Source organism: Nonomuraea marmarensis (assembly GCF_043197025.1).
Classification (GTDB): Bacteria; Actinomycetota; Actinomycetes; order Streptosporangiales; family Streptosporangiaceae; genus Nonomuraea; species Nonomuraea marmarensis.
This window is the reverse complement of the sequence record NZ_JBICRM010000010.1, coordinates 224,475-281,842: the sequence shown is the minus strand read 5'-3', so window position 1 is coordinate 281,842 and position 57,368 is coordinate 224,475. Positions and strand designations below refer to the sequence as shown.

49 protein-coding genes (2 of these 49 cut by a window edge) are annotated in these 57,368 nt (G+C 69.3%); 22 read left to right on the top strand and 27 right to left on the bottom strand.

Annotated features, from left to right (window positions below; all coding sequences use genetic code 11):
* A protein-coding gene (locus ACFLIM_RS19460; protein WP_393167326.1) for a prolyl oligopeptidase family serine peptidase crosses the window boundary here: on the bottom strand, positions 1–523 show its 5' end (the start). It extends 1,724 nt beyond the left edge of the window; only the first 523 of its 2,247 coding nucleotides appear in the window; its start codon is at positions 521–523; its stop codon lies beyond the left edge, outside the window.
* 628 nt (positions 524–1,151) lie between these two features.
* Between ACFLIM_RS19460 and ACFLIM_RS19455 the strand changes: the two genes are divergently transcribed.
* A complete protein-coding gene (locus ACFLIM_RS19455; protein WP_393167325.1) occupies positions 1,152–2,237 on the top strand; it encodes an aldo/keto reductase in 1,086 nt (361 codons plus the stop codon).
* On the opposite strand, the gene ACFLIM_RS19450 is transcribed toward ACFLIM_RS19455, so the two are convergent.
* Positions 2,228–2,383 carry a hypothetical protein gene (locus tag ACFLIM_RS19450; RefSeq protein WP_393167324.1) on the bottom strand — a complete coding sequence of 52 codons (156 nt, stop codon included), beginning with the start codon at positions 2,381–2,383 and terminating at the stop codon, positions 2,228–2,230. The genes ACFLIM_RS19455 and ACFLIM_RS19450 overlap by 10 nt on opposite strands.
* A 189-nt stretch (positions 2,384–2,572) precedes the next feature.
* On the opposite strand from ACFLIM_RS19450, the gene ACFLIM_RS19445 reads away from it, so the two are divergent.
* Positions 2,573–2,941 carry a peptidase inhibitor family I36 protein gene (locus ACFLIM_RS19445; RefSeq protein ID WP_393167322.1) on the top strand — a complete coding sequence of 123 codons (369 nt, stop codon included), beginning with the start codon at positions 2,573–2,575 and terminating at the stop codon, positions 2,939–2,941.
* A gap of 79 nt (positions 2,942–3,020) precedes the next feature.
* Here ACFLIM_RS19445 and ACFLIM_RS19440 read toward each other — a convergent pair whose 3' ends face one another.
* Together ACFLIM_RS19440 and ACFLIM_RS19435 are read right to left on the bottom strand one after the other, a co-directional pair.
* Positions 3,021–3,152 (bottom strand): MFS transporter small subunit, encoded by a 132-nt coding sequence (locus ACFLIM_RS19440; RefSeq protein ID WP_393167320.1) that lies wholly within the window; start codon positions 3,150–3,152, stop codon positions 3,021–3,023.
* On the bottom strand, positions 3,149–4,444 hold the full coding sequence (locus tag ACFLIM_RS19435) for an OFA family MFS transporter (protein WP_449291476.1): 1,296 nt from the start codon (positions 4,442–4,444) through the stop codon (positions 3,149–3,151). The genes ACFLIM_RS19440 and ACFLIM_RS19435 overlap by 4 nt, the downstream gene beginning before the upstream one ends.
* Before the next feature lie 346 nt (positions 4,445–4,790).
* Between ACFLIM_RS19435 and ACFLIM_RS19430 the strand changes: the two genes are divergently transcribed.
* The 4 genes from ACFLIM_RS19430 (at position 4,791) to ACFLIM_RS19415 (ending at position 10,617) form a co-directional block, all read left to right on the top strand.
* A complete protein-coding gene (locus ACFLIM_RS19430; RefSeq protein ID WP_393167316.1) occupies positions 4,791–7,106 on the top strand; it encodes an FdhF/YdeP family oxidoreductase in 2,316 nt (771 codons plus the stop codon).
* A gap of 330 nt (positions 7,107–7,436) precedes the next feature.
* Positions 7,437–8,093 carry a TetR/AcrR family transcriptional regulator gene (locus ACFLIM_RS19425; RefSeq protein ID WP_393167314.1) on the top strand — a complete coding sequence of 219 codons (657 nt, stop codon included), beginning with the start codon at positions 7,437–7,439 and terminating at the stop codon, positions 8,091–8,093.
* The gene (locus ACFLIM_RS19420) at positions 8,090–8,995 is read left to right on the top strand and encodes an ABC transporter ATP-binding protein (RefSeq protein WP_393167312.1); all 906 of its coding nucleotides are present in this window, start codon (positions 8,090–8,092) and stop codon (positions 8,993–8,995) included. Before ACFLIM_RS19425 ends, ACFLIM_RS19420 begins: the two co-directional genes overlap by 4 nt.
* A complete protein-coding gene (locus tag ACFLIM_RS19415) occupies positions 8,992–10,617 on the top strand; it encodes an ABC transporter permease (RefSeq protein WP_393167310.1) in 1,626 nt (541 codons plus the stop codon). The genes ACFLIM_RS19420 and ACFLIM_RS19415 overlap by 4 nt, the downstream gene beginning before the upstream one ends.
* A 335-nt stretch (positions 10,618–10,952) precedes the next feature.
* On the opposite strand, the gene ACFLIM_RS19410 is transcribed toward ACFLIM_RS19415, so the two are convergent.
* The 4 genes from ACFLIM_RS19410 to ACFLIM_RS19395 all read right to left on the bottom strand — a co-directional run bounded on the left by ACFLIM_RS19410 (position 10,953) and on the right by ACFLIM_RS19395 (position 13,819).
* Positions 10,953–11,429 (bottom strand): hypothetical protein, encoded by a 477-nt coding sequence (locus ACFLIM_RS19410; RefSeq protein ID WP_393167308.1) that lies wholly within the window; start codon positions 11,427–11,429, stop codon positions 10,953–10,955.
* Between the two features lie 476 nt (positions 11,430–11,905).
* Complete coding sequence (locus ACFLIM_RS19405) at positions 11,906–12,883, bottom strand: zinc-binding alcohol dehydrogenase family protein (protein WP_393167307.1); 978 nt, start codon at positions 12,881–12,883, stop codon at positions 11,906–11,908.
* Positions 12,868–13,104 carry a hypothetical protein gene (locus tag ACFLIM_RS19400; protein ID WP_393167305.1) on the bottom strand — a complete coding sequence of 79 codons (237 nt, stop codon included), beginning with the start codon at positions 13,102–13,104 and terminating at the stop codon, positions 12,868–12,870. The genes ACFLIM_RS19405 and ACFLIM_RS19400 overlap by 16 nt, the downstream gene beginning before the upstream one ends.
* Before the next feature lie 40 nt (positions 13,105–13,144).
* Positions 13,145–13,819: a haloacid dehalogenase type II gene (locus ACFLIM_RS19395; RefSeq protein WP_393167303.1), complete on the bottom strand. Its 675-nt coding sequence runs from the start codon at positions 13,817–13,819 to the stop codon at positions 13,145–13,147.
* Positions 13,820–14,183: 364 nt separating this feature from the next.
* On the opposite strand from ACFLIM_RS19395, the gene ACFLIM_RS19390 reads away from it, so the two are divergent.
* The gene (locus ACFLIM_RS19390) at positions 14,184–14,813 is read left to right on the top strand and encodes a TetR/AcrR family transcriptional regulator (protein ID WP_393167301.1); all 630 of its coding nucleotides are present in this window, start codon (positions 14,184–14,186) and stop codon (positions 14,811–14,813) included.
* A 190-nt stretch (positions 14,814–15,003) separates the two neighbouring features.
* On the opposite strand, the gene ACFLIM_RS19385 is transcribed toward ACFLIM_RS19390, so the two are convergent.
* A complete protein-coding gene (locus ACFLIM_RS19385) occupies positions 15,004–20,481 on the bottom strand; it encodes an ATP-binding protein (protein ID WP_393167299.1) in 5,478 nt (1,825 codons plus the stop codon).
* Between the two features lie 519 nt (positions 20,482–21,000).
* On the opposite strand from ACFLIM_RS19385, the gene ACFLIM_RS19380 reads away from it, so the two are divergent.
* From ACFLIM_RS19380 to ACFLIM_RS19355, 6 genes are all read left to right on the top strand, one after another.
* Positions 21,001–21,153: a hypothetical protein gene (locus ACFLIM_RS19380; RefSeq protein ID WP_393167297.1), complete on the top strand. Its 153-nt coding sequence runs from the start codon at positions 21,001–21,003 to the stop codon at positions 21,151–21,153.
* Positions 21,154–21,410: 257 nt separating this feature from the next.
* Positions 21,411–21,857, top strand: coding sequence for an SRPBCC domain-containing protein (locus ACFLIM_RS19375; RefSeq protein ID WP_393167295.1), 447 nt, complete (start codon positions 21,411–21,413; stop codon positions 21,855–21,857).
* Positions 21,854–22,207: an ArsR/SmtB family transcription factor gene (locus ACFLIM_RS19370; protein ID WP_393167293.1), complete on the top strand. Its 354-nt coding sequence runs from the start codon at positions 21,854–21,856 to the stop codon at positions 22,205–22,207. The genes ACFLIM_RS19375 and ACFLIM_RS19370 overlap by 4 nt, the downstream gene beginning before the upstream one ends.
* 56 nt (positions 22,208–22,263) lie before the next feature.
* A complete protein-coding gene (locus tag ACFLIM_RS19365; protein ID WP_393167291.1) occupies positions 22,264–22,806 on the top strand; it encodes a YceI family protein in 543 nt (180 codons plus the stop codon).
* Between the two features lie 110 nt (positions 22,807–22,916).
* Positions 22,917–25,157 (top strand): glycoside hydrolase domain-containing protein, encoded by a 2,241-nt coding sequence (locus ACFLIM_RS19360; protein ID WP_393167359.1) that lies wholly within the window; start codon positions 22,917–22,919, stop codon positions 25,155–25,157.
* A complete protein-coding gene (locus ACFLIM_RS19355; RefSeq protein ID WP_393167289.1) occupies positions 25,154–26,428 on the top strand; it encodes a glycosyltransferase in 1,275 nt (424 codons plus the stop codon). The genes ACFLIM_RS19360 and ACFLIM_RS19355 overlap by 4 nt, the downstream gene beginning before the upstream one ends.
* A 722-nt stretch (positions 26,429–27,150) precedes the next feature.
* Here the strand turns inward: ACFLIM_RS19355 and ACFLIM_RS19350 are convergent.
* On the bottom strand, positions 27,151–27,990 hold the full coding sequence (locus ACFLIM_RS19350) for a hypothetical protein (protein WP_393167287.1): 840 nt from the start codon (positions 27,988–27,990) through the stop codon (positions 27,151–27,153).
* Here ACFLIM_RS19350 and ACFLIM_RS19345 point away from each other — a divergent pair.
* Positions 27,983–28,639, top strand: coding sequence for a hypothetical protein (locus ACFLIM_RS19345; RefSeq protein ID WP_393167285.1), 657 nt, complete (start codon positions 27,983–27,985; stop codon positions 28,637–28,639). The genes ACFLIM_RS19350 and ACFLIM_RS19345 overlap by 8 nt on opposite strands.
* Positions 28,640–28,787: 148 nt before the next feature.
* Here the strand turns inward: ACFLIM_RS19345 and ACFLIM_RS19340 are convergent, their stop codons facing one another.
* Together ACFLIM_RS19340 and ACFLIM_RS19335 are read right to left on the bottom strand one after the other, a co-directional pair.
* Positions 28,788–30,962, bottom strand: a complete 2,175-nt coding sequence (locus ACFLIM_RS19340) for a fibronectin type III domain-containing protein (RefSeq protein WP_393167283.1) — start codon at positions 30,960–30,962, stop codon at positions 28,788–28,790.
* Between the two features lie 283 nt (positions 30,963–31,245).
* Positions 31,246–32,550, bottom strand: coding sequence for a vanadium-dependent haloperoxidase (locus ACFLIM_RS19335; RefSeq protein WP_393167281.1), 1,305 nt, complete (start codon positions 32,548–32,550; stop codon positions 31,246–31,248).
* Positions 32,551–32,904: 354 nt separating this feature from the next.
* Here ACFLIM_RS19335 and ACFLIM_RS19330 point away from each other — a divergent pair, with 354 nt between their 5' ends.
* On the top strand, positions 32,905–35,280 hold the full coding sequence (locus ACFLIM_RS19330; protein WP_393167279.1) for an FHA domain-containing protein: 2,376 nt from the start codon (positions 32,905–32,907) through the stop codon (positions 35,278–35,280).
* Positions 35,281–35,439: 159 nt separating this feature from the next.
* On the opposite strand, the gene ACFLIM_RS19325 is transcribed toward ACFLIM_RS19330, so the two are convergent.
* Positions 35,440–36,228, bottom strand: coding sequence for an SAM-dependent methyltransferase (locus ACFLIM_RS19325; protein ID WP_393167277.1), 789 nt, complete (start codon positions 36,226–36,228; stop codon positions 35,440–35,442).
* A 55-nt stretch (positions 36,229–36,283) separates the two neighbouring features.
* Between ACFLIM_RS19325 and ACFLIM_RS19320 the strand changes: the two genes are divergently transcribed.
* Positions 36,284–37,084 (top strand): SAM-dependent methyltransferase, encoded by an 801-nt coding sequence (locus tag ACFLIM_RS19320; RefSeq protein ID WP_393167275.1) that lies wholly within the window; start codon positions 36,284–36,286, stop codon positions 37,082–37,084.
* Positions 37,085–37,102: 18 nt separating this feature from the next.
* Here ACFLIM_RS19320 and ACFLIM_RS19315 read toward each other — a convergent pair whose 3' ends face one another.
* The gene (locus ACFLIM_RS19315) at positions 37,103–37,324 is read right to left on the bottom strand and encodes a hypothetical protein (RefSeq protein WP_393167273.1); all 222 of its coding nucleotides are present in this window, start codon (positions 37,322–37,324) and stop codon (positions 37,103–37,105) included.
* A gap of 168 nt (positions 37,325–37,492) precedes the next feature.
* Here ACFLIM_RS19315 and ACFLIM_RS19310 point away from each other — a divergent pair, with 168 nt between their 5' ends.
* Positions 37,493–39,208: an amidohydrolase family protein gene (locus ACFLIM_RS19310; protein ID WP_393167271.1), complete on the top strand. Its 1,716-nt coding sequence runs from the start codon at positions 37,493–37,495 to the stop codon at positions 39,206–39,208.
* Between the two features lie 85 nt (positions 39,209–39,293).
* Here the strand turns inward: ACFLIM_RS19310 and ACFLIM_RS19305 are convergent, their stop codons facing one another.
* From ACFLIM_RS19305 to ACFLIM_RS19275, 7 genes are all read right to left on the bottom strand, one after another.
* Positions 39,294–40,340, bottom strand: coding sequence for a nucleoside hydrolase (locus ACFLIM_RS19305; protein WP_393167269.1), 1,047 nt, complete (start codon positions 40,338–40,340; stop codon positions 39,294–39,296).
* 72 nt (positions 40,341–40,412) lie between these two features.
* Positions 40,413–42,038 (bottom strand): amidase, encoded by a 1,626-nt coding sequence (locus ACFLIM_RS19300; protein ID WP_393167267.1) that lies wholly within the window; start codon positions 42,036–42,038, stop codon positions 40,413–40,415.
* The gene (locus tag ACFLIM_RS19295) at positions 42,035–42,334 is read right to left on the bottom strand and encodes a hypothetical protein (protein ID WP_393167265.1); all 300 of its coding nucleotides are present in this window, start codon (positions 42,332–42,334) and stop codon (positions 42,035–42,037) included. Before ACFLIM_RS19295 ends, ACFLIM_RS19300 begins: the two co-directional genes overlap by 4 nt.
* 388 nt (positions 42,335–42,722) lie before the next feature.
* The gene (locus tag ACFLIM_RS19290; RefSeq protein ID WP_393167263.1) at positions 42,723–43,238 is read right to left on the bottom strand and encodes a DUF4396 domain-containing protein; all 516 of its coding nucleotides are present in this window, start codon (positions 43,236–43,238) and stop codon (positions 42,723–42,725) included.
* Positions 43,239–43,453: 215 nt separating this feature from the next.
* Positions 43,454–43,600: a hypothetical protein gene (locus tag ACFLIM_RS19285; RefSeq protein ID WP_393167261.1), complete on the bottom strand. Its 147-nt coding sequence runs from the start codon at positions 43,598–43,600 to the stop codon at positions 43,454–43,456.
* The gene (locus ACFLIM_RS19280; RefSeq protein WP_393167259.1) at positions 43,597–43,971 is read right to left on the bottom strand and encodes a BlaI/MecI/CopY family transcriptional regulator; all 375 of its coding nucleotides are present in this window, start codon (positions 43,969–43,971) and stop codon (positions 43,597–43,599) included. The genes ACFLIM_RS19285 and ACFLIM_RS19280 overlap by 4 nt, the downstream gene beginning before the upstream one ends.
* A gap of 116 nt (positions 43,972–44,087) precedes the next feature.
* Positions 44,088–45,092, bottom strand: coding sequence for an amidohydrolase family protein (locus ACFLIM_RS19275; protein ID WP_393167257.1), 1,005 nt, complete (start codon positions 45,090–45,092; stop codon positions 44,088–44,090).
* Between the two features lie 116 nt (positions 45,093–45,208).
* On the opposite strand from ACFLIM_RS19275, the gene ACFLIM_RS19270 reads away from it, so the two are divergent.
* Entirely contained in the window at positions 45,209–46,594 is a 1,386-nt protein-coding gene (locus tag ACFLIM_RS19270) for a S28 family serine protease (RefSeq protein WP_393167255.1), read from the top strand.
* A 16-nt stretch (positions 46,595–46,610) separates the two neighbouring features.
* Here ACFLIM_RS19270 and ACFLIM_RS19265 read toward each other — a convergent pair whose 3' ends face one another.
* Genes ACFLIM_RS19265 through ACFLIM_RS19250 form a run of 4 tightly spaced genes read right to left on the bottom strand, consistent with a single transcriptional unit; the run spans position 46,611 to position 49,894 of the window.
* Complete coding sequence (locus tag ACFLIM_RS19265) at positions 46,611–46,805, bottom strand: ferredoxin (protein ID WP_393167253.1); 195 nt, start codon at positions 46,803–46,805, stop codon at positions 46,611–46,613.
* 31 nt (positions 46,806–46,836) lie between these two features.
* Positions 46,837–48,045 carry a cytochrome P450 gene (locus ACFLIM_RS19260; protein ID WP_393167251.1) on the bottom strand — a complete coding sequence of 403 codons (1,209 nt, stop codon included), beginning with the start codon at positions 48,043–48,045 and terminating at the stop codon, positions 46,837–46,839.
* Positions 48,042–49,226, bottom strand: coding sequence for an NAD(P)/FAD-dependent oxidoreductase (locus ACFLIM_RS19255; protein ID WP_393167249.1), 1,185 nt, complete (start codon positions 49,224–49,226; stop codon positions 48,042–48,044). The genes ACFLIM_RS19260 and ACFLIM_RS19255 overlap by 4 nt, the downstream gene beginning before the upstream one ends.
* On the bottom strand, positions 49,223–49,894 hold the full coding sequence (locus ACFLIM_RS19250; RefSeq protein ID WP_393167247.1) for a TetR/AcrR family transcriptional regulator: 672 nt from the start codon (positions 49,892–49,894) through the stop codon (positions 49,223–49,225). The genes ACFLIM_RS19255 and ACFLIM_RS19250 overlap by 4 nt, the downstream gene beginning before the upstream one ends.
* A 171-nt stretch (positions 49,895–50,065) precedes the next feature.
* Between ACFLIM_RS19250 and ACFLIM_RS19245 the strand changes: the two genes are divergently transcribed.
* Positions 50,066–51,523, top strand: a complete 1,458-nt coding sequence (locus ACFLIM_RS19245; RefSeq protein ID WP_393167245.1) for an MFS transporter — start codon at positions 50,066–50,068, stop codon at positions 51,521–51,523.
* A gap of 93 nt (positions 51,524–51,616) precedes the next feature.
* Here the strand turns inward: ACFLIM_RS19245 and ACFLIM_RS19240 are convergent, their stop codons facing one another.
* Both ACFLIM_RS19240 and ACFLIM_RS19235 read right to left on the bottom strand, forming a co-directional pair.
* Positions 51,617–52,561, bottom strand: a complete 945-nt coding sequence (locus ACFLIM_RS19240) for an aldo/keto reductase (RefSeq protein ID WP_393167243.1) — start codon at positions 52,559–52,561, stop codon at positions 51,617–51,619.
* Positions 52,528–52,728 carry a hypothetical protein gene (locus ACFLIM_RS19235; protein WP_393167242.1) on the bottom strand — a complete coding sequence of 67 codons (201 nt, stop codon included), beginning with the start codon at positions 52,726–52,728 and terminating at the stop codon, positions 52,528–52,530. The genes ACFLIM_RS19240 and ACFLIM_RS19235 overlap by 34 nt, the downstream gene beginning before the upstream one ends.
* Positions 52,729–52,803: 75 nt before the next feature.
* Between ACFLIM_RS19235 and ACFLIM_RS19230 the strand changes: the two genes are divergently transcribed.
* The 3 genes in view from ACFLIM_RS19230 to ACFLIM_RS19220 are tightly spaced (at most 56 nt apart) and all read left to right on the top strand, a layout consistent with a single transcriptional unit that may run on beyond the window.
* Positions 52,804–53,625 (top strand): GntR family transcriptional regulator, encoded by an 822-nt coding sequence (locus tag ACFLIM_RS19230; protein ID WP_393167240.1) that lies wholly within the window; start codon positions 52,804–52,806, stop codon positions 53,623–53,625.
* Between the two features lie 56 nt (positions 53,626–53,681).
* A complete protein-coding gene (locus tag ACFLIM_RS19225; protein ID WP_393167238.1) occupies positions 53,682–55,361 on the top strand; it encodes an APC family permease in 1,680 nt (559 codons plus the stop codon).
* Between the two features lie 26 nt (positions 55,362–55,387).
* Positions 55,388–57,368: the 5' portion of a PfkB family carbohydrate kinase gene (locus ACFLIM_RS19220; RefSeq protein ID WP_393167237.1), read on the top strand. It continues 44 nt past the right edge of the window; 1,981 of the gene's 2,025 nt are visible here — the first part of the coding sequence; the start codon lies at positions 55,388–55,390; its stop codon lies beyond the right edge, outside the window.

Genomic DNA, 57,368 nt, shown 5'->3' with positions numbered 1-57,368 from the left:
TCACCTCGCCCGTACGGACATCCAGCACCACGATGTCACTGGCAGGCTGCTCAGCGACCTCCATTTGAACCGCTACCCGCTCGCCCTCGCTTGACGGCCACCAGGTGTGCAGCCGCGTTTGGCGGGATGGATCCGTCTCAACCGGATCCACCAGCACGAGCCTGTCTCCCGTGTCGTCCACCACAACCAGGCGGCGTTGTTCATCGTCACGCAGTTGCTCGGTGATGAACATGAGCGATCCACGCACCATCGGCGGATCGCACACCCCGAAGGTGGACAACTCCTCGATCATGGACCTCCAATTCTCGGTTTCGGGCCATTCAGCACGATGCGCAGTGAACAACTCATCCTGCCGTGCTGCCCACGCCCGCACACGTGCGTCATCACCGACTTCCAACCATTGATAAGGGTCAAGAATCGAAAAGCCGCATAGATTTTCTACCGTGCCGTCGCGCTGAGTCTTGGGATAAACTGGTCGCGCCATGGAGAAAGCCTTCCTCAGGACAATCGTCCGGCTTGCCATTCATGAGTGCTGCGGCCGAATTTCGGCCGCAGCACCCGTATCACTCAGCCCCGCTCACCGAGCAGGATGGCCTCATACCAGCGACGCACACCCGTACGCGGAGCCGGCCGGTACATTTCCGATGGCAGGTATCCGTACATGACTACCCCCTACATCTGCTCGGGTGGATTCGTCCTGACCATGCCCATTATGCCCCCTCCCCGCCCTACTCACCTATTGGCGACACAAATTCCCTCCCCTTGATATCTTGCTGACCTCGCTCTTGGCTTACGCGTTTTCCTTTGCGCTATATTGATAGCGTTGACAGGCATTGGGCTGGTGGGGCTGCTGTTAATGAGGGTTAGCTCTCGTCGGTCTGGGCGGACGAGGAGCCGCAGCCTGTGTAGGACTCCGCGGGGCAGCGCGGATGACATCATGGCAGGCGCACAGGTCGCCGACCGCGTCAGGCAGCTCGTCGGCGGGGTCGGCAGCTCCGAGGCGGCAGGTGCACGCGACGGTTCGGTGGCACCTTGGAAAGGCGAAACTCCTTGGCCCGCTCAGAAAGCGCTAATTGTCCGGCGCCCGCATTTTACCCAGTGCTGGTGAGTGACAAAGTGTCCGTTGCCCGCCTTGACATCGGTCACGATAGATGCTGGCGACGCCGTCACAGATTAGCAATAATAGTGGGATGGAATATCGCGAGCTAGGTCGATCGGGTCTGCGGATATCGGTGCTCACCATGGGGACCATGAGTTTCGGTGGCACGGGGAAGTTCGCCTATGTCGGCACCACGGGCGTCGAGGAGGCGCGCAGGCAGATCGACATGTGTCTTGATGCCGGAGTCAACCTCATCGACACCGCCGACGTCTACTCCTCCGGCCTGTCGGAGGAGATCGTCGGCAAGGCGATCGAGGGCCGCCGCGACGAGGTGCTGCTGGCCACGAAGGTACGCATGCCGATGGGCGGCGGGCCGAACGACGCGGGGCTGTCGCGGCACCACGTCATCTCCGGGGCCGAGGCGAGCCTGCGCAGGCTGGGCACCGACCACATCGACCTGTACCAGGTGCACGAGTGGGACGGCCGCACCCCGCTGGAGGAGACGCTTACCGCGCTCGACCACCTGGTGAGCTCTGGCAAGGTCCGCTACGTGGGCGTCTCCAACTACGCCGGCTGGCAGCTGATGAAGGCACTGGGCATCGCCGACCGGCTGGGCCTGCCGCGCTTCGTCAGCCAGCAGATCTACTACTCCCTTCAAGCGCGCGACGCCGAGTACGAGCTCATCCCCGCCGCCGTCGACCAGGGCCTCGGCGTGCTGGTGTGGAGCCCGCTGGCCGGCGGCCTGCTGTCCGGCCGTTACCGCCGGGGCGTGCAGCCGTCCGAGGGCCGTCAGCTCACCGAGTGGAACGAGCCTCCGGTACGCGACCAGGAACAGCTCTACGACACCGTGGACGTGCTGATCGACATCGCGGGCCAACGCGGCGTCTCGGCGGCGCAGGTGGCCCTGGCGTACCTGCTGGGCAGGCCGGCGGTCACGTCACTGGTGGTCGGTGCCCGCACCAGCGAGCAACTCGCCGACAACCTCGCCGCCGCCGGCCTGGAGCTGTCCGAGGAGGAGCGTGCCCGGCTGGACGTGGTCAGCCGCCAGCCGCTGCTCTACCCGTACTGGCACCAGGCGGCGACGGCCTCCGACCGCCTCTCACCCGCCGACCTCACCCTGCTCGGCCCTCACCTGTAGTGCTCCGACGCGTTCTGCGCAGTCAGGACCGAGAAGGGCGGTGTCGGAATGGGCGGCTGGTCGTAGCCTGTGAGCCGGCTCCGCAGGATGACGATCTTGTTGATCGTCTCCGGCACGCCGAGCTGGTCGGGCACGCCCGTACCCACCCGTCGCGTGTGCGGACGGCCATGCCGTACTCCGCGCACGCGCCGAGACCGATCAGCCCGGGCGGGCCGAACGTACGCGCCGGTGCGACACCCCAGGACCTCGTAGGTACTTTCTGTTATTAGCCGTCACTCTTTGCTATGAGTGTTTGGTGTGAGCACCACACCTGACTAGCAGCAAGGGAGACCTCCATGACCAGCCTCATCCGCCGCGCGGCCCTGGTCGCCGCCATCGCCACCGCCGGCCTGACCCCGCCTGACATCGCCCACGCCGCCGCGCACACTCCAGCGGAAATGCCCTGCCCGGACGGCAAGGTGTGCGCCTGGACAATGCCCTACGGCAAGGGCGAGCAAGTCGTCTACGACCAGTGGGAAGCCGCAGGTTTCATCGACCCGCCCGTATCCAGCGTGCAGAACCGGACCGAAGAATCCTGGTGCTTCTACTCACGACCGCTGTTCTCCGTTCTCGGGGAGAATCGGCGGATCAACCCCGGCGAGACCGTCGAATCCCTTGGTTTCCGGGCCCAGTCCGCCCATAGGGCCGGCTGCCGGCGGTCTTGACCTCCGGCCTTGCTGAACGCAGCAAGCGAATCCGCAGGTGAACGGCGTCGGCGGAGATCGGCACCCTGCAGGGGCACGGTCAGCCGGCGAAGAGCTGGGTGAGCTTCATGAACAGCTCGTAAACGCCGTAGGCGAAGGGCAGGACCACCCAAGCCCAGGCCAGAATCATCAAGGGGGTGGCCCCGGCCGTCTCTCCGTGGTCTGCCATCATGAGCCTCCCTGTCCAGCGGCCAAAGTATTCTGCCGGCCCATCTCCACGACCGGAGGTTCGTGGAAGCGGGGATTCACCGGGCGGATGAGCTCGTTGGCCAGGAAACCGATCGCCAGTAGCCCGATCATGATGTACAGGGACGTCGTGTAGAGCGCGGGTCCCGTCCTGCCTGCGGCCGCCTGCGAGTCGGCGATGGCGTTGATGATCAGCGGGCCGAGGACGCCCGCGGTGGACCAGGCGGTCAGCAGCCGGCCATGGATGGCTCCCACCTGGTAGGTGCCGAACAGGTCCTTGAGATACGCCGGGGCGGTGGCGAATCCTCCCCCATAGAAGGACAGGATGCCGATCGCGCAGAGGATGAACAGGAAGTTGTGCGAGTTTCCGGCGAGCGCGATCGTCAGGTACAACAGGGCGCCCACGCCGAGGTAGACGCGGTACATGTTCTTCCGGCCGATCAGGTCCGAGGTCGAGGACCACACGATCCGGCCCGTCATGTTGGCCAGGGACAGCAGGGCGACGAAGCCGGCCGCCGCACCGGCCGAGACTGGTGTGGTCGTGTTCGCGAAGAAGTCGCGGATCATGGGCGCGGCCTTCTCCAGGATGCCGATGCCGGCGGTGACGTTGAAGCACAGGACGATCCACAGACACCAGAACTGCGGCGTGCGGATCGCGTTGCGGGCCGAGACGTTCGCGGTGGTGATCAGCGCTCGCGCGGCGGCTTTCGCGGGAACCCAGCCCCGCGGGAGCCAGCCGTCTGGCGGGACCCGGACCAGGAACACGCCCAACGACATGAAGACCGCGTAGACCAGCCCGTGCACCAGGAAGGTCGTAGCTATCCCGCTCGTACCGGTGCCGAAGGTGCCGAGCATCTGCGTGGACCACGGCGAGGCGATGAGGGCTCCTCCTCCGAAGCCCATGATGGCTATGCCCGTGGCCATGCCGGGCCGGTCGGGGAACCACTTCATCAGCGTGGACACCGGCGAGATGTAACCGATGCCGAGCCCGATCCCGCCCACGAAGCCGTAGCCGAGGACGACCAGCCAGTACTGGCCCGTGGCCACGCCGAGGGCGGACAGCAGGAAGCCCGAGGAGAAGCAGATCATCGAGACGAACATCGCCCAGCGCGGGCCGTTGCGTTCGACCATTCGTCCGCCGAAGGCGGCGGACAGGCCGAGCATGACGATCCCCAGTTGGAACGGCAGAGCGCTGGCCGTACCAGACAGGTGCAGCGCCGACTCCAGGGGCAGCTTGAACACGCTCCACGCGTAGGCCTGGCCGATGGCGAGGTGCACCGAGAGGGCTGCCGGGGGGACGAGCCAGCGGCTCCATGCGGGCGGTGCCACCGTACGTGAACGGCTGAGGAAACCACCTGGAGAGGCGACTGTCAGCCTTTGTCCATCTTCATGCATGAAAGCGTAGTATGTGGTAGTAAATACCTCATTGTCCACTGTTGGGGTGTGGCTTGCTCCAGCGCCCGTACATTCTGGCCTGCGCCCAGCGGACCGCATCATCCGGGTGGTGGGCGACGACGTCGCCGGCTGATCCGCAAGAAGGACCTGGGCCCATGCCCCGGGGCTCCCGTGGTGTGCACGAGAGCGTATTTTGAGCGTGGCGGACAGCCGGAAGTGAGGTTTCGGGGTGGCTAAAAAGGCTCCACGGCAGGATGTCGGCGACGAGGGTCTGCAGGTCGGATCGCCGAAAGAGTGGGCTGCGGGAGTCCCTGCGGTGGCCCACTCGCTGCTGATGTCGTACGAGCAGATGGGGGTCAAGCGCACGTTCCTGACCCTGGCCCGGGTGAATCAGAAGGACGGCTTCGACTGCCCGGGCTGCGCGTGGCCGGAGGGGCAGCACCGCAGCCCGGCGGAGTTCTGCGAGAACGGCGCGAAGGCGGTGGCCGAGGAGGCCACACTCCGCCGGGTCACCCCCGGCTTCTTCGCCGAGCACACCGTGGACGAGTTGGCTCGGCGTACGGACTACTGGCTAGGGCAGCAGGGCCGGCTCACCGAGCCGATGCACAAGCCGGCCGGCTCGGACCGATATCTGCCGGTGACGTGGGACGAGGCCTTCGCCATCATCGCCAGGGAGCTGCGCGCGCTCGACGGCCCGGATGAGGCGTTGTTCTACACTTCCGGGCGCACCTCGAACGAGGCGGCGTTCCTCTACCAGCTCCTGGTACGCCGTTTCGGCACGAACAACCTGCCCGACTGCTCCAACATGTGCCACGAGTCCAGCGGCTCGGCGCTCACCCAGGCACTGGGCATCGGCAAGGGCACGGTGTCGCTGGAAGATCTGTACAAGGCCGACCTCATCTTCGTGGTCGGCCAGAACCCCGGCACCAACCATCCGCGCATGTTGTCGGCGCTGGAGAAGGCCAAGGGGAACGGCGCGCGCATCGTCGCGGTCAACCCCCTGCCGGAGGCCGGGCTGCTGCGCTTCAAGAACCCGCAGCGGCCGGGCGGGGTGCTCGGGCGAGGCACGCGGCTGGCCGACCGGTTCCTGCAGATCCGGCTCAACGGTGACCTCGCGCTGTTCAAGGCCATGTCACGGCTGCTGCTCGAGACTGAGGACGCGGCTCCGGGTTCGGCGATCGACCGCGAGTTCATCGAGGCCCACAGCCACGGGTTCGACGACTGGGACAAGGACATCCGTGACCTCGACTGGGCGGACGTCGAGGAGGCCACCGGGCTGCCCCGGACGGCCATCGAGGACACGGTCCAGGACGTGCTCGGAGCCAAGTCGGTGATCGTGTGCTGGGCGATGGGCCTCACCCAGCACAAGAACTCCGTCGCCACCATCCGCGAGGTCGTCAACTTCCTGCTGCTGCGCGGCAACGTGGGGCGGCCGGGGGCTGGGGTCTGCCCCGTACGGGGACACTCCAACGTCCAGGGCGACCGTACGATGGGTATTTACGAAAAGCCCTCGGCGGCGTTCCTCGACGCGCTCCGCGACGAATTCGGGTTCGAGCCGCCCCGGCATCACGGCGCGGACGCCGTGGAGTCGATCAGGGCCCTGCGCGATGGGCACGCGAAGGTGTTCTTGGCGATGGGCGGCAACTTCATCGCCGCGACGCCGGACACGGCGGTGACCGAGGCGGCGATGCGCCGGGCCCGGCTCACCGTGCAGGTGTCGACCAAGCTCAACCGGTCCCACGCTGTGTGCGGCAGGGAGGCGCTCATCCTCCCGACGCTGGGCCGGACCGAACGGGACGGAGACCGGTTCGTCACAGTCGAGGACTCCATGGGCATGGTCCACGCCTCCCGGGGCCGGATGCGGCCGGCCTCGCCGGACTTGCTGGCCGAGGTGGCGATCATCTGCCGGATGGCACGGAAGATCTTCAACCCGAGCGACCATCCCGGCCCTGACATCCCCTGGGAAAGCTTCGAGGCCGACTACGACGCCATCCGCGACCGCATCGCCCGGGTGGTGCCAGGGTTCGGCGATTTCAACGCCCGGGTCCGCGTTCCGGGAGGTTTCGCCCTGCCCAACGCGCCACGCGACGAACGGCGCTTCCCCACCGAGACGGGCAAGGCCAACTTCACCGTCAACGCCCTGGAGGTGTTGCGCGTCCTCGCGGGGCGGCTCCTGCTCCAGACGGTACGCAGCCACGACCAGTACAACACCACCATTTACGGCCTGGATGACCGTTACCGGGGCGTGCACAGTGGCCGCCGGGTCGTCTTCGTCAATCCCGACGACCTCACCGAGCGTGGCCTGGCCGACGGCGAGATCGTCGACCTGATCAGCGAGTGGCCCGACGGGGAGCGCAGGGCGGAGGGTTTCCGCATCGTCGCGTACTCGACGGCGCGCGGGTGCTGTGCGGCCTACTTCCCCGAGACCAACGTGCTCGTGCCGCTGGACTCGGTCGCGGAGACCTCCAACACCCCAACCTCCAAGAGCGTCGTGGTGCGGCTCAGCCCACGCACCTCGGGCGGCTCCGTCGCGCCCGCGATGTAGCCTCGGGTGGCCCGCGGAGTATGGAGCTGACCGACCGGCGGACGACAGCTCGTTCGTGACGGGGAGCACGGTGGCGGTGGACGGTGAACGGCAGCCTGCTCCGCGTCGCTCAGATGATGCAGGGGCGCGGGCCTGAACGACGGCGGCACGGGCAACCGCGGGCCGACCGGGTGCTGTGCATCCGTCGCGACGGCAGTGGCGGACTCAGTCAGACCCCAGCTCAGAACCGTCGCAAGGCGTTTTGGCGCGCTGCAAGCCAATGACTACCCAAGCAGATAGTTTTTTATAAGATCGAGTAGTAAGCTCTACGTGCGAATAGGAGTGGGCGACGTGACAACATCAGCGGCTGCCGAGGACCTGACAGCGCGGGCGCGCATCAGAGGCGCGGCCATGCAGCACTTCGGCGAGCTCGGCTACGAACGGGCCAGCCTTCGCGTGATCGCCGAGACGGCCGGGGTCTCACCCGGCCTGGTGCGGCACCACTTCGGGTCCAAACAGGGCCTGCGCGAGGCCTGCGACGAGCACCTGATCAAGATGATCCGCCAGGTCAACGACCAGACCAGGGAGGGCCTCGCCGCCGGTGCGCTGAACTCCGTGCTCAGCGCGCGCGCGGCGATCGGGCCCTACCACCTGTACCTGACCCGGGCCCTGGCCGAGGGCGCTGCGAGCGCTCCGTTCGACGAGCTCGTACGGCTGACCGTGCCGTGGCTGCTCGAAGCCGACAAGAGCCGGCCGGATCCCCCCGCCGTCGACGCCAAGATCCGCGCGGCCCTCGTCACCGCGATGGCCCTGTCCATCGGGGTGCTGCACGAGCACATATCGCGGGCGATGGGCGTCGACGTGTTCAGCCCGGAAGGTGACCGCCTGCTGGCCAGGGGGCTCATCGACATCTATTCGCACCCCATGCTCAGCCTCGAGGACGCGGGCCGGATCCTGGCCGCGATCGACGAGGCCGAGGCCACATCCCCTCAAGGAGAGTCACAATGACTGACGCCATCTCGGTGTCCGGTCTGGTCAAGACGTACGGCACCACCCGGGCACTGAACGGCCTGGACCTCACGGTCGGCACCGGCGAGGTGCACGGCTTTCTGGGGCCCAACGGCGCGGGCAAGACGACCACCATCCGCGTGCTGCTCGGCCTGCTGCGGGCCGACGCGGGACAGGTGCGCTTACTGGGCGGCGATCCCTGGCGTGACGCGGTGCACCTGCACAGAAGACTGGCCTACGTGCCCGGCGATGTGAGCCTGTGGCCGAACCTGACCGGGGGCGAGGCCATCGACCTGTTCGGCGACCTGCGCGGAGGGCTGGACAAAGCCCGCCGCGCCGAGCTGGTGGACCGCTTCCAGCTGGATCCGGCCAAGCGCTGCCGTACCTACTCCAAGGGCAACAGGCAGAAGGTGGCGCTGGTCGCGGCTTTCGCCTCCGACGTTGAGCTGTTCGTCCTGGACGAGCCCACCTCCGGCCTGGACCCGCTGATGGAGGCGGCCTTCCAGCAGACCGTCCGCGAGGTGAGCGCCCGCGGGGCGACCGTGCTGCTGTCCAGCCACATCTTCTCCGAGGTGGAAGCCCTCTGCTCAGGGGTCAGCATCATCCGTGACGGCGTCACCGTCGAACACGGCACTCTGGCCCAGCTCCGCCACCTGACCAGGACCTCGCTCACCGTGGAGGCCACCGAGCCGATCACCGGGCTGGCCGGGCTGCCCGGCGTCCACGATCTGGTGGCCGACGGCACGCGGGCCCAGTTCGACGTGGAGTCAGCGCAGTTGCCCAGCGTGCTGCGTCACCTGGCCGACTTCGATGTCCAGGCATTGACCAGCCACCCGCCGACGCTGGAGGAGCTGTTCATGCGCCACTACGGCGACGCGACCATGATCGGCGCAGCCCGATGAGCGCCTACGCGGGCACCGGCCGGCTGATCCGGCTGGCCCTACGGCGTGACCGTGTCCAGCTGCCGATCTGGATCGTCGGTTCTGTGCTGCTGATGGCGGCCGGAGCCGCGGCAGTGGCCGACGAGTTCCCCGACGAGGCCGGACGGATCACCGCGCTCAAGGGCGCCGGCACCAGCCCGGCCGTCCTGCTCATGCGCGGCACACCGGTCGGCACCGACCTGGGCGCGCTGGTGAACTTCCGCAACTTCGCGTCCATGCTGGTGCTGGCCGGGCTCATGAGCACCTTCGCGATCGTTCGGCACACCAGGCAGAACGAGGAGAACGGCAGAGCCGAGATGCTCGGCTCGGGAAGCGTGGGCAGGTTCGCCGGTCTCACCGCGGCCGTGGTCGTGGTCGCGGGAGCCAACCTGCTGCTCGGGGCCGCGTTGACCGGCACTCTGCTGGGGGCCGGCCTGCCTGCCGACGGCGCGCTGGCGTTCGGCGCGGCGACGGCGGCCACCGGTCTGGCCTTCGCCGGGCTGGCCGCGCTCGCCGCCCAACTGTTCCAGAGCGCACGCGGGGCCAACGCGTTCGCCGCGACGGCCGTCGGCGTGGGCTACCTGGTCCGCGGCATCGGCGACGCGCTTGGTGAACGAGCGCCGGACGGCATCCAGGTGACCAGCGCCTGGCCGTCGTGGCTGTCGCCCGTCGGCTGGGGCACGCTGGTGCACCCGTTCGGCGAGGAGGCCTGGTGGGTGCTCGCCCTGCCGCTCGTGCTGCTGGCGGCATGCGTGGCCGCGGCGTTCGCGCTGGTCGACCGCCGTGACTTCGGCGCCGGCCTGATTCCCGACAGGGCGGGGCCGGCGGTGGCCACCCGTTCGCTGCTGAGCCCGCTCGGGCTGGCGTGGCGGCTGAACCGTGGCGCGACGTTCGGCTGGGTGATCGGCAGTGCGCTGTTCGGCCTGGGGATCGGCACGCTCGGCAAGACCGTCAACGAGGCGATGACCGGAAACACGGGTGCCACCAAGATCCTTGACCAGCTCTCCAGCGCCGGCGTCGCCAACCTGGTGGACACCTTCTACGCCGCGATGATGAACGTATACGGCGTGCTGGCAGCAGGTTTCGTCGTCCAGGCGCTGCTGCGGCTGCGTACGGAAGAGGCCGGCGGACCGGCCGAAGCGGTGCTGGCCACCGCCGTGGGCCGGGTCCGCTGGGTGATCGCACACCTGGCATGTGCGGCGATCGGCGCGACCGCGCTGCTGGTGCTGGCAGGCGCGGGCATGGGGGTGGCCGATGCCGCCGTCGGCGGCGTCACTGGCGTGGGCCCGCTGATCGGCGCCGGGCTGGCGCAACTGCCCGCCGTGCTGACTCTGGCCGGCTTCGTCGTGCTTGTCTTCGGCCTGCTGCCCCGCCTGACCGTCACGCTCGCCTGGGCAGGACTCGTGGTGAGCATCGTCTGCGGGCTGCTCGGAGAGGTGTTCGGACTGCCCGAGGCGATACGCGACCTGTCGCCGTTCAGCCACGTGCCGCCGATCCCCGCGGCTGAGGTCACAGCCGGGCCGCTCGCGGCGCTGGTCGTCGTGGCCGCCGCGCTGGCAGCGGCCGGGCTGGCGCTGTTCCGGCGCAGAAACCTGGCGCTGTAGTCAGACGAGGGATGCGCATCCCGTCACGCACATGGCGGGATGCGCGTTCCGGAGGTCCTTGTCCCGATCGTCCATCGGCAGCCGCGACGGTGACAGCCTGGGATCCGTGCGGTACGACGCAGTGGCATCCGCCTTCAGGCCCTGCTGCTCACCACCATCGCCGCGATCGCAACCTGGAGCGCCTGGGACGGCAAGCGCGGCGAACACGCGTCACAACCATCAACGGGCACCACAACTACCGCTCGACAAGGCCGACTGTGTAACGGTCCGAAACCAGGGGAGGCACCGGCCGCGCCGGCGGATGCCTCCTCGTGGTCAGAGGGAGAAGTCAGAGGTCACCAGGAGCGGTTGTAGTAGGTGCCCCAGTCGAAGTGACCCGACTTGCCCTCGCCGATGTGGAACTTGAAGCCGTCGAAGCCGCCGCGGGCGCTGTAGTTGAATCGGTACTCGTTGTGCCCGCCGGTGGTGAATCGGCGGCCCTGGTGCCAGCCGCGGTCGTCGTGGTACCAGAAGTCCACGTAGGTGTTCTCGCGGTCGCGGTCGCGGTCCCAGACGTCGATGTCGAAGTAGTAGCGGCCGTTGGAGAAGTAGTAGTAGCCCTTGTAGTAGGAGCGGTGGCCGCGGGACTCGCCCCGGCTGTAGCCGGAGTAGCCCTCGAACCAGTGCTTGGTGTACTGCGTCTGAGCCGCCGTGCTCGCGTTGGCCGTCGTGGTGGTGGTCGCGGTGGCGGCCTGGGCCGGGGCGGCCGCCACACCGGCCGCCAGAGCACCGGCCAGAACCGTGCCGGCGAGAACGTTGCGAAGCTTCAACATGACCTGTCCCTTGATATGAGAGTGCTGGGAATCTCGTTTCCACCGTCCGGGGCGATCCCGTTTCGGGTGCCTGATCGCTCCGGACGACACTCAATCTAGGCAGCGGCGATCTTCCGTTCTGCGGACAAAGGCACACATCATCACCAGCGTGCACAACGACACACAAGGACCCATTTCATCGCGGCAGTCCGTGGCCGGCCCGGCCGCCGCCGCGGGTAGGTCCAGCGGCGTTTCACCAGGTGAGCGTGCCAACGCAACACCGTCCGCGGTCAAGCGGACGCAGCCGAACGGCTGCGGCCGGCTTCCCCTGCAGTGGCAGGTCGGAGCAAAGGACAAGGTAATCGGCACCCACACCCTCTTCGGCGACATCGGCGCCGATGCCGGATGCGCGCCGCCGGGTCGGCGCGCGGGCTGTACCTGGTGGTCACCGATGTCGAAGCCCCGGAGCTGTAGACGCCGGCTTTGAAGTCGCTGGTTCAGTCGTGGACGACGACCACCATCTTGCCGCCGGCCTCCCCGGCCTCCATCACGCGATGCGCCTGCCTTATCTCCTCGAAGCCGAACACCCGCGAGGGTTTCCCCCGCAGGCGGCCGGCCGCCACCTTGTCGGCGATGGCTTGGAGCGGCACATCAGACAGTGGGAAGCCGGGGGTGCCGAAGACGAAGCTGGCGAAGAAGGTCAGGTAGACGCCGCTTGCCATCTGCGCCAGCGGGTTGAAGTCGGGGATCGGGTCGAGACCACCGAGCCATCCGGCCAGACAGGCCCGCCCGCCCCGGCGCAGCATCGCGAGGGAGTCCAGGATGGTGCTGTTGCCCACCAGGTCGAGCACGGCGTCGAGTCGCTTGGCCTCGGGGATCCGCAGGTGGAGGTCGGGGCCCTCCAGTTCGCCGCGGTCCGCGCCGAGGTCTTCCAGCAAGGGGAAGCGGTCGCGGTCGCGGGTGGTGGCGATGACCCGTACGCCGGCGTCCACCGCGAGGTTGATCGCGGCCTGACCGAAGGAGGAGGTCGCGCCCCGGATGACCAGGCACTGCCCTTGGGCGATCTCCAGGTTGCGGAACAGGCAGGTCCACGCGGTGGCGTACGTCTCAGGGATCGCCGCCAGATCCGCCCACGGCAGACCGGACTCGATGAGCGCCACGTTCGACGCGGGCGCCCGGGTGTACTCGGCGTAGCTGCCGTTGATCGTGCGCCCGAGGCCGCCCATCAGCGCGGCCACCTTGGCTCCGACGGGAAACTCGCCACCGGGGCAGGCGTGGACGAGGCCGACGCACTCGATGCCGCTCACCGGCGCCGCCTCCGCCCATTCGCCCCTGCGCATGTGCAGCTCGGCATGGTTGAGGCCGAACGCCTTCACCTCGATGACGACCTGGCCCACCGCGGGCTCGGGTTTCGGCAGTTCCCGGTACACCAGGCACTCCGGCCCGCCGAACCTCTCGATCACGATGGCACGCATGGCAGCCCTCCAGACGTCAAAGGTCGAGCACCAGGTCCTCCCGCGGCCTGGCGCAGCAGATCAGGACCTCTCTCGCCGCCGTGTCCTTGCAGGTCGCCGTCGATGTTGAGCCGCCTGGCCAAGGCGACATGCTGGTCCGGGCGCACCAGCACCAGGTCGCGCACCCGGCTTTTCCTGACCACCACGTCCACACCAACCCGCATGCCCGAAGTCTTCGTCATCACACCGGCGATCGGTCCCGCGATGCCATGGTCTGCCGGTTCAGACGGCATCGATGGCGATGATCTGGTCGACGACTTCGGCCAGGTCGGCGCCGACGATGTCCGGACGCCGGCCGACCGGGCTGAGGACCATGCCGGACCGGGCGATGAAAGCCGCCTTGCAGCCCGCGGCGAGCGCGCCCCACGTGTCCCACCAGTGCGCGGCCACCAGGCGCACCTCTGCCATGTCCACGCCGAACGCCTTCGCGGCGGCCTGGTAGGGGTCGGGCAGCGGTTTGAGCCGTTTCACGCTGTCGGCCGAGATGACGGTGTCGAAGTAGTCGCGGATGCCGCTGTTGGTGAGCTGGGCCTCGGCGACAGGGCCTACGGAGTTCGTCAGCGCCACCGTCTTGAGCGAGGTCGTGCGCAGCCGCTGGAGCGCACCCGCGACCTCTGGGTGGGCGGGCAGCGTGCTCATCCGCTCGACGACCCCGGCGGCGTCGTCCGGTGAGACGGTACGGCCGTGCCGTTCGGCCAGCATCAGCAGCGCGGCGTGCTGGGCCGTGCTGTAGTCCACGTAATCACCGGTCAGACCGCCGACGAAGGTGATCTGCAGCATTTGCCGGAACCACTGCTCGCGGAGAGCGGCCGAGCCCAGCAGCGCCTCGAAGGCATCGTCGAGCGCGGAGAGGTCGAGCAGGCTCTCGTTGACATCGAACGCGATGACTCTGGTCATAGCCGACTTCTTACCCGCATGGCCGCATGCCTGTCACTCCGACCACGTGTACGAGGCCGAGGGGTTAGACGATTCCATTCGTCCTGTGCTGGCCGCGCCGAACCCGGTCACCGCGCTGGACGAGTTCGCCGGATCCGCCCACTGGGTCCGTGCAGTTGCGACAGCGATCCAACGGCAACGGCGTAGCGACCCCGACTTGGCCGCGCACTGGGACGTGGTCGCCCGCGACCGGCCGGGGTGGGGGCCGGGCCCACAACCACGCCACGTCCTACGTGATGAACGCTACGGCAGGCGCATCGCTGTGGCGTAGGTGACGCCGCTAAGGCGTTCGGAGAACTGCCACAGCCGATCGCAATGAGTTGCCATGAAATCTGATCATTCCACCGCCCAGCCGGTCGGCCGGGGCGCCAAAGTACTTGCCGCAGTCCACGCCGCCACGCTCGCCGAGCTCGTGGACAAGGGCTACGCCGCGTTCAGCGTCGAGAACGTCGCCCAGCGCGCCGGAGTCCACAAGACGACGGTGTACCGGCGGTGGAAGGATCGTGTCAGCCTGCTCACGGAAGCCCTGGCCGAGCACATGGCGATGGACATCCCCGTTCCCGACACCGGAGCGATCGAGACCGACCTGCGCGCGCTGGCACGCTCGCTCGTCCAGTCGTTCACCAGTCCGACCGGGCAGGCCATCCTCGCTGCCATGTTCACCGGTGCAGCCCATCTTCCGGAGCTCGCCGCGGCCAGGCGTCACGTGTTCGACGACCGGCTGGTGAGGGCCGAGCCGGTGGTGGCGCGCGCCATCGAGCGCGGTGAACTCGCCGGGGATACCGATCCCGCCGAGCTCTTCAAGACCCTCGCCGCGCCGATCTACCTGCGCCTGCTCATCACCGCCGATCCGGTCGACGAGGCGACCGCCGACCAGGCGGTGCGGGTCACGCTCGCCGCCGTGCGCGCCGGCGCCCTGGGGGCGGCGCGCGTCGGCGAGCCGGCTTATGGGTGAGGATGCTGATGCCGAGCCTGCGCGCACCGGTCTCGGTGCGCGGGCGGTGGGTACTGCCAGGGCCGAACACTACCTTCGGCGGCACCAGCCGAGGCGGGGCCCTCGGTCGCCGGGATGCCTTGGCTGCAGCCCTACCCGGACTCGCTGCTGGTTCGCGCGGCGCAGAACGCTGGCGAGCGCCGAGGCAGAGTCAGCGCAGGCGGGACTCGATGGCATCGATGATCCGTGGGCGCAGTTCCGCGGCGCGGATGACGGCGTCGACGGAGCCGACCTCGACCGCGCGCTGGATGTTGTGCACGCGGTCGAACTCCGCGGCCACCTCGCCGAGCTTCTCCGCGCGGACCGATGAGCGGAGCTCGTCGAGCTCCGCGGTCAACGCGGCGCGGTCGGCGCCGGAGGCCGCCGCGACGCGGGCCTCCAGGTCCCGCACGCGCGGGTCGGCCGCGGTGCGGGCGTTGACGTCGCCGGAGAACACCACCGCGGCGGCGGGAGCGCCGCCGAGCACCGAGGCGAACGAGCCTTCCAGCGCGAGCACGGTCATGTTCGGGTTCAGCGCCTTCGAGAACACCACGAACGCGCCGCCGTGGTACCGCGAGATCACGCAGAACACGATGGGCCCGCGGAAGTTCACGATCGCGCGGCCGATCTCGGCGCCGTACTCCAGCTGCAGCTTCCGCATCGATTCCGGCGAGCCGTCGAAGCCCGACAGGTTCGCCAGCACCACCAGCGGCCGGTTGCCGCTGGCCGCGTTGATCGCCCGCGCGGCCTTCTTCGACGACCGCGGGAACAGCGTGCCCGCGGTGTAGGTGTCCGGGCCGTCGGTGGGCGGGAAGCCGCGCCGCGGCACCGCCCGTGACTCGATGCCGAGCAGGCACACCGGCAGGCCGCCGAGATGCACGTCCTGCACCGCCGCGGTCTCCGCGCCGGCCATGCCCGCCCAGCGTTCCAGCACCGGGTGGTCCTGGTCGGAGAGCGCCCGCATCACGGTCCGGATGTCGAACGGCTTCTTGCGGTCCGGGTTGGCCTCGGCGGAGAAGATCTCGCCGACGGTGGTGAAGTCGCTGCCCACGACGGCATGCGGGAAGTCGGAGATGTCGCGGTCGACGGGGTCGGTCGTCGTCGCCCGCCGCGGCGCCTCCTCGCCGGGTGCGACGTACGTGTGGTCGTAGTACGACATCAGCACGTCCCGCGCGGCGGCCAGGTTCGGCGCCCAGTACTGCGCCTGCCCGTTCGGGCCCATCACCCGGTCGTAGCCGCCGATGCCGAAGTTGTCCTCGGCCGACACGCCGCCGGAGAAGTCGAGCGACTGCTTGCCGGTGAGCACCATCGCCGAGTCCGGCGTCATCACCAGGATGCCCTTGGTGTGCATGAGCATCGTCGCCTCGGCGTTCCAGTACGGCTGCGCGCCGACGTTGATGCCCGCCACCACGATGTTGATCTCACCGCCGTCCTGGGTGAACTCGACGATCCGCTTGAGCGCCGCGGCCACCCAGTCCATGTTCTCCGTGCCCGACTCCATGGAGATCCGGGCGCCGGCGGACAGCGCGTACCACTCCAGCGGTACCCGCATCCGCTCGGCCAGGTCCAGCGCGGCGATCACGTGGCGGCACTCCGGCTCCGACAGCGCGCCGAGCGACTTCGTCGGGTCGCCGAGCAGCACGACCCTGGTGACGCCCTGCGGGTGCCGCCGGGTCGGCGTGGTGACCACGCCCGCGACGATCGCCGCGGTGTTGCGCCCCTTCGGCCGGTCGACCGGCACCAGCGCGTGGTCGTCGTCGAGGTCGTGCTCGGCGAAGTCGCCGAGCAGCCCGGTCAGCTCGTACGGGTACACCGTGTTGCGGCTGCTCGCGCGCAGCACCTTCAGCCGGTAGTCGTCGAGCGGTTCGACCAGCTCGTCCGACGGCTCCCCGACGGTCAGCTCGGCGCCGCCGGTGGCGTCGAAGGAGATGCGCACGGCGATCTTGGTCAGCTCGCCGGTCCTCCGGTCCCGCTGCCGCGCGATGAACAGGATCTCCTCCAGCCCGGCGCCCGCGGTCGTCGGTCGCACGCGCCCGGCGATCATCTCCATCTCGGCGCGGGTGATGTCGTTGGGCGGCCAGACGTAGACCACGATCCGGTTGGTGTTGAAGCGTTTGTTCGACGGTCGCCGCGACTGCGCGCGGCGGATCGAGTCGAGGCAGGTGGCGATGGTGTCCTCGGCCGTCGGCAGCGCGACCAGCCTGCCGTCGTGCTCGCGCAGCTCGGTCAGGTCGCGCACTTGTGCGAACGCGACGAGGCGGTCGTCCGACGGGTTCTCGCGCGCGACGCACTGGAAGAGGTAGACCTCCTCGTCCGACGACGGCACCCGGGTGAGGTCGAACTTGCTCAGCCGCTCCATCTGCATCCGCTGTGCGATGTACGGGTGCAGGCCGCGGATCAGCCGCTCCTCGGCCATCCCGGTGGTCGACGGACGGAACGTGAAGTGATGGTGCATCACCGCGCCGCCGCTGCCCGCGACGGTGGCGGTGAGTCTGCGGACCTGGTTCGGCAGCGGGTACGCGCTGACGACCTCGTGCAGCGCGGCCGCCATCGCGTCGGAGTCCTCCGGCTGCTCCTCCCAGGCGAGATAGATGTCGGCGTCGATGGCGTCCTCGCCGCTCGCCAGCTCCGCGAGCCCGCGCAGCGCGCCGCCCAGAGCTTCGAAGCTCACCGCGGCGGAGACCACGCACGAGCCCGCGCGCTCGGCGACCACGAACGTGCAGCCCGCGACCTCGCTGGTGCGGACGCCGGTGAGACCCTTGTTGCCGTAGTACCGCCGGGTCAGCACTTCCAGCATGATCGCGTTGTCCAGGTCCTCGCGGATGAGCCGCTGGCCGAGCAGCCGCACTAGCGGCTCGGTGCTGCGTACCATCTCGGCGATGCGCTCGGCGCGGTCCGGCGCGTCCGGGTGCGCGTCCAGGTGGCGCAGGTGCTTGCGGACGTCGGCGTAGACGCGGGCGCGGTTGCGGCGCAGCAGCGGCTGGCCGAACCAGGCGAACACCACGCCGCGCGCGAGGTCGGCGACCACGGGGAAGCGGACCTGCGTGGCGGCCACCAGCCGCTCCAGGGCGAGACCGGCGGGCTCGCGCAGCGTCTCGTCCGGCGGCGGCTCCCGCAGCCACGCGCGCAGCAACGTCGTGACGACCGTGACGTCGGCGGACACGCGTTGCTGGGCGAGGAAGATCCGGAACACCGCGGCTTCGAGCTCGGGGGAGGGCTCCAGCCCGGTGACACCGTAGTGTCCGAGCGCCTTGGCGAGTTTGGCCTGGAACGCCTCCGGCAGCCCGGCCCGCTCGACGTCGAGGCTCCGCAGGTAGGTGTGGAAGTACTCGCGGGCGCTGTGCACGTGGCCGTCGCCGCCGCCGTCGCCGTCGCCGCCTGGGCCCGCCGGCCGGTTGCGGCTCAGCTCGGCGAGGTCGGCGAACACGTTGACGAGTTCGAGCTCCTCGGCCAGCGGCCGGTGGCCGTCCCCGGTGGCCGCCCGGCGCGCGGCGAGGTAGTCGTCGAGCACCCGGCGTTCGTCGTGCGGGTCGACGTCGAAGCCCAGCAGCAGGCTGAGCAGGTCCTCCTGGCCGCGCGAGGTGCGCTCCCGCACCGGGATCCTCCCGGGCGGGGCGGGCAGGTCCAGCTCGACGGACTCGGCGGCCGAGGTGTCCTCGGCTTCGGCGTCGTCGTCGGCGAGCGGCTCCAGCCGCAGCAGCGGCGCACCGGTCTCCACCTGGCTGCCCACCGACACGACGCATTCCTTCAGCCGCGCCTTGAACGGCGCCCGCAGCACCGTCTCCATCTTCATGCTCTCCAGCACCAGCACCGGCGCGCCCGCCTCGACCTCGGCGCCGACCTTCAGCGGCGTGGCGACGACCAGCGCGGGCGCGGGCGAGCGGACCACGCCGCCCTCGTCGCGGCTGACCCGGTGCGTCACGCCGTCCACCTCGACCAGGTGGATCGGCCCGTGCGTGCCGGTGAGCAGGCGGTACCGGGTGCCGTTGACGATGATCTGCCCGGTGTGCCGGTCGAAGCGGTCGAGCTCGACGTCGGCGGTGCGGACGTCGTCACCCGCTTCGAGGCCGACGCGGAACCGATGTGCGCCGACCCGCGCTACGCGCACGCGGTAGCCGACGCCACGCAGCTTGAGGTCCAGCGGCCGGCCGCTCTCGTGCTGCACCTGCGGGCGCCCGCCGAACGCCGTCGACAGCAGCCGCTGCCGCTCGACGCGTTCCTCCTCCTCGTACGCCTCGATGGCGGCGGCCGCCAGCGCGACGGCGGAGTGCCGGTGCGAGACGAGCCTGCCCTCGCCGCGGACGCGGTCGATCCAGCCGGTGTCCGCGCTGGCGTCGATCACCTCGGGCTGGTCGAGCAGGTCGAGCACGAAGCTCTTGTTCGTCGCGCCGCCCTCGATGATCACCTTGGTCTGCGCCATGGCCCGGCGCAGCCTGCCGAGCGCCTCGTCGCGGTCGCGGCCGTAGGCGATGATCTTCGCGATCATCGAGTCGAAGTCGGCGGGGATGGTATCGCCCTCGCTGACGCCGGTGTCCACGCGGATGCCCGGCCCGGAGGGCAGGTCCAGCCGCGCGATGCGGCCCGGGGAGGGCGCGAAGTCGCGGTCGGGGTCTTCGGCGTTCAGCCGGGCCTCGATGGCGTGCCCGCGCTCCACCGGCGGCCCGCCTTCGAGCCTGCCGCCGGATGCCACCCGCAGCTGCGCCTTGACCAGGTCGAACCCGGTGGTGGACTCGGTGATCGGGTGCTCGACCTGCAGACGGGTGTTGACCTCGAGGAACGCGAACAGCTTGTCCCCGGGGTGGTACAGGAACTCGACGGTCGCCGCGCCGCGGTAACCGACCGCGACGGCCAGCCGTTCGGCCGACGCCTTGAGCTCGGCTGCCTGCACAGGGCTGAGCACCGGCGACGCCGACTCCTCGATGACCTTCTGGTTGCGCCGCTGCACCGAGCAGTCGCGGACGCCGAGCGCCCACGCGGTGCCCTCGCCGTCAGCGATCACCTGGACCTCGACGTGCCGGGCACCGGTGACCAGGCGCTCCAGGAACACGATGCCGCTGCCGAACGCCCGCGCGGCCTCCTGGCTGGTGCGCTCGTAGGCGTCGGCGAGCTCGGCCTCGTTCGTGATCACGCGGATGCCGCGCCCGCCGCCGCCCGCGGTCGCCTTCAGCATCAGCGGGTAGCCGATCTCGGCCGCCGCCGCCAGGGCGGCGTCCAGGGTCTCGACCGCACCGCGGCTCCACGGCGCGACCGGCACGCCGACCTCCTCGGCGATCAGTTTCGCGCCGATCTTGTCGCCGAGCTTGCGCATGGCCTCCGCGCTCGGCCCGACGAAGGTGACTCCGACCTTCTCGCACAGCTCCGCGAACGCCGGGTCCTCCGCGACGAAGCCCCAGCCGACCCACGCGGCGTCGGCCCCGGTCTCCACCAGCGCGCGCTCCAGCGCCTTCAGGTCGAGGTACGGGCGCGCGGACGCGGGACCGAGATCGTAGGCGATGTCGGCCTCGCGCACGAACGTGGCGGTGCGGTCGACGTCGGTGTGCAGGGCGACGGTTTCGATCGGTGTCCCGGTCTCCGCGGCGATGTCCCGTACGGCGTGGATGAGCCGCATGGCGGCCTCACCACGGTTGACGATGGCGACACGTCTGAACACCCGACCGAGCCCTCCTGTAGACCAACGATGTGCGCGCCGCGACACGACGGCACCCCGGCAGTGTTCACCCTTCCGTCTACCGGCTGGCGGCGTCATGTCGCAGACCGCGCACGCTACGCGGCCCCAGTTGTGGAAAACGACCAAAAGCCGTCGGCCGCCCGCGCATGACCAGGGTATGTGCGAACGGAATAGCGGCACGCTTTGGCGCACTTCGACTGTGGCTCACCCGCTCAGCCCGGTGGTGATGCGGGCCGGGCTTGTCGTTCACGGTGAGGAGGCGTCGGTGCGGATCTCGTGGCGTACGGACCCATCGTCCCCAGCATGACGGCGGCGGACCAGCAGCTCCTGGCCGACGTCGGCTCTGGGCCATGCCGTCGCTGGCAGGTCGCCGGATTCGACCCGCCGCGGTCCAATGGCACCTGCTTGGACCAGCTCAAAGCCGAACCCTCGGAATAGGGCGAGGAAGGGCGCTGTTCAGGGCAACAAGTTCAGATTCGAACTTCTGGCGAAGGGATCGTCATGGAAATCGCCTTCATGCTCGTCATGAGCGTCATCGTCGGCAGCGCCCTCACCGGTGCGGTGGTCGCCGCCGTGCTGAGCGGCATCAGGAACGGGCAGTGGCCGGTGCTCCGGCGGCGGCGCGTCGTCTATCGCGGCTTCGTGCCCCGCTGACGAACTCCCGCCAGGTCGCGGCCGTGTTTCGGCGCCCAGCCTGGCCGGGTTAGGCCTGCGCCCAGGCGCTTGCGCGCCCAGTAGCGCACCGTAGTCCTTCCAGCTCGACATGTTATGTCCCATGGAGGCAGATCCCCCTGGCGGCCGGTCGGAGGTAGGAGCGACGCCCGATCGAAGCGCAACTCTAGGGTTGCGCTTTGGGAGTCGCTGTGCAACCCTGGGGTTGCAGAAAATTCCGACGGCGAAGGAGATTCCTCATGAGCGAGGATCGGATCGAACGGGAAACCTTGATCGCGGCATCCCTGGAGCGGGTCTGGTCACTGGTGGCCCAACCAGGGTTCTGGGTGGCCGACAAGGCGAGCCTGCCCGGCACCGTGGCCAGAGAAGGCGAGTCGATGGTGGCGAAGAACTCCGAGCACGGCGACTTCCCGGTGCGTGTGGAGAAGGTCCAGCCGCCGACGTACCTGGCGTACCGCTGGACCAGCGCGTTCCCCGGAGAAGAGCTGCGCGAGGACAACAGCACCCTCGTGGAGTTCACGTTGACCCCGGAAGGCGATCAGACGCGGCTGCGTGTCGTCGAGAGCGGGTTCGCGGCGCTGGCCGGGTCCGAGGAGCTGCGCAGCGCGAACCTGAAGGACCACACCGGCGGCTGGCCCCTGGAGCTCGACGCGCTCAAGACGCGCGCCGAACAGCCGTCCGCGTGACGGACGAACGTCGCGGGGCCGTCGAGGCGGTCGACAGCGTCCTCGTCGCGCTGGCCGACCCGACGCGACGCCAACTGCTTGACCTGCTCGCCGCGCAGGGCGAGGCCACCGCGACGACGCTCGCCGAACGACTTCCCGTCTCGCGGCAGGCGGTGGTCAAGCACCTTGCCGTCTTGGACGCCGCCGGGCTGGTTTCCGGCAGCCGGGTCGGACGCGAGGTGCGGTACGAGGTGCGTCCCGCGGCGCTGGACGCGACGGCGCGGTGGATGGCCGCGCTCGCGTCCGACTGGGATCGGCGATTGGCGAACATCAAGCGCGTCGCTGAGGCAGCGGAGCGGGATTCGCCCTAGCGCGGCGCGGCGGCCGGGTTCGGTTTGAGGGCGGCCGTGCTGGCTAGCGTGCTGTGATGGACGTCAGTGTGGGACCACAGACAGGTCGGCTGCTGATCAAGACGGCCCGCACCGGACTGGGGGCGAAGGCCGGTCACGACCTCACCATCGAGGTGACGCGCTGGCACGCCGACATCACCCTTGACACCGCCGACCCGGCCGCATGCTCGGTGGCCGTGACGGTGGACGCCGACTCGTTCGAGGTTCGTCAGGGGACCGGTGGCGTGAAGGCGCTGACCGACGCCGACCGCGCGGAGATCAAGCAGACCATACGGGAGAAGATCCTGCACACCGGGTCTCATCCGACGATCACCTTCCGATCGACCCGGATCGCCGGGACGGCGGAGTCGTTCAGCGTGGCCGGCGAGCTCGGCATCGCCGGGGTCACCCGGCCCGTCACGGTACACGCCCGGCTGGTCGACGATCGCGTCCAGGGGTCGGCGACCATCGTGCAGTCGCTGTGGGGAATCCGGCCGTACTCGGCGTTCTTCGGCGCGCTCAAGCTGCGCGACGAGGTCGAGGTCCAGTTCGACATCGGCGGCCTTGCCGCCGGCTCCTGACCACACCCCGGGTCCGGCCCGAACACCGTAGGCTCCCCGGCCTGACGGCCGAGGCAAGGAGTTCATCTCGCCGAAACCTAAGGGGGGATCGCGCTAGGTAGAGTCCCGCCATCCTCGACAACGTTGACCCATTCATCGGCACTGCGGCGACCGACCTGCCTAGAGCGCGCGGTCTGGCCGCCACTTGGTGGTGGCCGAAACCCCAGGTAGGCAACACGCACCCGGGTGCTACGTCGCCGCTGGGCATGGTGTCGGCCTGCGCCTACTCCGGCGCGTACCCGACCGGGTACGGGCGGTACACGAAGAACACCGAGGGTGTACCCGAGGAGATGTTCGAGCGGCTGCAGGCGTCCGGGTTCACCCATTTCCAGCAGTCCGGTACCGGCGCGATCCGCAAGTACTACAACTACGTTCGGGTCACCCCGATGGTGCAGCCGCTGGACGTGCTGGGGGAGGCTTGGCCGCTGCACGACGAGGTGGCGGAGGCGGGCTACTACGCGGCCACCCTGGACACCGGGGTTCGCTGTGAGCTCACCGTGGGCACCAAGGTCGCCGTGCATCGGTACACGTTTCCGGAGCACAGCAGCGCCCGTGTAGTGGTCGACCTGTCCTGTGGTGGCTTGGCCAGCGAGCTCGGCCGTACTGTGCCGGTGCGGGCACAGGTGGAGAGCATGGGCCATGGCCGGGCCCAGGGCACGGTGGTGATGGAGGGCGTCCCGCTGTCGGTGTACCTGGACGTCGACAGCCCGGGCTGGCGGCAGATGCTCTGGTACGACCGGCGGCTCATCGACGGCGGCACTCGCCTGGACTTCGACAGCATCCGGCACACCACGCTGCGACCTTTCGGCATGCTCTTCATGGGCCCGGCCGCACCGGGGCAGACCATCGAGGTACGGCTCGGGTTCTCGCTGCGCGGGTGCGACCAGGCGCGGCAGAACCTGGAGCGCGAGTGCGGAGACGCGCAGCCGGCGTTCGACGCGGTACGTTCCCGGACCCGGGCCCGCTGGGGCGAGCACCTCGACCGGGTCCAGGTCGAGGGTGGCACGCCGGCCCGCCGCACCGTGCTCGCGACGGCGCTCTACCATGCGCTGATCAAGCCGTGCGTCGCCGACGACGAAAGCCCGTTCTGGCCGACCCCCGGACCGTTCGCGTTCGACGTGTGCACCATGTGGGACATCTACAAGACCCAGCTGCCGCTGCTCGCGGCCATCGTCCCGGACCGGGCCGCGGACCTGCTGGAGTCGCTGATCCGGGTCTGCGAGGAAGAGGGCAACTTCCCCATCGGGTACCGGATGTCTCGCGGCGCCGACCGTTTCTTCCGCCAGGCCAGCGCGCTCGCACACACCACGCTGGCGGACGCCCACGCTCTCGGCTGGGCGGGCCTGGACTGGAACTGGGCGCTCGTGCACATGGTCGGTGACCTGCGTCGCATGTACGGCGAAGACTTCTTCGAGCACGGAGTGGTGCATCCGATCACCCACACCCTCGACCTCGCCTACGCCCACCACTGCACCGCACAGGTCGCGCGGGCGCTGAACGACCGGCGCCTGGCCGACGATCTCGAGGACCAGGGCCGCCAGTGGTCCAACGCCTTCGACCCGAGCACGGGACTGCTGCGCGACTCGGAGTTCTACGAGGGCGGCAAGTGGAACTACTCGTTCCGGTTGCTGCATGACATGGCCGCGAGGATCGCCCTGGCCGGCGGCGACGAGGCATTCATCGACAAGCTGGACAGGTTCTTCGGCTTCGGTGCCGCACCGGTGACGCAGCCTGGCCGGCGCCCGAAGCCGGCGGAGATGACGGCCGGATTCGCCCTGAACCGGTTTGAGGGATTGAACAACGAGCCCGACATGGAGGCGCCGTGGGCGTACCACTACGCGGGCCGGCCAGAGCGTACAGCTGAGGTGGTGCACGCGGCGCTGACCTGGCAGTTCGGCACCGGACCTGGCGGGCTGCCCGGTAACGACGACTCCGGCGGCCTGAGCTCGTGGTACGTCTGGGCGTCGCTGGGGCTGTTCCCGGTCGCGGGGCAGAACCTCTTCCTGGTCAACACGCCCGCGTTCGCCCGGGCCGTGCTCCGGGCCGGCGGCAACGAGTTCGTCGTCGAGACCAGCGGGCACCGCGAGACGCCGATCGGCGTCGACGGCATCGATCGTGACCCACCGGCGCAGTACGTCCAGTCGGCGACCCTCAACGGCAAACCCCTGCACGCAACGCACCTGAGCGCCGCCACCGTGCACCGCGGCGGCCTGTTGCACCTGCGGCTGGGCCCGGAGCCGTCGGCGTGGGGGCGGGGGATCCGCCCGCCGTCCCTTTCCGATCCACCCGCGACACCGGAGGAAGCACGATGACCCACCCCCGTCGCCGTCTCGTCATCGTGGTCAGGGCCGACCCGGTCATCTGTGGCCACTCCGGCGAAGCCCGTAACCTCGCCGAGGTGGCGCTGACCCGTGGGTTCGCCGACGTACGGCTGTTGACCTGGCCGATTCCGACGCTGCAGGCGGCCGGGCTGCCGCTCAAGCCGCTGGACCGGCTGCTGCCGTACAGCGCCGGGATCACCGTGGAGCGGCCGGAGGGGGTTGGGGACTACCGGGTGCCGGACGGACGCCACCAGGCCGGCCTCACCGGCCGCCTCGTCGAGCTGCTCGCCGAACCGCTGCCCACGACCTGCCTGTCCATGTACCTCGTTCCGCATACCACGGTGGTCATGGACGCGGTCGCCGCCGCGCGCGCGGCCGGGTTCGCGCCCGACGTGCACACCGTCGCGAAAGCGGTCGGCTCGGACGTGACCAACGTGATCCGGTCGTGCCTGCGGGAAGGCCGGTTCGGCGCGGCGACCGTGCTGTTCACCACGTTCCTGGCCAACGACGAGGTCGTCGCGGTCTCCGAGTACACCCGAGAGGAAATCGTCGCCTCGGCCGAGCAGGTGGACGCTCACTGCGGCACCACGTTCGCCGAACAATGCCGGCGCCGCGTGACCGTCAGCTACCCGCCGATCGACTCCGCCGCCTTTCTCGACCTGGATCCAGGGCAAGTGGACGCCGCACTCGCGCGACGCGGTCTGGAGCGTGACGGGTACATCCTGTTCCTGTCCCGGGTGACCCGGGCCAAGGGGATCTACGAACTGTTGAGCGCCTTTGGTCAGATGCGCTGCCGGTCGCGCGTGAAACTGGTCGTCGCCGGCACCGGGACGGCGCTGGAGCACGTGCAGGCGATGGCCAAGGAGGACGACCGGGTGGTTCTCCTCACCGATGTCGACGACAACGAGAAGGCGCTGCTCATGCGCGGCTGCGCCGCCTACGCCCTGCCCACCAAGCCCGAGCCCGACTTCGTCGAGACGTTCGGCATCGCCCTGGCCGAGAAGATGCTGGCCGGCGGTGGACCGATCATCACCACCATGACGGGCGGGACCCTCGAGGCGGTCGGCGACACCGCCGTCATCGTCGAGCCCGGGGACATCGCCGGTCTGGCAGCGGCTGTGGACCGGGTGGTCCTGGACATGTCCGCCGCCGAGCGGCAGGACCTGGAGCTACGCGCCCGCGCCCGCGCGTTGACCTTCGACCGGGCCGCGGTATTCGACAGCCTGTTCCCGCAGGAGGCGCCCGCAGTCGGGGTTCACTGACCTGGGATCGCGGTGCCGACGCGGGACGGTAATGCGGGCGGCGGGCTACTGACTTTAGGTAGATCTTTCTACATATCACCTGATTGCGGACACATCAGACAGCGCCTCTGACCTGGGCTTTTACTCTCGTCAGAGTCGTTGAACCTCTCTTGAGGTGCACTTGACCTGCGGAAACGGCAAGGTACCCTCGCCGTACTACAGGTTTCCGGTTTATCCATAGAAGTTCTGAATTACCAATTTTGTCAGGATCTGTTGGTATAAATCCGGTCTCGTCCGGGAGGTTCCCACACTTCCATGACGCCAGAGATGCAGAAGCTCATCGAACTGCTCCAGACTCAGCTCGGCTATTCCGAGAGGGTCGGTTCATCGTTCGGTCAGTGGTCCAGCCACGACGGCGGCGTGGTGGCGCGCGGGGAACGCGACACGAGCAGTGTCGTCGACGGCTATCCGGAACGCGTCAAGTCCCACCTGGACGAGGCATGGTCCGACAACCGGACGGCCGAGGCGCGGCCCGGCCCGCACGCGCCCCGGCAGCAGTCCCACAACGGGCCTGCGGAGGCATGGTCCGGCACCCACGCGGGCCAAGAGCGGCGGCCCGGTGACAAGACAGTCCAGAAACCCCACGACCAGACCCCTCAGGCAACCGATGACCACCCTGCCCAAGCGGCCGGCCGGCCCGCCGCTGACCGGCCGGGCACGGACGCCGGAGGCCGCCCGCACTCTCACGGGAAGTGGGCCAGCCCCTTGAGCCCCGGCACCAAGCGGGACGACTCCCACTCGTCCTCCGGTGCGGCCCGCCCCGCACCCGCACCGAACCAGGCTTCGGACACGCCGCCAACCGCGACAGCCCCAACCTCGGCCCCCGACGCTCCGACCGCCCCAGCGCCGAGTTCCTCGGACGCTCCGACCGCCACTGCCGCCCCAGTCCCGAGTCCCTCCGACGCTCCGACTGCTACGGCTGCCCCAGCGCCGAGTTCCTCGGACGCTCCGACCGCCACTGCCGCCCCAATCCCGAATCCCTCCGACACACCGACCGCCACCGTCACCCCAACCCCGACATCCGACGCGCCGCCCACCACCCCCACCCCAACCCCGACATCCGACACGCCGTCAGCCACGGCCACCCCAACGCCAACCTCTTCCGATACGCCCCCCACAGCCACCGCGGCCCCAACTTCCGACACGCCGTCAGCCACGGCCACCGCATCGGCGCCGCAGACCGCTCCGGAGACCACCGCCCCTTCATCGACCCCCACCCCGGCCGAGCCGACCTCCTCCCAAGCCGAGCCGGTGGCCTCTTCCGAACCCGAGTCGACCTCCTCCCAAGCCGAGCCGGCGGCCACTTCCGAACCCGAGCCGACCGTCACCTCCACAGACGCGCCGACCACTACCCCCTCCTCGGCCAAACCGACCGTGACCTCCGCAGCCGAGCCCGTCGCCGAGAAAGCCACCCGTGCCATGCCGACGGCGTCCCGCACCACGGCCGCGACCGCCTTCCCCACGCACCTCCACGCCTCGATTACCGGCCCACTGCCGAGCTTGTTCACTCCGACGATGATCACCTCGGCTGTGGTGGCCGTGGTAGCCGTGCTCGCGGCGCTCGCCGTGGCAAAGACCCGCCGCCGGGCCCGCTTGGCCGCCGCCGCGTACATGGCGCCGAGCCCGTCCATGCCCGTCCCCCGCCACAGCACCGCCGAGCCCGACGAGGGCAACCTGTGGAGGTGGGAACTCCTGGAAGCCATCGAGGCCGCCGCCGCCCTGCCGCTCGACACCATCGCACCCAGCGAACAGGACAGCGACCCACCGGACACCCCCGCACCCAGCGAACAGGACAGCGACCCACCCGACGCCCCTGCACCCACCGAGCAGGTGAACCGGCGATCCGAGCCCAGCCCGTCCGGACCCGACTCCGGCCTGGGCCCTCAGGAGGAGCCCGCCGCCTGGACCGAGCCGTTCGAGGTCGTCATCCACACCGGACCGCTGGAGTCGATCGTCGATACCGGACCGCTCGAGCGCATCGTCATCCCCGCGGCGACCAGCCCGTTCGACGCCTTCGCCCCGGCCGACACCGCGGACGGGAGCATCCCCGACCCGACGTACCACGGGCGCAGGCGACGCAGCGAGCACCCCGCCGGCGATGAGGGTGTCGCCGCCGACGCCCCCGCCGAGAGGACGCCGTCATCGGGCCCTGGCGCGTCCGGCGGTGTCTAGCCGGGCGAGGACCTGCTCGCCGCCCTCAGCATCTGGTCGACGCTGTCGAACTCATACGGCACGCACGGGCGGCCAGGTGCGCCCAACCCGCTCGGCCCCCGGCCCGCCCACACTGGTGAGGGGTGGGTGGGCCAGGGACTTCTGACTGTCAGGCGCAGGTGTATCCGGACGGAAGCGCGGTGTTGGCGTTCGGGCGGCTCGCCTGGAAGCCGACGCTGGTGGTGCCGGCTCCGGGGGCGAGGGTGCCGTTGTGGCCGGCGTTCCTGATGGTCACGGTCTGCCCGCTGACGGTCACGGCGCCGTTCCACGAGCCGGTCAGCGTGTGCCCGGCCGGTAGCGTGAAGGTGACCGTCCATCCGGTGATCGTCGAGGTGCCGGTGTTGGTGATGGTCAGCGGCTGGATGACGTACCCGGTGGCCCACTGGGTTTGTACGGTCGCAACGGCCGTGCAGGTTCCGGTGGAGGTGCCGGGCTGGGTGGTGACCTGCGCAGTGTTCGAGACCGGCGAGGTGTTGCCCGCGGCGTCCCGTGCCCTGACCTGGTAGCGGTAGGTAGTGCTCGGGGTCAGGCCCGTGTCGCTGAACGAGGTCGTGGTCGAGGTGCCGGCCTGGGTGAACGTGCCACCGCTCGCGCCGGGCGCGCGCAGGATGTCGTAGCCGGCGACGCCGTTGTCGTCCGTCGAGGCCGTCCAGCTCAGGTTCGTGCCTGTGGACGTGGTTGCCGAGGCCGCCAAGCCGGCCGGGGCCGTCGGCGGCGAGGTGTCGCCCCCGGTGGTGGTCGTGGTGAAGGTGACCGGCTGCGAGTTGCCGGACAGGGTGCCCGCGCCGTCACGCGCTCGCACGTACACCTGGTACTGGGTGTTCGCGGTCAGCCCGGTGAGGGTGATCGAGTTGGTGGTGGACTGGCCGAGTTGCGGGTCGGTGGCGCCCTGCTCGCGGTAGACGTTGTAGCCGGCCAGGCCGGAACCGCCCTGGTCGGTGGACGCGGCCCAGGTCAGCGTAGCGCTGGTGGCGGTCACGTTGGACGCGGCCGGAGTGCCCGGCGTGCTCGGCGGGGTGGTGTCGCTGGAATCGTTGAGGGTCGGAGTCTGCCAGTCTCTCCACTCGGACAAATTGCCAAGCGCCCTGGGCGAGATCCTGATCGCGCCAGGAGCATTGCCCGTCTTCAGCAAGAACTTCTGGATGTTCTGCTGCAACGGGGTCCTCCATTCAGGCCTGTTGGCGCAGTGATTACCGTCCTGGATGTCGGACCAGTAGGTAATGTTGTCTCCCGCACCGAGTGCCTTGTAGACCTCTGCTCCGCCCAAGGCCGCCACGCTCGCGGACCTGGGACCCAGATTGGCAATGTGCGGATTATCCATGATGAATAGCCCTCGCGGCGCAACCATGGCCACCATTTCATGCGTGTCCACCGGCAGTCTGGTCGGGCTGCTCGTGAAGGAGCCGAACGCGTCGCCCAGCCACGGCTGCTCTCCGTAGGCGCTGCTCAGACTCTGGGCGCCTTCCCCGGGAATTCCGCGGAAGATGGGAACACCAGCGCTTCCTGACTCGATCGGCATCGTCAAAGCGATGCGCTGATCGAACGCACCGATCACGAAGGCACCTTTTCCGAACCGCGAGCATCCCGTGACGCCGGTCGCATCCGCTTTGAGAATGCTGCCGCCCGACTGCTCAATGACGTCGATGATCCGGCTCACACCCCAGGCCCAGGCGAGTAGCAGCCCTGTGCTGCTCGAGGAGCCGTAGATGCTGTAGAACGCGCCTTGCTTGTTGTTTCGGGGCGTGCCCTCTCGCCCGACCGCGTAGGGGTCGTAGTTGATGACGGCAGCACCAGCCGCTCTGATGGCGGCCGTGTCCGCGCCAAATCCGCCCAGGACGACGACGGCCGGGAAAGGTCCGGAACCACTCGGCAGTGAGACGCTCGCTGAGAAACTGGAGCTCCTGCCGTTGTGGTTCACGTTCACAGTGATGCTGGTATTCGAGACCGTCCCCGTGACACTTGCCGGCTTTCCGGGTTTCTCGCCGTAGACGAACCTCTCCGCCAGCTTCTTGATCTCTTCCCGCCGGCACCGCCACTCCGACTTGGCGGAGATGCGCGTACCATCCAGCTTCCTGAAGGGATCGGGAAGCCTGGAGTTGGTAGGCAAAGTTCCTTCGCCGGGCAGGCCGGTCACTGCGCAGTCGGCACCCTCGTCTTCAACTCCAGCAGCCGCGGCGGCCTCGGTGGAGGCTACCGTGACCGCTCCAGCGAACGGGAGCGTCACCGCTACCACCAGCGCGACAACCCTCGACCGGATCTTGGAGCGGGCCAGGCTGGTGATCACTTGGGCTCTCCCTTCCGGGTGGGGTGTTGGCGATCAGTCTGGGAATCCGTTCGAAACATGTCAACCACATGCCGAAATGTTTCAAAGATCGGCTACTGGTCGTACCTCTGAGCTGGGAGCATGTCTATGCCGATGCCGAAACTTTCGGAAACTAGCTGAAAATGAGGCACGTTCCATCCCGCCCATCCATGACGGCCAGAATGTACTGACGCTGCCCGTTCAAGGCACCATTTGGCCGACCGCCTGGTCGGCGATCGGCCGGTGATGGGCGGCGTCGAGGTCATTACCTCTTCGGTTTGAAGTAGTGCGCAATCATGTAAGCGGAGACCTCTTTGCCGATCTTCGCGCCCTGCACGTCAGCCGTGCGGGTATGGATGCCGCCCCAGATGCGAGCTTCGATGACCTCGGCGAGTGCCTGCGAAAAGCTGTGGAAGTACCGGGTGGTACCCGAGTCGGCGCTGGACCCGCTGAAGGAGATGTCGTCTCGACCGAAGAAGTACGCCAACGCCGACATGCTCGCCGCGGTGAAGCAGGTATGTCCGGACGTGAAGTCGGGGTGGGGCGGCGTAACGAGCAACGGCATCCAGTTGGGATCGGCCGCCGTTCCCGGGTTGCCGTCGGTGTCGGCCAGCTGGATCGCGGTGACCGGCCGCCAGAAGTTCCACGCTGCCTTCTCGTTGTAGCAGGCGGTCGTGGCATCGGTTTCGGCCATATCGACCATCGCGAACATCCGCGCCGTCTGGAGCGTGTTCAGTCGCTGCGTCGTCGCAAGCTGGCGTTTGATCTCCCATTCGGCAATATGCCGGTCATGCCACCAGATCGCGGCTTGCGTCTGGTCGGCCGTCCTGACCGTGCTGGTTGCCGAGCCGATCGCCTTGACCTCGTTGAAGTCCCGGGTGTACCGGTGGCTGGTGAGCGATGGCGGGCCGGACGTGCGGAACATGGACGCGCTGGGGATGAGGAACGGTTTGAGGTAACCGACCCATGCCCCGTCGGAGGCGAACGCGGGTGGCGCCGGCCGCCACTGACCGGGCTGGGTGCCGACGGGCCAGGTCTGGCTTCCGAACGCCCCGTCGTTCTGCCGCGCGGCGATCATTGCAGTGGCCGCCCGGGTGCCCACGGTGATTCCGCGCTGCTTGGCAGCACCGTCGGGAATCTCAGCCAGCGACTCGTCGTACTGCGTTCTCAACCTCTCCTGCTGAGCCGGAAACAGCGCGTTCAGCACAAGGAAGCTCGAGGTCGCGACGGCCGCGTTCGTCGACTCGGTTCCATTGGCGGGCGGTGCGATCAGGTACGGCTGGTAGGGAGTGCCGGCGATCGCGTTCACGGCGTCGTAAATGGCTCCGTGCACCATCGCGAAGCTGCGCGCCTGGACCTGCGGCTGCTGGCCGGCAATGTCCCAGATCGCTGTCTGGGCGTTTCTGTCCCAGACGATGACGGCGTTGGTTGGCGTGTGCGTAGTCGACGCGTGCGCGATTGACGAGCCGAGTCCGACCGGTGACCCGGCAGTGATGACTCCGGCGACGGCTAAGCAAACGGCCTTGCGTGATAGGACGCCTGCCCGGCGGACGTCACGTAATTTAAGCATGGCGGAAAATTACTATGCTGGCCACGTCCGTTACAGTGGCCGAACGGTCGAAAGATCGTTAATGACGCAACCGAAATTCAGTGCACCGCCTGGTCTGGGCGATGATCGGCCCCATTGCCGCGTGCGCGCTGCCGCCTCCCGGGCGCCCTGCCAGACGAGCGCGGGCCTGGGTGTACTCGTCGGCGACCGGGCTCATCATCTGCGCACAGCAGTGACGGCGCTCAAGGTACAAGCATTTTGAAACCCGTGAAACGTTGCCTTCTTTCGGGGATCGTGTCTACGGTCAACTGTTTGAGGCACGACGATGAGCCACTCACGTCACCTCTCTCGTCCCCCCGTTGGAAAGGCGTTCTCGTGACGCAGCTTGTTGTCGAAGGCCATGGCACATCTGTGACCCTCGATCCGGGCCGTTCGTACCGGCTGGGCCGCGATCCGAGATCGGAGGTCGTCGTCAACGCTGATCGGGTCTCGCGTACGCATGCCGTGCTCCGGTTCGAGGGCGGCCAGTGGATCTTAGAGGACGCGGGCAGCCGCAACGGCACGTACGAGAGTGGGCACCGCATCCAACGGGTCGTCGTCAGCCCGGGAACCAGGATCGGCCTCGGTCACCCGACGGAGGCCGGACTCATCAACTTCCGCGCGGCCCCGCACCAGGTCCCGGCACAGCCCCCGGGGTTGGCTCGGCAGGCACCTCCTGTACACGGAGGCGGCGCCCCCGAGGTGCCGTCGATGCCCACGGTCCGTTTCCCGCGCACCGGGCAGTGGCGTGAGCCGGCCGCCGTCAGGAGCGTCAGCGGCGCGCAGGTCATTCGCATCGGCCGGGCGCCCGAGAACGACATGGTCGTCACCGATCTGCGGGTGTCCCGGCGACACGCCGAGCTCCAGATCACCGGCGGCGTCCACGAGATCGTCGACGTGGGCAGCCGCATGGGCACGTACGTCAACGGCCGGCGCGTGCAACGGGCCCGCATCTCCCCGGACGACCTCATCGGCATCGGGCCGTCGACGTTCCAGCTTGTGGGCGACACGCTCATGGAGTACGCCGACACCGGCGAGGTCTGCCTCCAGGCGCACGACCTCACCGTCACGGTGGGGCGCGGCAAAGTGCTGCTGGACCACGTGACGTTTCCGGTCGGCGAGAAGTGCCTGCTGGCGATCATCGGCCCCAGCGGCTCGGGCAAGTCCACCCTGCTGCGTGCGCTCACCGGGCTGCGCCCCGCCGACCAGGGCATGGTCACGTACGACGGGCGCGACCTGTACCGCGACTACGCCGAGCTGCGCTCGCGGGTCGGCCTCGTGCCGCAGGACGACATCCTGCACAGCCAGCTCACCGTGCGCCGCGCCCTCATTTATGCCGCGGAACTACGCTTCCCCGACGACACCAGGCAGCACGAGCGGAAGGAGCGCGTCGACGAGGTTCTCCAGCAGCTCGGGCTCGAAAACCGCCAGGACAATCGCATCTCCTCGCTGTCCGGCGGCCAGCGCAAGCGCGTCAGCGTCGCCCTCGAGTTGCTGACCAAGCCGTCTTTGCTGTTCCTCGACGAGCCGACATCCGGCCTGGACCCGGGGCTGGACAAGTCGGTGATGCAGATGCTGCGGGGCCTGGCCGACGACGGCCGTACTGTCGCCGTCGTCACCCACAGCGTCGCCAATCTGGATATCTGTGACCGGCTCCTGGTGATGGCGCCGGGCGGGAAGATCGCCTACTTCGGCCCGCCCGAGGAGGCGCTGCCGTTCCTCGGCTTCACCGACTGGGCGGACGTGTTCCTGGCGTTCGACGACCCATCCAGGGACTGGGCCGGCGAGTACGCGCGGTCTTCGCCGCACCAGAAGTACATCGCCGCCGACCTGATCGAGCCGGTTTCGACGGGACGCCCCGTACAACGAGAGAGCCCGCCGAAACAGCAGAGCTGGCCAGAACAGCTCAGTACGCTGGTACGCCGCTACTGCCGCGGCATCGTGGCGGACCGGCTGTTCCTCGGCATCACCATCGCCCTGCCGATCGTGATGGGCCTGCTGGCCCGCGTCGTCCCGACCGGTGACCTGAAGGGTCCTCCGAACAGCAATGGCAACGCGGCGAACCTGCTGCTGATCCTGTGCATCGGCGGCTGTCTCACCGGCGCCGCGAACGCGGTGCGCGAACTGGTCAAGGAACGCGCGATCTATCAACGAGAACGGGCGGTCGGGCTGTCCAGATCGGCCTACCTCTGCTCCAAACTGCTCGTGCTCGGGCTGATCACCGTGGCACAGGGCGTTGTGCTGACCTACGTGGCGATGCTGAATGTCGAAACGTACGACAAGGGAGTGTTCACGGCGCCGCTGACCGAGCTCTCGCTCGCCGTCGCGCTGTTGTCGTTCACCGCGATGACCGTGGGCCTGCTCATCTCCGCGCTGGCCAAGACCAGCGAGATGACCATGCCGCTGCTCGTGCTCGTCACACTGATCCAGCTGGTCTTCTGCGGGGCGCTCGTACACCTGGACGGCAAGCCGGTGATGGAGCAGATCTCCTGGCTCGTACCGGCTCGCTGGGCGCTGGCCGCGCTGGCCGGCACGCTCGACGTGGGTCAGCTCATCCCGCACATCCAGGATCCGCCGGACCCCCTGTGGAGCCAGGACTTCGGCACCTGGTTCCTGGACATGAGCGTCCTGGCCGTCCTCGCGGTCGCCTGCTCTTTCCTGGTGGCCCGCGGCCTGCGCCGCCATGAGCCCGCGGTGATGCGCGGCAAGTGACCGAGCGCCGCCGTCACACGACGGGCCTCATCGTCACCCCGGCAGTGCGCGAGCTGCGCCACCGGCACCCGGACGCCGACGTGCGAGCCCTGCATCTGGCTTGGAACGAAGCACGCGCGGCGCCGCACGCCCTGCTGAGGACCGCGTCTACACCGGCCTTTACGGTTTGCGCCCCACGCCGCAGACCGCATTGATCACTTCCGACGGCGGCCGCTGCGCCCCCGGCGGTCGCCAGAGCGGCGTGGAGACCACGCCCGGCTCCACGGGTTCGAGCCCCTCGAAGTAGCCGGCCAGCTGCTCGGGGCTGCGCAGCGTGTAGGGGAAGGCGGCCCGCTCGTTGTAGAAGCTCACTGCCTCCACCAGCGCCGGGTTGACGTTGACGCCGTCGGACAAAGCCAGGTGACTGCCGGACGGCAACGCCGCGACAAACCGGCGGACGAGGTCAGTGGCGAGGCCGTAATCGGGCACCTGGCCGGCGATGCTGAGCATCATCAGGCCGATCGGCCGGGAGAAGTCCAGCGTCCTGGCCGCTCCCTCGAGGATGGCGCCGGGGTCGCGCACGTCGGCGTCGAGGTAGTCGGTCATGCCCTCCGGGCTGCTGGAGAGCAGGTCTCGGGCGTGCACGAGCACCAGCGGGTCGTTGTCGACGTAGACGACGCGGGACTCGGGGGCGATGCGCTGCGCCACCTCGTGGGTGTTGTCGGCGGTGGGCAGGCCCGCGCCGATGTCGAGGAACTGCCTGATGCCCGCCTCGGCGACGAGATAGGTCACCGCCCGCTGGAGGAACTCGCGCTGGAGCCTGGCCACCTGCGCGAAATCGGGGAACATGCGCAGCAGATTGTCCCCGGCCTCGTGGTCCACGGCGTAGTTGTCTTTTCCGCCGAGCAAATAGTTCCAGACCCGGGCGGAATGCGGCTTCGTATGGTCGATCCTGGGGTCGGCGTCCATTGCCGAAGCCTATACGATCTTCCCAATTACCCCCGCTCGCGTTGGGAGCCGCGAAATGGCCGACGAGCACCGCTCAGACTTCGCCGCGAAGATCAGTTCGAGCGGGCCGCACGCGGCGCGCATCTGGAACTACTGGATGGGCGGCAAGGACAACTTCGAGGCCGACCGCGCCGCCGGTGACGCCGTCGCCGAGGTGTACCCCGATATCGTCACGATGGCCAAGCAGTCGCGGCGCTTCCTCATCCGCGCCGTCCGCTACCTCGCCGCCGAGGCGGGCGTCCATCAGTTCCTCGACATCGGTACGGGCCTGCCCACGATGCAGAACACCCACGAGATCGCCCAGGGGATCAGGCCGGACGCGCGCATCGTCTACGTCGACAACGACCCGCTGGTCCTCGTACACGCCCGTGCCCTGCTGAAGAACACCACCCCCGGGGGCGTGACCACCTACGTGGACGCCGACTACCACGAACCCGAGCTGATCATCTCCGACGCCCACAACGTGCTCGACTTCACCAAGCCGATCGGCGTGATGTTCATGGGCGTGCTCGGCTACGTGGAGGACTTCGACGTGCTGCTCTCCATCGTGCGCCGGGTGATGGACGCCGTTCCCTCCGGCAGCTACCTGGTGCTCTGGGACGGCTCCGACACCGGTGACGCCGTCAACGAGGGCAGCGCCAAGCTCGCCGAGACCGGGGCCGTTCCCTACTTCCTGCGCCGCCCCGAGCAACTCGCTGAGTGCTTCGCCGGCCTGGAGCCGGTCGAGCCGGGGCTGGTGCCGATCGCGCGCTGGCGCCCCGGCGCCGACGTGGACGAGGCGATCGACGCGTACGGCGCGGTGGCGCGCAAGCCCTGAGCGGAGATACCGATCGGCTCACAGGGGACGGACGCGGACATCGTTGACCGCGCTCCGCACGAAGTCCTGGTCGCCTGAGGCGGCCAGGTAGAAGCCGTCACGGCAGGTGCTCCCCGAGATGGTGTGGCGCGGGTCGAGGACGACGGGCGCTTTGCCCTGTCGTCCGCAGTCGGGGATCGGAGCCAGCACCCCGAGCGGGCCGGGCCACAGGATTACGTTCTCGGTGAGATGGCGGATCATCGGGCGGCCGGCGGCGGTCTCGGCCTTCCTTCGTCGTACGGCTGTCGCACCAAGTTCAGGCCAATGGCTGCCGCCGGCGCAAGCCCACGCGACCCCTCGATCTTGCGTGGCCGGCCGCTGCGAAAGATTATTTCAGAGTGAACCACCCTCAGACGTGAGGAGTAAGGCTTGTCCCTCGATAGGCGCACCCTGCTGCAGACCGCCGGCCTGACGGCCGGTCTGATCGCCCTCGCCCCCTCGACCGCCCACGCCGATGTCCTGACGGCCGCCGACCCCACCCCGCCCCGTGGCAAGAACGAGGGCAGGGGACCCTTCAAGAAGCTCGTGATCCGCGGAGTCAACGTCATCGTCGGTGCCGGAGGCAAGGTCGTCGGCCCGGTCGACATCGTCATCAAGGGCAACCGCATCGCCGAGATCATCCCCATCGACCCGAACGCACCCAAACAGCGAAACCCGCGGGACGCCGACCACGAGATCGACGCCACCGGCATGTGGGTCATGCCTGGCCTGGTGGACGAGCACACCCACACCGGCACCGGCAACAGCCCGCGTACCTATGCCTACAAGTTGTGGCTCGCCCACGGGGTCACCACGGTCCGCGGGGTGACCGTGGCCGCGCACGCCGACGCCGTACGCGACAAGGAAGCCAGCGAGCGCAACGAGATCGTCGCCCCGCGCATCGTGAACTATCAGACCCCGGGCAACGGCTGGGACGGCGGCCAGATCGACTCGGGGGAGAAGGCCGCCGCCTGGGTGGCCTGGGCGGCCACGAACGGTGTGGACGGCATCAAGTTCTTCGGCGACCGGGTGTACGGCAGGCCGGAGATCGAGGTCATGATCGCCGAGGCCGGGAAGCGCGGGCTCGGCACGACCATGCACCACTCGCCGCCGATCTACCCGCAGCTCAACGCCGTCGAGTCCGGCCGGCTCGGCCTCGGCACGGTCACCCACTTCTACGGCCACTTCGAGTCGCTGCTCAAGGAGGGCCGCGAGCATCCCAAGTCGCCGGGCTACGACTACCGGAACGAGGCCGCCCGCTGGCGCGCGGTCGCCACGGTGATCGACTACACGTACCCGCCGGGCTCGCCGCAGTGGAAGGCGTACCTGGAGGAACAGCTCGCGAACAAGGTCACTTTCGGTCCGACCTTCGGTGTCTACCTGGCAGGGCGCGACCTGGCCAGGGTGCGCGGGCTCGACTGGCACCCGCGATTCGCGCTGCCCTCGCTATGGGACTTCTGGGAGCCGAGCCCGCAGGCGCACGGCTCGTTCTACTACGACTGGACGAGCGAGGACGAGGCCAGCTGGAAGCGCTTCTACCAGCAGTACTTCCAGCTCATCCACGACTACAAGGAGATGGGCGGGCGCATCGCCGGCGGCACCGACCCGGGTTTCATCTACAACCTGTACGGCTTCGCCAACATCACCGAACTGGAGATGCTCAGGGAGGCCGGGCTCAGCACGCTGGAGGCCATCGAGGCCATGTCCGGAAATGTCGCCCAGACCATCGCGGACCCGCGGGGCGACAAGCCCCAGTACGGTACGGTCGAGCCCGGCATGTACGCCGACCTCGCCGTGCTCCCGTACAACCCGCTCCAGGACCTCAAGACCCTCTACGGCACCGGCACCGCCCGGCTGGACGCTTCGACCGGCGACATCAAGCGCATCGGCGGCGTGCAGTGGACGATACGCAATGGCATCGTCTACGACGCCAAGAAGCTGCTCGCCGACGTGGCCGACATGGTGAAGGCGCAGAAGGCGGCCGGCGCCTGCAGAGACATCGACCCCGACTGGAGCACCTACGGTCCCTGCGGCGGCAGCTCGGGAGCCGGCATCCCCCCGTCGGCCGAACCGGCCGCGCGGCCGACGGTCCCGAGCAGGGGTTAAGGGTCCAAACAGGGCGGAAGGGATGTGGCGCCGCATCCCTTCCGCGCAGGCTCAACTCGGCCGCGATCCTGCGTCCCGGCGGGCATCACTGCTGGGCCGGCGCCCCTGCAGTGCGATCGCTGGCCGGTTGATCGCTGCCGTTCAGGGTGTCGAGGAAGCGCTGCTCGAACGCGGCGGTGTCGGCCGCTGTGCCGTACCAGAGCAGGCGCCCGGAGGGCGACAGGAACGTGCGCCCGGCTGAAGGACCGTTCAGTACCACGTCGAGGCGTCCGGCGGTGAACTCGACGTGCCCAGGATGGATGGCGCTCATCGCGGCCAGCGGGTCCCACCAGTAGAGCAGGCGGTCCGCGATCAGCGGCTGGACCTCGGGATGGGTGACGATCTCCAGTACGGTGTCGGCGGCCGGAGTGCCGTGGTCGGCATCGAGCCGGGCTATGAACGCGCTGGTGATGAGCACCTCGTTGGCGGCGTCCAGCGACACCATCCGCACGGTTCCCCGGCTCCGGGTGAGCACCGCCCGCGCGGCCGGGGGGTCGAGCCAGTAGTTGAACTCCTGGGTCCCGTCGAACTCCGGCGGGGTGCCGCAGCACAGGTTCCCGGCCACCTTGACGGCTCCGCCCATCGAGGTCAGCCGGGAGGCGGAGTAGGGCAGGGCGGCGGCGAGGTTGGTGAGCGGGCCGGTGGCGATGATCTGAGTCGAAGGATCGGCGCGCAGCACCTTTCTGATCAGCTCCGGGGCGCGCAGCCGCGACGGCGTCTCGTCGCCGGAGCACCCGGGTGTGGCCGCCGTGAGCACTCTGTCGAAGAGCTGTCTCAGCTCGGCGGGGAAGGAGTTGGGCGCGGTGTCCGTTCCGTCGGCGATCCGCACGTTCCGCAGGCCGAGGCGCTCGGCCAGGCACCTCGCGTGCCGGATCGCCCTGCCCGGTAATCCGGCGCCGTTGTTCGTCACCGTGATGGCGCGTAAGTCGATGCGGCCCGCCCTGTGCTCCTGAGACAGGTAGGCCAGCGTGGCCGCGTCGTCGAAGTCCATATCGGTGTCGAAGATGACCGCGGGTGGACGGGCGACGGCCGCCGCAGGCACAGTCGCTGGCGCCGCCATGGCCAGGACGAGGGAGAGCAGGACTCTTTTCATGAGTTTTCCCCGGGTTCGAGGCGATGGTCCGAGATCCAGTTAAACCCAGGATGGCGCCGTCCGGCGACTTGGTCACTGCGCCTGCTCGGCGGCCTCCTCGGCCGAGATCCGGCCCCGGTCGGCCGCCGCGCGCAGCCGACCGGCCGGCGGGTCGGCGGGCCGGCGCCAGTGCCAGTCGGAGACGGTCTGGTAGGCGGCGACGACGGACAGCAGCCGGTCCTCCGCGTACGGAAAGCCGCCGAGGATGGTGCCGATGGGCTCGCCCGCCGCGCTGAAGCCGATCGGGAAACCGATCTCCGGCAGGCCGATCGCGTCGAACGGCGTCGGCGAGGTCTGCACCACCACGTCGCACCTGCCGAACATCTGGTCCAGCACCCGCTCCAGCAGCAGCAGCTTGGCCCGCTGCCCGGTGACGTACTCATTGGCGCCCATCAGCGCGCCCTGGAGCCAGCCGATCAGCGACACCCCGAAGCCGCGCAGGTCGGACCGCAGGTACGGCATGAACGGCTCACTGCGCTCCGGCAGGCGGACGTTGTTGAAGTCGTTGCCTGTCAGCAGGTCCCACTCGTCGGGGAACGGCACCTCGACGAGCGTCACCCCGCGGATCGCCGCCATGGACGACAGGAAGGCGCGGCGCGCGGCGGCGGTCTCGGAGGAGCCGTCGGCGTAGCCGGGCAGCACCCCGATGCGGGTGTTCCAGCGCAGCCTGAGCCGGCCGCCCGTGTAGACGGGGGTGGCGGCGTCGATCAGGGCGGGCAGCTTGGGCAGGCCCTGGGTGCGAGGGTCGGCCGGGTCCTCGCCGGCCATCGCCGTGAGCATGATCGCCGCGTCCTTGGCGTCGCGGGCCAGCGGCCCGGGATGGTCGCGCGTGTAGCTGAGCGGGATGATCCCGTACAGCGACACCCGGCCCATGGTCGGCTTGAGGCCGGTGAGGTTCTGCGCGTTGGACGGCGCGGTGATGGAGCCGCCGGTCTGCGTGCCGGTGCCGGCGGCCGCCATCCGCCCCGCCACCGTGGTGGCCGTGCCGGTGGACGACCCGCCGGGGTTCACGCTCGGGTTGGTCGGCGTCCAGGCGTTGACCGTGGTGATCACGCCGGCCGGGGTCGTGGCCCGGGTGGTGGCGAGCGGACCCATCTGGGTCTTGCCGAGCACGATCGCCCCCGCGGCCTTGAGCCCGGCCACCGCCGTCGCGTCGAAGCCCGGCACGAAGTCCTTGAAGAGGAACGAGTTGGCCGTCGTGGGCACGCCCTGCGTGTAGTAGTTGTCCTTGATCGCGAGCGGTATCCCGTGCAGCGGGCCGCGCCGCTGCCGGCGGCCCGCGGCCTGCGCCGCCTCACGCGCGGCGTCGGCGAGCACGGTGTTGAAGGCCTGGTACGTCGCATCGAACGCGTCGATCCTGGCGAGATAGGCGTCGACCAGCTCCAGCGGGCTGATCTGGCGGTTGCGGATCATCCACGCGGCCTCGGCGAGGGTGAGCTCGGTGGGGTCGGACATGGCCGCGGGCCGCGGCTTCGCGTAGGCGTTGGACACGTCCAGGCCGGGCCGGTCCTTGCCGGACCCGCTCGCCGCCGACGCGGGCGCCGGCAGGGTCGCGGCGATGCCGGCCACCGCGCTCACCGCCGCCGTACTGGCCAGAAACGTGCGCCGGGCCACCGTACGGTCGAGCGGCTGGTCAGCGCCGCCGTCGAGAGTGCTCACTTGCGCCACTCCACGCTGATGGACGGGTACATCATCGGCGCGCGCTGCTGGGACAGCGCGGGATCGGCGGACGCGCCGGTCCCTTCCGGTGCCGGGAGCCGGTAGGCGGCGAGCGTCGCGACCGTACCGCGCATGAACGAGCGCAGCGAGGCGAGGACGGTGTCGCGGCCGGGCGCCCCCGTCTCCGGATCGGCCGCCGTGCCGGCGGGAAGCTGGTCGAGGTCGATGCCCAGAGTGGCCAGCCGGGCCCTGATCATGGTGTTGAGCTCGGTGTCTGAGGGGGGTGCGGGTGTCACGGCGTTCTCCAAGGAAGGGTGCCAGACAACATTCGGAGCGCCGCGTGTCGCCCGAATGTCCCCAAGATCACATACGTGTGAAAACTCATCTCCGCCCGCACCCGCCGTCCGGGAGCTGTTCATCGCATTACTATCAGACATAGTTGTACGCGGGCCAAGGGAGGGAGGGGGGCACATGGGCGGGCCAGGCGCTGGCCAAGACCATCGAGACCGCTCAGCAAGCCGAGGTGGAGCAGATGAGGAAGATCCTCAACCGGCTCTGAGCGCGGAGGCCGGCTGCCCGGCTACCGGGCAGCCGACCTCGTCGCGCGTAGGCGACACGAGAACCCGCCCTCCCCGTAGCGCGAGGACTCAGTGGGGAGGAAGTAGGGAGGAGGTTCGGGGGTGATCAGTGGCCCTGGTGGTAGTGGTGGATCACCGCGTGGCCCTTGCCGCGGGAGATCAGCCACTTGTTCACCGGCGTCGTCAGCACGAAGGCCACCAGCAACGACCCGGCCAGCGCCACCCAGAACAGCCAGCTCGTCAGTCCCGCGTCCATGGCGCCGGGCACGGTCAGCATCACCGCGTTGTCCAGCACCTCCATCACCGCGATGGAAATGGTGTCCGCGGCCAATGCCACCTTCAGCGCCGTGCGGAAGTCGACCCCGGCCCGCAGCACGCCACGCATGGTCAGGGCGTAACCGAACACGAAGGCCAGCGCCACCGACAGGACGACGGTGGCGAGGTTGGCCAGGCCGAGCGCGGTGCCGATGACCATGCCGAGCACCTCACCGATCGCGCAGCCGGTCAGGCAGTGCAAGGTCGCCTGCGCCGCCATGCCCCACGTGGCCGCGGGGGCCGGTGCGGTCGCATGGTGCTCGTGCTCGGCCGAGGTGGCCGGAATGTGGTGTCCAGTGTGATCCATGGTGACGCTCCTTAATCGCGATAGGCCGATTATACGGGTATGGGGTATACATCGGAGCCGTGGGTAACGCTGAAATCGGGCCTTCCTCCTACGCGGTGAAAGAAGAAGATCTTACTACGAACGTTCGTAGGTCAGAGGGTGAGCAGCGAGTGGCAGTGATGGGCCAGGAACGAGCTCAAGCCGGGCACCAGCGCGATCATCGCGGGGCCGCCCAGTTAGTGCGGCGACCTGCTCCGGCGCCAGGGTGCGCATTGCCCCTGTCGTGATGACCGTCTGGGCGCCCAGCTCGCGGCCCGCCCCAGCCGGGGCAGCCAGATCGCGGCCACGACCGTGTAGAGCGTCAGGACGATGGCGGCGATCATGCTGACCTGCCTTTGTGCGGGAACACCTGCAGTGCGGCCTCCAGCGCCGTGGCCTCCTCGGGGGTGAGCCGTTCGAGGAAGTGCACGAGGGTGGCGGCCTGGTTGCCGCTGCCCGCCAGCGCGCTGCGCATCAGGTCGGCGGTATAGGCCTCCTTTGACGCCACCGGCTCGTAGACGTAGGCCCGGCCGACCGGCTGGCGCTTGAGCAGGCCCTTGGTGTGCAGCTTGTCCATCACGGTCATCACGGTGGTGTAGGCGATCGTCCGCTCCTGCCGGAGGTCCTCGAACACGTCGCGGACGGAGGCCGGCCGGCGCCGGGCCCACATCCGATCCATGATCGTGGATTCGAGCTCGCCAAGGCCGCGCATCATGCCGGTCATCCTACCGGCGATCGTAGTCAGAGCGGCCTAGCCGGCCGGACGCCGCAGGTCCAGTCGTACCCTGGCCAGCCAGGACCCCCACGCGAACGCGTAGCCGGGGCGTCCGGCTACTTCTTCAGCCGGAAGAGCCGCAGGGCGTTGGTGCGGCCGATCTTGACGCGGTCGTTCTCGCTGATGGCGGAGTGGTCGAACCAGTCGGCGGCCTCGCGCATGGATTCGTACGGATAGTCGCTGGAGAACAGGACGCGGTCGGCGCCGAGCTCGGACAGCGTGGCGACGAGCGCCTGGGTGCGGAAGTCGCCGCTGGTCGTGACGTAGAAGTTCGTCAGAAGGTAATCGGACAGGGGCCGCCGGAACTTTCGGAGGTCGCCCATGAACGACACCCGATGCTCGATGCGCCACATGGTGAAGGGCAGCGTCTCGCCGAGGTGTCCGAGGATCACGGTGAGCCCCGGGAAGCGATCGAACAGCCCGCTGGTCATCAGCCGCAGCGCGTGCGTGGCCGTTTCGACGGTGAAGCTCCACACGGCGCCGAGCAGTTCGGGGTGGCCTTCGTAGCTGCCCTGGTTGCCGGGGAGCGGGTCCCGGGGGTGCAGGTAGACGGGCAGGCCGAGCGCCTCGGCGCGCTCCCAGAAGGGCAGGAACCGTTCGTGGTCGTAGTACCAGCCGGTTGCGGCGTCACCGAGGTTGGTGAAGCCGTTGACCAGCGCCCCGCGGAAGCCGAGCTCGGTGGCACAGCGTTCGAGCTCGTCGGCGGCGGCCGGCGGGTCCTGCAGGGGGAGTGCGGCCAGGCCCGCGTACCTGTCGGGGTGCTCGCGGACCACTTCGGCGAGGGTGTCGTTCGTCTTCTTGGCGAGCGTGACCGCGCGCCGCGGGTCGGTCTCGGCCTGGACGCCAGGGGCCGTCAGTGACAACACCGACAGCTCGATCCCGGCGGCGTCCATCTCCTCCAGGCGCATGGCGCCGAGGTCGAGCAGCCTGTGCTCTATCTCCCGCATTGTTCGCGGCTCGACGTACTGCGGCAGGCTGTCCGCGAACTCGGGCAGGTTGAAGTGTTCTTCCAGGGCGATCTTGCCGTCCATCACGTCCCCGTTCGTGATACGTACGGTCAATGTTGCCCGCAGCCTGGTTTTCAACCTCCGCGCGAAGCTAACTCGCGTACCGGTGACGGCAGATGATGATCGGTATAGCGTCGGGCGATACGCCCCCCTTCAAGGAGACGCAAACCGTGCGAAACCGGGTCCTGGCCGCGTTGGCGGTCTCGATGGCCATCATCCTTCACGCTTTACCCGCCGCCGCCCGGCCGGCCGCGGCGCAGGACGACCTGCTGGACAGGCTCACGGCCATCCCCGGACTCACGGTGGTGTCGGAGTCCCAGCCGACCGGCTACCGGTTCTTCAACCTGACCTTCACCCAGCCGGTCGACCACCGAAACCCGCGCAGGGGGACCTTCCAGCAGCGCCTCACCCTGCTGCACCGTTCGGCCGAGGCGCCCGTCGTCCTCTATACGGGCGGGTACGGCCTGCCCGTGAACCCCACGGCTTCGCGTACCGAGCCGACCCAGCTGCTCGACGGCAACCAGGTCTCCGTCGAACACCGGTTCTTCCGCTCCTCCCGCCCGGCGCCGGCCGACTGGGACGACCTGACCATCTGGCAGGAGGCGACGGACGAGCACCGGATCGTCCAGGCGCTCAAGCCCCTCTACTCAGGGAAGTGGATCCAGACGGGCGCGAGCAAGGGAGGCATGACGTCCGTCTACCACCGGCGCTTCTACCCCCAAGACGTGGACGCCGTGGTGGGCTATGTCACCCCCAACGACCGGGTGAATCCCCTGGATCACGAGTACGACAGGTTCTTCGCCGGCGTCGGCTCCGAGTCCTGCCGTACCGCGCTGGAGAACGTGCAGCGTGAGGCCCTCAAGCGGCGTGACCGGATGGTGGCGCTGCTGGAGTCGGACGCCGAGCGCAACGGTTACACCTTCACCAGGACACTCGGTAGCGCGGACCGGTCGTTCGAGATGACGATCCTCGATACGGCGTGGGCGTTCTGGCAGTACTCCTCCGCGGCGGACTGCTCCGGCGTGCCGCCCGCGACCGCCACGGACGCGGAGCTGTACGCCTGGATCGACACCGTCGCCTTCTTCGGCTTCTACACCGACCAGGGCCTGGAGTACTACACGCCGTACTACTACCAGGCGGCCACCCAGCTCGGCTGGCCCGACCTTAGGTTCGAGCACCTGCGCGGGCTGACCCGTCACCGCGGCCTCTACCAGCCCAACTCGGTGCTCCCCGCCGAGCTCCGCTCCCGGCACGACGCGCGGCCGATGCTCGACGTGGACCACTGGGTGCGTACTCGGTCGGAGCGGATGCTGTTCGTTTACGGCGAGAACGACCCGTGGAGCGCCGAGCGGTTCACCCCGAGCGGGCGTGACTCCTACCTCTACGTCGCGCCCGGCGCCAATCACGGCGCCAGCATCGCGCGCCTGTCCGAAGCGGATCGCGCGGCGGCGACGGCCACCCTGCGGCGCTGGGCGGAGGTGTCGCCTGCCCAGCGGCGCTCGGAAGCGGCGGCCATCCCGGCTGACGACATGCTCACCGATCGCCGCACCCGCTGACGCCGAAGTCGCGGCGTCATTCCTCGATGTGGATGGCCAGCGCCGGGCACACCGCTACGGCCTGCCGGACGTCGGCGGCCAGCGCGGCGGGCGGGGTGGGGTCGAGCAGCACCGCTATCCCGTCCTCGTCGCGCTGGTCGAACACGTCCTGGGCGGCCATCACGCATTGCCCGGAAGCGACACACTTGTCCTGGTCGAGAATTACCTTCATGAGATCCTCTTTGTTCGTCTGCTGGGGAGAGTCACCAGGTCACGGGTAGTTCGTAGACCCCGTAGACGGAGCCGTCGTGCTTGAACGGGATGCGTTCCAGGTCCGCCGCCAGCCGCAGGGTGGGGATGCGCCGGTAGAGGGTGCTGTAGACGACCTGCAGCTCCATCCGGGCCAAGGGCTGGCCCAGGCACTGGTGCACGCCGAATCCGAAGGCCACGTGGTGGCGGGCGTCGCGGTGGAGGTCCAGCCGGTCGGGGTCGGGGAAGGCCGCGGGGTCGCGGTTGGCGATGTCGTTGGCCATGATCAACCCATCGCCGGCGCGGATGGTGTGGCCGGCGATCTCGATGTCCGCCAGCGCGAGCCGGCGGCGGCCGTTGTGCGTGATGTTCAGGTAGCGCAGCAACTCCTCCACCGCCCCCGCGACCAGCTTCGGATCGTCGCTCTGGCGCAGGAGGGCCAGCTGGTCGGGGTGTTCCAGCAGGGCGAGCGTGCCGAGGGCGATCATGTTCGCGGTGGTCTCGTGCCCGGCGATCAGCAGCAGTACCCCCATCTGCGCTGCTTCCTGCCGGGACAGCTCCCCGGCGGTGACCCGCTCGGCCAGCCGGGACAGCAGGTCGTCACCGGGGTCGGCGAGCTTCTCGCCCATCAGGCCGTCCAGGTAGTCAGCCAGCCGGCCGAAGGAGGCGAAGCGCTGCTCGGGCGTCGCGTCGCGCTTGATGATGGTCTTGCTGTTGTCCTGGAAGAAGTCGTGGTCGGCGTACGGCACCCCGAGCAGCTCGCAGATCACCAGGGACGGCACCGGCAAGGCGAACGCCTCGACCAGGTCCACCGGCTTCGGGCCGGCCAGCAGGCCGTCGATCAGATCGTCCACGATCTTCTGTACGGCCGGTCGCATCGCCTCCACCCGCCTGATGGCGAACGGCGCCGTCACCATCCGCCGCAGCCGCGCGTGCTCGGGGTCGTCCATCAGGATGAAGCTGATGGACGAGCCGTTGACCGGGGCCGGGCTCGGGTAGCCGGGGCGGGTGATGTCGGCGCTGACCCTCGGGTCGGCCAGCAACGCCCGTTGCTCGGCATAGCGGGTCACCAGCCACGGCGTGCTGCCGTCCCACAGCCGGACCTTGGTGAGCGGGCCCTCCTCCTGCTTGGACCGCAGAGCCGGCGGGGGATCGAACGGGCACCCCGCCGCCCTGGCCATCGGGAACTCCGGAATCTGGGCCGGATCGGAGGTAATCGTCATTGCCTTTCCTTCCGCGGTTGGGATGTTTCACAGGGCGGGAGCGAGGTGACCTCCTGGCGGCGCAGGCGGGCCTGTTTGGGCATGTTCCAGCCGAGAACGCCGGTGGTCCTGCCGTCCTGGCGATAGAGCGCGACGAAGCGGCGGCTGGCCAGGTCCCCCTCCACGACGGTCAGCTCGGCGTCGGGGGACGGCGTCCCGTGTACGTGGATCTTCGCGTCGAACTGGTCGGTCCAGAAGTACGGCACGGGGCTGTAGGGCCGGTCGTCGCCGAGGATGTTGGCCGCGACGGCGCCGGCCTGTTCGACGGCGTTGGTGCGGTTCTCCAGCCGGATCGACGTCCCCAGATCGGCGTGGTGCCAGCGGGCCACGTCGCCGGCCGCGTAGATTCCCTCGGCGGCCCGGCAGCGGGAGTCGCAGACCAGCCCGTTGTCCAGCCGCAGGCCGCTGCCGGCCAGCCAGCCGGTCGCCGGGTCGGCCCCGATCGCCACCACGACCACGTCGGCCGGCAGCACCTCGCCGGTGTCCAGGCACACGCCGGTGACCCGTCCCTGCTCCCCGGCCAGCCCGCTGACCCCGGCGCCCAGCCGCAGGCGTACCCCTTGCTCGGCGTGCAGGTCGGCGAGCAGTCCCGCGACCGCCGGTCCGAGCTGGCTCGCCAGGGGCGCCGGCTGTGGACCGGCCATGGTGACCGTCAACCCCATGCCCCGCGCGGTGGCGGCGATCTCTGCGCCGAGCACCCCCTCGCCGACGACCACGAGCCGCGCGGAAGAGCGCAGCTCCGCCCGCAGCGCCAGGGCGTCGTCGAGGGTACGCAGCACGTGCACACCCGCCAGCCCGGCCTGCCCGGGAAGCACGCGAGCCCGCAGCCCCGTGGCGATGACCACGGCGTCGGCCCGCAGGGCACGCCCGGACGCTGTGTGGACGGTGCGCGTGGCCGGGTCCAGGCCGACGGCCGGGTCGCCGAGGATGAACTCGGCGTCCGGGTGCCGGAGCCGGATCCGTTCGGGATCCCAGACGCCGGAGAGGACCTGTTTGGACAGCGGTGGCCGATCGTAGGGCAGGTGCGGCTCGGCGCCCAGAACGGTCAGGCTGCCCTGGTAGCCCCTGCGCCGCAACACGTCCACCGTGGCGAGCCCGGCGGCGGAGGCGCCGACCACCAGTACGCCGGAGGGAGCGTTCACGCGCTGGGGTTCCTGTCCACGCGAGCTCCGGCCGATTCGCTGGCGGGTGCCAGCCACAACCCGACGATCGCGTCGATCAGCCCGGTCGCGGCGCCGTCCCAGGTGGACCGGGGCGTGGGGGTGCCCTCGGCCAGAGCGCGTTCGCGCTCGGCGCAGATGTGCACCATCAGCTGGCGGGCCATGTCATAGCGCTCGGCGCGCACCTCGGCCGGCAGCGTCGAGAGGCACCGGTTCAGCCCGTCGAGGATCGCCTGCAGGGAGGGCGAGGAGAGAGACTCCTCGATCATGATCTCGCGGAGTGCGGGGTCGGTCATCACCTGGGCGCCGAACCGGGCGAACCACGTGGGGCTGCTCAGGGTGGCCAGATGGTCGGTGACCGGGCGGACCAGACAGGTCACCCATTCCCGGACATCGGTGGAGCCGCCGATCTCGGCCACCATCCTCCGGCGTACCCGCTCGATCGGCTCGGCGTGTTTACGCACGATCGCGCGTACCAGATCCGGCTTCGTGCCGAAGTGGTAGCCGACCGCGGCGTTGTTTCCCTGCCCCGCGGCCTCGCTGACCTGGCGGTTGGACACGGCGAACACCCCGTGCTCGGCGAACAACCGCTCCGCCGCCGTCAGGATCTGCTCCCGCGTCGCGCTGACCCGCTCGGCCCGTACGGCCATGGTCACCACCGCACCGGAACTTCGCGCTGCTGTCCGTCACCTTGGCTCACCACGGCCTCCTCCGAACTGACCTCCGATTTCATGCACAGTTAACCGGGTCTGTTAGCTTTAAGTCAAGCAGTTGATTTAAAGTTTACTCGTCCATGTACGCGACCCCTCGGAGGCTTCTCCATGCCCCTCGCCCCTGCCGGCCCGCCGCGACCGAACACCGTCGTGATGGTGCTGGCCTTCGCCGGGATCGTGGTCGCGCTGATGCAGACCTTGGTGATCCCGCTGATCCCCCAGCTCCCGAAGCTCCTGGGCGCGTCCCCGTCCGACGCCACCTGGGCGATCACCGCCACCCTGCTCGCGGGCGCCGTCGCGACGCCGGTGGTGGGACGACTGGGAGACATGTACGGCAAGCGGCGCCTGCTCCTGGTCAGCCTCGCCCTGCTGGTGGCCGGTTCGGTCGTCGGCGGCCTCAGCGACACGCTGGGGCCGATGGTCGTCGGACGGACCCTGCAAGGTCTGGCGGCCGGCGTCATCCCGCTGGGAATCAGCATCATGCGCGACGAGCTGCCGGCCGAACGGCTCGGTTCCGCGACCGCCCTAATGAGCGCCTCGCTGGGCGTGGGCGGCGCGCTCGGCCTGCCCGCGGCCGCCCTGCTGGCCGAACGCGCCGACTGGCACGTGCTGTTCTGGACGGCGGCGGGGTTCGGCGTGCTCGCCACCGTGCTCGTGCTGACGCTCGTGCCGGAGTCCGCGGTCCGTAGCGGAGGGCGTTTCGACCTGGTGGGTGCGGCCGGGCTGTCGGCCGGCCTGATATGCCTGCTGCTGGCGATCTCCAAGGCCGCCGACTGGGGCTGGACCAGCGCCCTGACCCTTGGCCTGTTCGCCGCGTCGGCCGTCGTGCTCGTGTCGTGGGGCTGGTGGGAGCTGCGCGCCGGGCAGCCGCTGGTGGACCTGCGCACCACCGCACGCCGCCAGGTGCTGCTCACCAACCTCGCCTCCGCCGTGTTCGGATTCGCGATGTTCGCGATGTCCCTGGTGCTGCCGCAACTGCTGCAGCTGCCCAAGCTCACCGGCTACGGCCTGGGGCAGACGATGCTGGTCGTGGGCCTGGTGCTGGCACCGTCCGGCCTGGTGATGATGGCCATGGCGCCGCTGTCCGCGCGGATCTCGCGAGCGAGGGGCCCGAAGGTGACGCTGATGATCGGCGCCGCCGTGGTCGCCGCCGGCTATGGCCTGAGCGTGGTGCTGATGTCCGCCATCTGGCACCTCGTGCTCGTCTCCGCCGTGATCGGGGCCGGCATCGGGTTCGCATACGGGGCCATGCCCGCGCTCATCATGTCCGCCGTTCCCGTCGGGGAGACGGCCGCGGCCAACAGCCTCAACACCTTGATGCGATCCATCGGCACCTCCATGTCCAGCGCGGTGGCCGGTGTCGTCCTGGCTCAGCTGACCGCCACGTTCGGCTCCATCACCGTCCCCTCGGAGAACGGCTTCCGCCTGATCATGGCGATCGGCAGCGGCGCGGCCCTGGTCGCCTTGGCGATCGCGGCCTTCATACCCGGCCGGCGCCCGGCTCCCGCCGTGGCGGCATCGCCCACAGCGACTCGGACGCCGGCAAAGGCTCCCTCCGCCGGTTGAGGACGCGTACCGGTCGTGGTGATCACGTTTCGCCGTCGACGTCCCACCGGTCTGTAGCGCCTCCGGCGAAGAACATTTTGGTGCGAGCACCGATCACTGCCATTTCAGCGAGCCCCGAGTCGCCCAGTAGGTCTGGGGATCCTCGGCCAGTACGGTGAGGCGCTCGTCGAGTTCCTCGTCCCAGCCGATGTGGGCCGCGGTCAGGTTGCTGTGGAGCTGGTCCACCGAGGCGGCCCCGCTCAGCACCACGCCGGCCCACGGTTGGGCCAGGATGGCGGCCAGGGCCAGGGCGTCGGGGGTGAGGCCGCGTTCCCGGGCGGCGGTGGCGAGGGCGGGCGGGGCGGTGCGGGCGGTCAGGCGGCCGTTCGCCACGCCCTCCTTGACGATCACGCCCAGGCCGGCCTCATGGGCCCGGGCCAGCGCCGGGCCGGCGGATCGCGCCAGCAGGTTCCAGGTCGCCTGCACCGTGTCGAACAGGCCGAGCTCGATCGCCCGGTCGATGGTGTCCGCCTGCCGCGGGCCGGTCGTGGACAGGCCGACCGGTATGCCGGCGGCGCGCAACTCGGTGAGAACGTCCTCGTCGTCCAGCACGCCGCTCTCCACGGTGGCCGAGTGGATCTGGTACAGCGACAGGTACTCGCCCAGCAGCGCCCGGCTCTCGTCGAGCTGACGTCGCAGGCGGCCGGCGGACAGCTCCTTGACCTCGTGCCGGTCGGCGTCCATCCGCCAGTCGCCGACGTAGGCGTACCCCCATTTCGATCCCACGGTCACCGCCCCGGGCGGGATGGCGCGCTCGCGCAGCCAGCCGGCGAGGAACTCCTCCGCCCGGCCGTAGGAGCGGGCCACGTCGAAGTAGCGGACGCCGGCCGCCCGCGCCGCGTCCAGCACCGCCCAGCTCCGCGCCCGCATCGCGGCGACGCTGCGATCGCCGCCGAGATCCTCCTCCCGGCCGAGCGTGATGTAGGCCGGACGGCCCAGCGCGGCCAGCCCGATCCCCACCGGCGTCACCCGCAACCCGGTCCGGCCCAGCAGACGCACACCCAGCTCATCCCGCATCGCGGCGGCCCCAGCTCTCCGCTGTCATGCCGCCAGTCCACCACACGCTTCCGGCTGCGCTCGCGCCACACCGATTCGGCGAGGGCGGTCGGCAGCAGGGGATGGGCCGGCCACAACACGGCCATCTTGCCCGGGCGGCGTTCTCCCATGTCAGGGTGTGCATTCAGACGAAAACGCAACCTCAGAGCAATACGTTAGAAACTTATAATCTTTACGTTCTTCTCATGAGGTCGTCTGAGTCGCAGAGCCCGTCGCAGCTCCCCGTGGAGATCGATCGTGGATCGCCGGTGCCGTACCACGAGCAGATCTACCGGCTGTTGCTCGACAGGATCGTGTCCGGACGCCTCGCCCCCGGCGAGAAGCTCATGCAGGAAAAGGAGTACGCGCTACGCCTGGGGGTCAGCCTGGCCCCCGTACGGCAGGCGATCCTGGCGCTTGTCAAGGACGGTTATCTGACCAGGACCCGGGGCCGGGGGACCTACGTCAGGGAGACCAAGGTCGGCGCCGAGATCCAGTTGCTGACCAGCTTCACCGCCACCCTCAATGCGACCGGGCTGCCGGCGGAGATGCGGGTGCTGGCCGCCGAGACGGTCCCGGCCGGCGAGCCGGTCGGCACCAGGCTCGGGGTGCCGGACGGCACCGAGTTGGTGCGGTTGCGGCGGCTGGCGTACCTGGCCGGCGAACCGGTGGTGCTGCTCTCGGCGTGGTTACCGGCATCGCTGTATCCGGGCCTGGCCGACGCCGACCTGAGCGGTTCGCTCTACCACCTGCTGGAGGAGCGGTACGGCACGGTGATGACCTCCGCCCGCAACATCATCGAGGTGGTCAGGGCGCTCCCCGAGCACGCCACTCATCTCCAGGTCCCCGTGGGCGAGGCGCTGCTGCGGGTGGAGGCCGTCACCCGCGACCAGCACGGGACTCCCGTGGAGTTCTCCCAGGTGCTCTACCAGGCCGACCGGTTCAGGTTCGAGATCGAAAGTCATCCGCAGCACGGGGTCGGCTTCCAGCCCTCCCTGCGAACATCCCCCGACGGCACTACTCGATAGCTCGACGGCCGCACCGTCACGCACGTCGTGCGGCCAGACAGAGAGGGGCCCTTGCCGTGGCCGTACCCAGTCAACTCCCCACCTCCTCCTCCGACAGGCAAGCAGGCGTCTTCGTCCGGAACGCCACCGGCCTCATCCGCGAGGTGTCCTTCTTCGACGCCTTCGTCATGAACACCTTCGGAATGAACGTCGCGGTCGGCGCCGTCTTCCTCTTCCTCCAGGCACAGACGGCCTTCTCCGGGGGCAACATGCTGCTCTCGGTGGTCATCGGCACCGTGCTGATGGCGTTCACGCTGCTCAGGGTGTACGCCGAGTTCGCCGCCGCGATGCCGCGCTCCGGGGGAGACTACGTCTTCGTCAGCCGTACCCTGCACCCGATCCTCGGCTTCCTGCTCTCCTGGAGCCAGGGCCTGTGGATGATCTTCTTCTGGATCGGCTTCAACGCCTACTTCGCGCTCACCTTCGCGGTTCCCGCGGCGCTGGCCACGTTGGGCTCCGTCACCGGCCAGAAGGTCTGGCTGGACATGAGCACGGGGCTGCTCGCCCAGCACGAGCTGTTCGGCATCACCACCCAGTGGTGGGTGCTCGGCCTGGGCACGCTCATCACCGTCGGCTTCGGCGTGCTCCTCGTACTGGGGGGCCAGCGCTACTGGCGGTGGCAGAAGTTCCTCTTCGCGATCGCCGGTCTCAGCCTGCTGGTCTCGTTCATCCTGCTGGTCTTCCAGGGCGGGAACATCACCGATGGCTGGAACGACTTCGCCGGCCGGAACGGCGGGCTGACCTTCGACCAGATCATCCCGGCCGCGGAGCAGGCCGGCTACACCGGAAACAACGCGTCGTTCAGCTTCCTCGACACTCTGCTGATGCTGCCCTGGGTGTTCTTCGTGGTCGGCTTCGCGCAGGGCTCCGCGCAGATCGGCGGCGAGATCAAGCGCGCCTCGAAGACGCAGTACCGGGCGATGGTCGGCGGCGTGCTGGCCAGCGGCCTGGTGCTCGCCCTGCTCACGATCGTGGTCACCGGGCACGTGAGCCCCCAGTGGCTGGGCAGCCTGGGCTACCTCGCGAACGCCGCCCCCGACACCCTCGGCCTGCCCGCCGGGCTGCCGCCCGGCTTCAACTTCCTGGCCGCGTTGCTGACGCACAACGTCTTCCTGCTGCTCCTGATCGGCGTCGGCTTCGTGATCTGGGCGGTGATGGGCACCCCGCTGTCGACCATGCAGGCCACCCGGTACATGCTCGCCTGGTCGCTGGACCGCACGGTGCCGCAGCAACTGGGGGAGGTGAGCGAACGATTCCACACGCCGGTGAAGGCCATCGTGCTGTGCGTCGTCACCGGCGAGATCGCCCTGGTCGCGCTGGTCAACTGGGCCAACGCCAGCCTGCTCGGCGCCCTGCTGGCGCAGATCCTGGCATTCATCATCGTCGCGCTGGCCGGCGTGGTGTTCCCCTACCGGCTGCGCGACGTCTGGGAGTCGGCCGGCGGGAAGCGCATCCTCGGCATCCCCGTCGTGGCGCTGGCCGGGGCGGGCGGCGTGCTCACGCTCGGCGCACTGCTGATCGCCTTCATCGCCAACGACACGATCAACTCGACGTTCGGGGTGACTCGGGAGCTCTCGCTCTGGTTCATGTCCGGCGTGATCGTGACAGGAATCGTCTGGTACGTCGCCGCCCGCCTGATCAACCGCAGCCGCGGGGTGGACCTCAGCCTGGTCTACCGGGAGATCCCGCCGGAGTGAACGACCTATCTGAAAGGAGCTTCCCTATGGACACCCGGCGGGTACTCGTCATCGGCAACCTCACCATCGACGACGTCGTACGGCCCGACGGCACGGTGCGGATGGCCAGCCCCGGCGGCAACGTCGTCTACGCGGCGCTGGCGGCACGACTGTGGAATCCCGAGGTGCGGATCGTCACCAGGCGCGGTGACGATCTCCCCGGGGAAATCCTCGAGGTGCTCCGGCGCCTGGGGGTGGACACCTCCGGCGTACGGACCATCGACGGGCCCACGGTCCGCAACTGGGTCGTCTACGAGGAGGACGGGCGGCGGCGCTGGCTCTACCGCACCCCTCCGGAACGTTCCCGCGAGGTCGCGGTCCAGCCGGGCGACATCCTCGGCGGCTGGCTGGCCGGCGACCCGCCGCCGGTGGTCCACGTCGCGGCCATGCCGCTGACCGCGGCGGCCGGCATCGTCGAACACGTCAGGGCGCACGCCCCGGGCGCCCTGATCACCCTGGACACCCACGAGGACTGGGCCGATCCCGAGGCCGTCGTCGAGCTGGCCGTACGGACCGACGTGTTCCTCCCGAGCAGGGAGGAGCTCACCGCGCTGGCCGGTTACGACGATCCGCCCAGGGCGGCGGCGGAGCTCAGGCGGCGCGGCGTCCGCGCCGTGGTGGTGAAACTCGGGGCCGAGGGCGCCCTGATCGACGCCGAGGGACTGCCCGGGGTACGCGTCGCCGCCTACCCGGTGGACGTGGCGGACACCACCGGCGCGGGGGACACCTTCTGCGGGGCGGTGGCCGCCGCCCTGGCCGCCGGCCTGCCCCTGCCCGACGCGGTACGGCGGGGCGCGGCCAGCGCGGCGTGGGCGGTCGAGAGGTTCGGCTCCCTCGCCCTCGCGGACCTGGACCCGGAGACCGCCCGGCGGCGCTTCGCGGATCTGTCCTCCGGTGCCGTACCCCCTGCCGTGACGCCCTACGACATCGACGTCATGCGCCGGGAGATCTCCATGATCCCGGAGGTGATCGCCAGGCACGTCGCCGACCCGGACGGACACGTGCGGCGCATCGCCGAGACCCTGACCGAGCGCGGCATCGAGCATCTCTTCCTGGTCGGCTGCGGCGACTCCCACTTCGCCGGGCTGGCCACCGCGCTGGCGTTCCAGCGGCACACCGGAGTCTCCGCGCGGGCCGTGCACGCCCTCGACTTCGCCCGCTACCAGGTGCGCTACCTGCCGGAGCGGAGCGCGGTGGTGTGCGTGTCGTTCTCCGGCAAGGTGGGGCGCACCACCGAGGCGGCGGTGCAGGCGCGCAGGTTCGGGCACCTGACCATCGCGCTGACCAACGACCAGGGCGGGGCGCTGGCCCAGGCGGCCGAGCTGGTGCTGCCGATCGAGGTGCCGACCCTGGGCTTCTCTCCCGGCACGAGCACCTACCTCGGCATGGTCGCCACGCTGGACGACCTCGCGCTGCGCTGGGCGCGGGCACGCGGGAGGGACACCGAGGCCGCGCGCGCCGCGCTGCTCGCCGTACCTGATCTGGCGGAACGCACTCTGCTGGCCAACGCCGGTCCGGCGGACAAGGCGGCGCGGACGCTGGCCGGGCACGCCTGGATCACCTTCCTCGGGGCCGGGCCCAACGAGTCCTCGGCGAAGTTCGGCGCGGCCAAGCTGTTCGAGGGCCCGCAGCTCGTCGGGGTGAGCACCAACATCGAGGAGTGGGCGCACGAGGAGTATTTCGTCAGCTCGCCCGGCACGCCCGTGGTGCTCGTGGCGCCCTCCGGAGCCGCCGCCGACCGGGCCGGGGAGATCCTCGGCGAGCTGGACTTCATCGGGGCCGCCCCGATCGTCGTCAGCGACGCCGCCCCGGAGCTCCCCGCGCTGCACCTGCCGCTGGCCGGGGGCGTGCCCGAGGAGTTCTCGCCGCTGCTCGCCGCGCTCCCGCTGAGCCTGATCGGCTTCCACCTCGCCGAGGTGCTGGGCAAGCAGAGCTACAACTTCCCCAGCCAGGCGGCGAAGACCGAGC

Excerpts from the sequence above, each read along its gene's own strand:
- ACFLIM_RS19455 (WP_393167325.1), top strand. The coding sequence starts at position 1,152 with ATGCTGGCGACGCCGTCACAGATTAGCAATAATAGTGGGATGGAATAT.
- ACFLIM_RS19445 (WP_393167322.1), top strand. The coding sequence starts at position 2,573 with ATGACCAGCCTCATCCGCCGCGCGGCCCTGGTCGCCGCCATCGCCACC.
- ACFLIM_RS19440 (WP_393167320.1), bottom strand. The coding sequence starts at position 3,152 with ATGATGGCAGACCACGGAGAGACGGCCGGGGCCACCCCCTTGATGATT.
- ACFLIM_RS19420 (WP_393167312.1), top strand. The coding sequence starts at position 8,090 with ATGACTGACGCCATCTCGGTGTCCGGTCTGGTCAAGACGTACGGCACC.
- ACFLIM_RS19415 (WP_393167310.1), top strand. The coding sequence starts at position 8,992 with ATGAGCGCCTACGCGGGCACCGGCCGGCTGATCCGGCTGGCCCTACGG.
- ACFLIM_RS19410 (WP_393167308.1), bottom strand. The coding sequence starts at position 11,429 with ATGTTGAAGCTTCGCAACGTTCTCGCCGGCACGGTTCTGGCCGGTGCT.
- ACFLIM_RS19405 (WP_393167307.1), bottom strand. The coding sequence starts at position 12,883 with ATGCGTGCCATCGTGATCGAGAGGTTCGGCGGGCCGGAGTGCCTGGTG.
- ACFLIM_RS19400 (WP_393167305.1), bottom strand. The coding sequence starts at position 13,104 with ATGACGAAGACTTCGGGCATGCGGGTTGGTGTGGACGTGGTGGTCAGG.
- ACFLIM_RS19395 (WP_393167303.1), bottom strand. The coding sequence starts at position 13,819 with ATGACCAGAGTCATCGCGTTCGATGTCAACGAGAGCCTGCTCGACCTC.
- ACFLIM_RS19390 (WP_393167301.1), top strand. The coding sequence starts at position 14,184 with ATGAAATCTGATCATTCCACCGCCCAGCCGGTCGGCCGGGGCGCCAAA.
- ACFLIM_RS19380 (WP_393167297.1), top strand. The coding sequence starts at position 21,001 with ATGGAAATCGCCTTCATGCTCGTCATGAGCGTCATCGTCGGCAGCGCC.
- ACFLIM_RS19375 (WP_393167295.1), top strand. The coding sequence starts at position 21,411 with ATGAGCGAGGATCGGATCGAACGGGAAACCTTGATCGCGGCATCCCTG.
- ACFLIM_RS19365 (WP_393167291.1), top strand. The coding sequence starts at position 22,264 with ATGGACGTCAGTGTGGGACCACAGACAGGTCGGCTGCTGATCAAGACG.
- ACFLIM_RS19355 (WP_393167289.1), top strand. The coding sequence starts at position 25,154 with ATGACCCACCCCCGTCGCCGTCTCGTCATCGTGGTCAGGGCCGACCCG.
- ACFLIM_RS19345 (WP_393167285.1), top strand. The coding sequence starts at position 27,983 with ATGATCACCTCGGCTGTGGTGGCCGTGGTAGCCGTGCTCGCGGCGCTC.
- ACFLIM_RS19335 (WP_393167281.1), bottom strand. The coding sequence starts at position 32,550 with ATGCTTAAATTACGTGACGTCCGCCGGGCAGGCGTCCTATCACGCAAG.
- ACFLIM_RS19325 (WP_393167277.1), bottom strand. The coding sequence starts at position 36,228 with ATGGACGCCGACCCCAGGATCGACCATACGAAGCCGCATTCCGCCCGG.
- ACFLIM_RS19320 (WP_393167275.1), top strand. The coding sequence starts at position 36,284 with ATGGCCGACGAGCACCGCTCAGACTTCGCCGCGAAGATCAGTTCGAGC.
- ACFLIM_RS19315 (WP_393167273.1), bottom strand. The coding sequence starts at position 37,324 with ATGATCCGCCATCTCACCGAGAACGTAATCCTGTGGCCCGGCCCGCTC.
- ACFLIM_RS19305 (WP_393167269.1), bottom strand. The coding sequence starts at position 40,340 with ATGAAAAGAGTCCTGCTCTCCCTCGTCCTGGCCATGGCGGCGCCAGCG.
- ACFLIM_RS19290 (WP_393167263.1), bottom strand. The coding sequence starts at position 43,238 with ATGGATCACACTGGACACCACATTCCGGCCACCTCGGCCGAGCACGAG.
- ACFLIM_RS19285 (WP_393167261.1), bottom strand. The coding sequence starts at position 43,600 with ATGATCGCCGCCATCGTCCTGACGCTCTACACGGTCGTGGCCGCGATC.
- ACFLIM_RS19280 (WP_393167259.1), bottom strand. The coding sequence starts at position 43,971 with ATGATGCGCGGCCTTGGCGAGCTCGAATCCACGATCATGGATCGGATG.
- ACFLIM_RS19265 (WP_393167253.1), bottom strand. The coding sequence starts at position 46,805 with ATGAAGGTAATTCTCGACCAGGACAAGTGTGTCGCTTCCGGGCAATGC.
- ACFLIM_RS19260 (WP_393167251.1), bottom strand. The coding sequence starts at position 48,045 with ATGACGATTACCTCCGATCCGGCCCAGATTCCGGAGTTCCCGATGGCC.
- ACFLIM_RS19250 (WP_393167247.1), bottom strand. The coding sequence starts at position 49,894 with ATGGCCGTACGGGCCGAGCGGGTCAGCGCGACGCGGGAGCAGATCCTG.
- ACFLIM_RS19245 (WP_393167245.1), top strand. The coding sequence starts at position 50,066 with ATGCCCCTCGCCCCTGCCGGCCCGCCGCGACCGAACACCGTCGTGATG.
- ACFLIM_RS19235 (WP_393167242.1), bottom strand. The coding sequence starts at position 52,728 with ATGGGAGAACGCCGCCCGGGCAAGATGGCCGTGTTGTGGCCGGCCCAT.
- ACFLIM_RS19230 (WP_393167240.1), top strand. The coding sequence starts at position 52,804 with ATGAGGTCGTCTGAGTCGCAGAGCCCGTCGCAGCTCCCCGTGGAGATC.